The organism is Thalassospira xiamenensis M-5 = DSM 17429, assembly GCF_000300235.2.
Lineage (GTDB): Bacteria > Pseudomonadota > Alphaproteobacteria > Rhodospirillales > Thalassospiraceae > Thalassospira > Thalassospira xiamenensis.
Genome location: NZ_CP004388.1, coordinates 2,403,537 through 2,447,500 on the forward strand (window position 1 = coordinate 2,403,537; position 43,964 = coordinate 2,447,500).

Annotated in this window: 40 protein-coding genes and 2 rRNA genes (2 of these 42 cut by a window edge); 11 read left to right on the forward strand and 31 right to left on the reverse strand. The window is 55.8% G+C overall.

Annotated features, from left to right (window positions below; all coding sequences use genetic code 11):
* From TH3_RS11330 to TH3_RS11345, 4 genes are all read right to left on the reverse strand, one after another.
* Positions 1 to 353 carry the 5' portion of a hypothetical protein gene (locus TH3_RS11330; RefSeq protein ID WP_007089287.1) on the reverse strand. 118 nt of this gene lie to the left of the window's left edge, so only the first 353 of its 471 coding nucleotides appear in the window; it begins with the start codon at positions 351 to 353; the stop codon falls past the left edge of the window.
* A 123-nt stretch (positions 354 to 476) separates the two neighbouring features.
* On the reverse strand, positions 477 to 1,484 hold the full coding sequence (locus TH3_RS11335; RefSeq protein WP_139328137.1) for a hypothetical protein: 1,008 nt from the start codon (positions 1,482 to 1,484) through the stop codon (positions 477 to 479).
* 201 nt (positions 1,485 to 1,685) lie between these two features.
* The gene (locus TH3_RS11340) at positions 1,686 to 3,500 is read right to left on the reverse strand and encodes an alpha-amylase family glycosyl hydrolase (RefSeq protein WP_007089285.1); all 1,815 of its coding nucleotides are present in this window, start codon (positions 3,498 to 3,500) and stop codon (positions 1,686 to 1,688) included.
* Between the two features lie 237 nt (positions 3,501 to 3,737).
* The gene (locus tag TH3_RS11345; protein WP_007089284.1) at positions 3,738 to 4,367 is read right to left on the reverse strand and encodes a hypothetical protein; all 630 of its coding nucleotides are present in this window, start codon (positions 4,365 to 4,367) and stop codon (positions 3,738 to 3,740) included.
* Between the two features lie 116 nt (positions 4,368 to 4,483).
* Between TH3_RS11345 and TH3_RS11350 the strand changes: the two genes are divergently transcribed.
* Complete coding sequence (locus tag TH3_RS11350; RefSeq protein WP_007089283.1) at positions 4,484 to 5,380, forward strand: LysR family transcriptional regulator; 897 nt, start codon at positions 4,484 to 4,486, stop codon at positions 5,378 to 5,380.
* Between the two features lie 786 nt (positions 5,381 to 6,166).
* Here the strand turns inward: TH3_RS11350 and TH3_RS11360 are convergent.
* Both TH3_RS11360 and TH3_RS11365 read right to left on the reverse strand, forming a co-directional pair.
* Entirely contained in the window at positions 6,167 to 6,565 is a 399-nt protein-coding gene (locus TH3_RS11360; protein WP_040060879.1) for a cupin domain-containing protein, read from the reverse strand.
* Positions 6,566 to 6,712: 147 nt separating this feature from the next.
* Positions 6,713 to 8,428: a thiamine pyrophosphate-requiring protein gene (locus tag TH3_RS11365; protein WP_007089280.1), complete on the reverse strand. Its 1,716-nt coding sequence runs from the start codon at positions 8,426 to 8,428 to the stop codon at positions 6,713 to 6,715.
* A gap of 139 nt (positions 8,429 to 8,567) precedes the next feature.
* On the opposite strand from TH3_RS11365, the gene TH3_RS11370 reads away from it, so the two are divergent.
* Together TH3_RS11370 and TH3_RS11375 are read left to right on the forward strand one after the other, a co-directional pair.
* Positions 8,568 to 9,329, forward strand: coding sequence for an IclR family transcriptional regulator (locus tag TH3_RS11370; protein ID WP_007089279.1), 762 nt, complete (start codon positions 8,568 to 8,570; stop codon positions 9,327 to 9,329).
* A gap of 89 nt (positions 9,330 to 9,418) precedes the next feature.
* The gene (locus TH3_RS11375) at positions 9,419 to 10,051 is read left to right on the forward strand and encodes a LysE family translocator (RefSeq protein WP_007089278.1); all 633 of its coding nucleotides are present in this window, start codon (positions 9,419 to 9,421) and stop codon (positions 10,049 to 10,051) included.
* 25 nt (positions 10,052 to 10,076) lie between these two features.
* Here the strand turns inward: TH3_RS11375 and TH3_RS11380 are convergent, their stop codons facing one another.
* Positions 10,077 to 10,589 (reverse strand): GNAT family N-acetyltransferase, encoded by a 513-nt coding sequence (locus TH3_RS11380; protein WP_338057468.1) that lies wholly within the window; start codon positions 10,587 to 10,589, stop codon positions 10,077 to 10,079.
* A 92-nt stretch (positions 10,590 to 10,681) separates the two neighbouring features.
* Here TH3_RS11380 and TH3_RS11385 point away from each other — a divergent pair, with 92 nt between their 5' ends.
* On the forward strand, positions 10,682 to 11,254 hold the full coding sequence (locus TH3_RS11385) for a helix-turn-helix domain-containing protein (protein ID WP_007089276.1): 573 nt from the start codon (positions 10,682 to 10,684) through the stop codon (positions 11,252 to 11,254).
* Positions 11,255 to 11,273: 19 nt separating this feature from the next.
* Here the strand turns inward: TH3_RS11385 and TH3_RS11390 are convergent, their stop codons facing one another.
* Positions 11,274 to 12,215 (reverse strand): AraC family transcriptional regulator, encoded by a 942-nt coding sequence (locus tag TH3_RS11390; RefSeq protein WP_007089275.1) that lies wholly within the window; start codon positions 12,213 to 12,215, stop codon positions 11,274 to 11,276.
* 124 nt (positions 12,216 to 12,339) lie between these two features.
* On the opposite strand from TH3_RS11390, the gene TH3_RS11395 reads away from it, so the two are divergent.
* Positions 12,340 to 13,548 carry an MFS transporter gene (locus TH3_RS11395; RefSeq protein ID WP_007089274.1) on the forward strand — a complete coding sequence of 403 codons (1,209 nt, stop codon included), beginning with the start codon at positions 12,340 to 12,342 and terminating at the stop codon, positions 13,546 to 13,548.
* Between the two features lie 86 nt (positions 13,549 to 13,634).
* On the opposite strand, the gene TH3_RS11400 is transcribed toward TH3_RS11395, so the two are convergent.
* The 8 genes from TH3_RS11400 to TH3_RS11440 all read right to left on the reverse strand — a co-directional run bounded on the left by TH3_RS11400 (position 13,635) and on the right by TH3_RS11440 (position 21,293).
* Positions 13,635 to 14,570: a pirin family protein gene (locus TH3_RS11400; RefSeq protein ID WP_007089273.1), complete on the reverse strand. Its 936-nt coding sequence runs from the start codon at positions 14,568 to 14,570 to the stop codon at positions 13,635 to 13,637.
* A gap of 365 nt (positions 14,571 to 14,935) precedes the next feature.
* A complete protein-coding gene (locus TH3_RS11405) occupies positions 14,936 to 15,304 on the reverse strand; it encodes a type II toxin-antitoxin system PemK/MazF family toxin (RefSeq protein ID WP_007089272.1) in 369 nt (122 codons plus the stop codon).
* Complete coding sequence (locus TH3_RS11410; RefSeq protein WP_007089271.1) at positions 15,304 to 15,564, reverse strand: AbrB/MazE/SpoVT family DNA-binding domain-containing protein; 261 nt, start codon at positions 15,562 to 15,564, stop codon at positions 15,304 to 15,306. Before TH3_RS11410 ends, TH3_RS11405 begins: the two co-directional genes overlap by 1 nt.
* Positions 15,565 to 15,812: 248 nt before the next feature.
* Positions 15,813 to 17,537: an RNase H family protein gene (locus tag TH3_RS11415; RefSeq protein ID WP_052268367.1), complete on the reverse strand. Its 1,725-nt coding sequence runs from the start codon at positions 17,535 to 17,537 to the stop codon at positions 15,813 to 15,815.
* Between the two features lie 306 nt (positions 17,538 to 17,843).
* Complete coding sequence (locus TH3_RS11420; RefSeq protein WP_040059868.1) at positions 17,844 to 18,137, reverse strand: hypothetical protein; 294 nt, start codon at positions 18,135 to 18,137, stop codon at positions 17,844 to 17,846.
* Positions 18,138 to 18,568: 431 nt separating this feature from the next.
* Complete coding sequence (locus tag TH3_RS11430; RefSeq protein WP_007092510.1) at positions 18,569 to 19,162, reverse strand: hypothetical protein; 594 nt, start codon at positions 19,160 to 19,162, stop codon at positions 18,569 to 18,571.
* Positions 19,163 to 19,463: 301 nt separating this feature from the next.
* Positions 19,464 to 20,453, reverse strand: a complete 990-nt coding sequence (araD1, locus tag TH3_RS11435) for an AraD1 family protein (protein ID WP_007092509.1) — start codon at positions 20,451 to 20,453, stop codon at positions 19,464 to 19,466.
* 66 nt (positions 20,454 to 20,519) lie between these two features.
* The gene (locus TH3_RS11440; RefSeq protein WP_007092508.1) at positions 20,520 to 21,293 is read right to left on the reverse strand and encodes an SDR family NAD(P)-dependent oxidoreductase; all 774 of its coding nucleotides are present in this window, start codon (positions 21,291 to 21,293) and stop codon (positions 20,520 to 20,522) included.
* Positions 21,294 to 21,920: 627 nt separating this feature from the next.
* Here TH3_RS11440 and TH3_RS11445 point away from each other — a divergent pair.
* Complete coding sequence (locus TH3_RS11445) at positions 21,921 to 22,670, forward strand: FadR/GntR family transcriptional regulator (RefSeq protein ID WP_007092507.1); 750 nt, start codon at positions 21,921 to 21,923, stop codon at positions 22,668 to 22,670.
* A 137-nt stretch (positions 22,671 to 22,807) separates the two neighbouring features.
* On the opposite strand, the gene TH3_RS11450 is transcribed toward TH3_RS11445, so the two are convergent.
* The 5 genes from TH3_RS11450 to TH3_RS11470 form a co-directional block, all read right to left on the reverse strand.
* Positions 22,808 to 23,077 (reverse strand): hypothetical protein, encoded by a 270-nt coding sequence (locus TH3_RS11450; RefSeq protein ID WP_007092506.1) that lies wholly within the window; start codon positions 23,075 to 23,077, stop codon positions 22,808 to 22,810.
* A 40-nt stretch (positions 23,078 to 23,117) separates the two neighbouring features.
* The gene (gene yjfF, locus TH3_RS11455) at positions 23,118 to 24,095 is read right to left on the reverse strand and encodes a galactofuranose ABC transporter, permease protein YjfF (protein WP_007092505.1); all 978 of its coding nucleotides are present in this window, start codon (positions 24,093 to 24,095) and stop codon (positions 23,118 to 23,120) included.
* Positions 24,085 to 25,113, reverse strand: coding sequence for an ABC transporter permease (locus TH3_RS11460; RefSeq protein ID WP_052268416.1), 1,029 nt, complete (start codon positions 25,111 to 25,113; stop codon positions 24,085 to 24,087). The genes yjfF and TH3_RS11460 overlap by 11 nt, the downstream gene beginning before the upstream one ends.
* A gap of 41 nt (positions 25,114 to 25,154) precedes the next feature.
* Complete coding sequence (locus TH3_RS11465; RefSeq protein WP_007092503.1) at positions 25,155 to 26,660, reverse strand: sugar ABC transporter ATP-binding protein; 1,506 nt, start codon at positions 26,658 to 26,660, stop codon at positions 25,155 to 25,157.
* Positions 26,661 to 26,798: 138 nt separating this feature from the next.
* Positions 26,799 to 27,749, reverse strand: coding sequence for an ABC transporter substrate-binding protein (locus TH3_RS11470; protein ID WP_007092502.1), 951 nt, complete (start codon positions 27,747 to 27,749; stop codon positions 26,799 to 26,801).
* Positions 27,750 to 27,912: 163 nt separating this feature from the next.
* Here TH3_RS11470 and TH3_RS11475 point away from each other — a divergent pair, with 163 nt between their 5' ends.
* Both TH3_RS11475 and TH3_RS11480 read left to right on the forward strand, forming a co-directional pair.
* Positions 27,913 to 28,947 carry an aldose epimerase family protein gene (locus TH3_RS11475; protein ID WP_007092501.1) on the forward strand — a complete coding sequence of 345 codons (1,035 nt, stop codon included), beginning with the start codon at positions 27,913 to 27,915 and terminating at the stop codon, positions 28,945 to 28,947.
* A gap of 79 nt (positions 28,948 to 29,026) precedes the next feature.
* The gene (locus tag TH3_RS11480; protein ID WP_040059871.1) at positions 29,027 to 30,394 is read left to right on the forward strand and encodes an IS1182 family transposase; all 1,368 of its coding nucleotides are present in this window, start codon (positions 29,027 to 29,029) and stop codon (positions 30,392 to 30,394) included.
* Positions 30,395 to 30,529: 135 nt separating this feature from the next.
* Here TH3_RS11480 and TH3_RS11485 read toward each other — a convergent pair whose 3' ends face one another.
* The 4 genes from TH3_RS11485 to TH3_RS11500 all read right to left on the reverse strand — a co-directional run bounded on the left by TH3_RS11485 (position 30,530) and on the right by TH3_RS11500 (position 35,330).
* Positions 30,530 to 32,113 carry a gamma-glutamyltransferase family protein gene (locus tag TH3_RS11485; RefSeq protein ID WP_007092473.1) on the reverse strand — a complete coding sequence of 528 codons (1,584 nt, stop codon included), beginning with the start codon at positions 32,111 to 32,113 and terminating at the stop codon, positions 30,530 to 30,532.
* A gap of 144 nt (positions 32,114 to 32,257) precedes the next feature.
* Positions 32,258 to 33,583, reverse strand: a complete 1,326-nt coding sequence (locus tag TH3_RS11490; protein WP_007092472.1) for a TRAP transporter large permease — start codon at positions 33,581 to 33,583, stop codon at positions 32,258 to 32,260.
* A gap of 6 nt (positions 33,584 to 33,589) precedes the next feature.
* Complete coding sequence (locus TH3_RS11495) at positions 33,590 to 34,198, reverse strand: TRAP transporter small permease subunit (RefSeq protein ID WP_007092471.1); 609 nt, start codon at positions 34,196 to 34,198, stop codon at positions 33,590 to 33,592.
* Position 34,199: 1 nt separating this feature from the next.
* A complete protein-coding gene (locus TH3_RS11500) occupies positions 34,200 to 35,330 on the reverse strand; it encodes a TRAP transporter substrate-binding protein (protein WP_007092470.1) in 1,131 nt (376 codons plus the stop codon).
* Positions 35,331 to 35,697: 367 nt separating this feature from the next.
* Between TH3_RS11500 and TH3_RS11505 the strand changes: the two genes are divergently transcribed.
* Positions 35,698 to 36,414: a GntR family transcriptional regulator gene (locus TH3_RS11505; RefSeq protein WP_007092469.1), complete on the forward strand. Its 717-nt coding sequence runs from the start codon at positions 35,698 to 35,700 to the stop codon at positions 36,412 to 36,414.
* Positions 36,415 to 36,420: 6 nt separating this feature from the next.
* Here TH3_RS11505 and TH3_RS11510 read toward each other — a convergent pair whose 3' ends face one another.
* The 4 genes from TH3_RS11510 to TH3_RS11525 are packed head-to-tail and all read right to left on the reverse strand — an operon-like array spanning position 36,421 to position 38,953.
* Complete coding sequence (locus TH3_RS11510; protein WP_007092468.1) at positions 36,421 to 36,969, reverse strand: DoxX family protein; 549 nt, start codon at positions 36,967 to 36,969, stop codon at positions 36,421 to 36,423.
* A 1-nt stretch (position 36,970) separates the two neighbouring features.
* Positions 36,971 to 37,723, reverse strand: a complete 753-nt coding sequence (locus TH3_RS11515) for an HvfC/BufC N-terminal domain-containing protein (protein ID WP_007092467.1) — start codon at positions 37,721 to 37,723, stop codon at positions 36,971 to 36,973.
* On the reverse strand, positions 37,720 to 38,595 hold the full coding sequence (gene bufB, locus TH3_RS11520; RefSeq protein WP_040060899.1) for an MNIO family bufferin maturase: 876 nt from the start codon (positions 38,593 to 38,595) through the stop codon (positions 37,720 to 37,722). Before bufB ends, TH3_RS11515 begins: the two co-directional genes overlap by 4 nt.
* 58 nt (positions 38,596 to 38,653) lie before the next feature.
* Complete coding sequence (locus TH3_RS11525) at positions 38,654 to 38,953, reverse strand: BufA1 family periplasmic bufferin-type metallophore (RefSeq protein ID WP_007092465.1); 300 nt, start codon at positions 38,951 to 38,953, stop codon at positions 38,654 to 38,656.
* 635 nt (positions 38,954 to 39,588) lie between these two features.
* Here TH3_RS11525 and TH3_RS11530 point away from each other — a divergent pair.
* Together TH3_RS11530 and TH3_RS22405 are read left to right on the forward strand one after the other, a co-directional pair.
* Positions 39,589 to 41,241, forward strand: a complete 1,653-nt coding sequence (locus TH3_RS11530; RefSeq protein WP_007092464.1) for a GMC family oxidoreductase — start codon at positions 39,589 to 39,591, stop codon at positions 41,239 to 41,241.
* 261 nt (positions 41,242 to 41,502) lie between these two features.
* Positions 41,503 to 42,600, forward strand: a complete 1,098-nt coding sequence (locus TH3_RS22405) for a helix-turn-helix domain-containing protein (protein WP_139328336.1) — start codon at positions 41,503 to 41,505, stop codon at positions 42,598 to 42,600.
* Between the two features lie 107 nt (positions 42,601 to 42,707).
* Here TH3_RS22405 and rrf read toward each other — a convergent pair.
* Positions 42,708 to 42,822: ribosomal RNA gene (gene rrf / locus TH3_RS11540) — 5S ribosomal RNA — on the reverse strand.
* 113 nt (positions 42,823 to 42,935) lie between these two features.
* Positions 42,936 to 43,964 (reverse strand): 23S ribosomal RNA (locus TH3_RS11545); it runs 1,721 nt beyond the window's last position.

Genomic DNA, 43,964 nt, shown 5'->3' on the forward strand with positions numbered 1-43,964 from the left:
CCGATCATGTGGATTTGCGCCTGCCCGGTTTTGATCACTTCGCACAATGTACGATAAACCGTTGTTCCGAAATCCAGATCGATCTGGCGCGGGGTTGATCCCTGATAATTCTCGCCACTGGCCGCGATCATGTTCGGCGCATCGCGGCGAATGACGAAATCGTTGCGATCGGGCTGATATTCGTAAATGCCGATATCATCGCGCCACGGGGCCAGCATGTCGGAACCCAGATCACGCCGGTCGGGAATATCCCCGTCTCGACAGGCATCCTGCCAAAGCGCAAGCAACCGGGAAACCTGCCCGTCCACATCGTCCGGCAGGTCATCCAGCCGAATTTCCTGCGCATAGGCCATCGCGCAACAAGCTCCCCGACACGTCCATTCTATCGATATCGATCATAGGAACGCATCACGCCGCAATGCAAGGCGCAAACATCAGTTTTTTCTGATTTTAAATATTGCAGCAGATGAAATCGGTCAGATACCCTGCGGAAGAGGCGGCCGCAATGCACTTGGAATCCGGCTAAAAGCGTCCCGCTGCATAAAGAACATCCCGTTAATCGTCTGATCAGTGCGCACGCGTGTCAAATTCAAAAACACAACCTCGTCACTGGCACGATACCCGTATCGCATGATGCCGTCATCGACACCTTCCTCGCCCAACAGCTCGACCCCGATACGGGCAAAAATATCCTTAACCGGCTTGGGTTTGCCGACCTCCCAAATCCCGCAGGATTCTCCATCGGGCGCCATCATCGCCATGCTCATCGTACCGTCAGGCGACCGCAACAGCGGAAACATCTCAATTTTGTCACCAAACATCCAAAGGCGCTTATCCGTATACGACTTGCCCGCAGCACCGGTAAATTCACCAAGGGCGCTGCGCATAGCAACCCTGTCACCCATATTCGGCGCACAGATATCCTGCAAGATGGTCAAGGCAACCTCCCCACCTGCAATCTCTGGCCGATGGGCATTTTCAGTCATCTTTTTCGCACCTTCAACAAAGCTGCGCTCCGCCTCATAGGCTTCTTCGGTCATGAACAGGATAATGTCGACCTTGCCCACCCCGGCAACTCTGGTAGCCATTTTCTTGACCGGATGGGCGGCTGTTTCCCGATAGCCATATCGCATTTCATCGATATCGCTGCCGACCAGCGCAAAATCCTTATCCTCGATCACAAGGCCCAGTTGTTCGGTGAAATAATCGGGCATGCCAATCCCGGCGGCTGCGGCAACACTGCATGCGCGCCCTTCACTGTTGGAAATCGCACCGATATGGCGCCCCTTGTAAATGATGCGATAAACGCGGGTCTTTACCGTTTCATTGCCAAGCTGTTCTTCTTCGATAATCGGCAGTTCTTCCGCCATAGGCAGCGCAAGTCTGTCGATGGCTTCCGCATCGCCCAGATTGGCAATGCATATGTCGCGCGCAACCTGCAACAATTTGGCGCGCTCCGGCCCGTATTCGGAGGCTCGGCTCACCTCATAGGGTTGCGTCGTCTGGCATCCAACAAGGGAAAGAAGCGCAAACACTGTTGCCACAAAAGCTATTCTGTTTTTGATCATGTCCACGCTGATCCCCGTTGATGTCACCCAAAGACAGATTGGCGCAACAATTACCGGTTGTCCAACCTTCATCGTAACGTGACAACGCCAAGAACCTCCCCCGCATCAAACCCGGCATCAAACCGGCATCGCATCGCGATAACGTTGCAACAACCGGCTATCAATGCGATTGCGCCCGTCGATATTTGAAATCCACACGATCTGATAGGGGGCAAGCGCAAGAATGCCGTTGAAATCCTCGATCACCTGCTGGGACAGCAGGTCGGTCCACCCCTCGGTCATGATCAGGTTGATCTTTGAAAGATCAAGGTCCTGCACCTGATCGGTCAGGTTGAAAACACAGAAAATGCTTTGATCGTTCAGATGGCTTTGCCGCCACACGCCCAGCAATTCCGATCCAAGGTTCAGGGTATATTGCGTCGCATTGGGATGAAATGCCGGCTGCCCCATGCGGATCGACATCAATGCGCGCAACTGATCGAACGCCCGCTTGGCAATGCCTTCTTCCGATAACCGTTCCTCGGCCTCTTCAAGCTGCCAGATTTTGCGGTTAAGCCTGCGCGGAATGCCGGTTTCCTCATATCCCGTCTGATCATTTTCGGTGGCAAAGATCGTCTGCACGTAAATCGCCGGAACGCCCTCAAGCGACATGGCAATCGCCTGGCTCATCACAAACCGTTCAAGGCCAAAGGTACGATCCCCGCCAAAACTCTCCGCCAGCATGCTAAACAGCGTGACATTAAGTTCATAGGCCTTCTGCCCGCCGCCCTTAAGCGACCGGTAACTGACCTGCCCGCCCATCTTGCGCGCATGGTCGGTCATCACCTCGATCTCCGCATCCGGGATCAGGTTTTCGGCCGGGCGCAATCCAATACCATCATGGCTGGCGGTAAAATTGAAAAAAGTGCAACCCGCCGGTGCTGGCGGCATCGACATGATGCATTTGCGGATATAATCACTCCGCCCCGATAACAGCGCATGAATGATCACCGGCGGCAGGCTGAAATTATAAATCAGATGCGCCTCGTCCTGATTGCCGAAATAGGACAGGTTTTCAAGCAGCGGCAGATTGGTTTCGGTAATGAACAGCACATCGGGATGTACCGCCGTGGTCGCCAGTCGCAGCGCCTTGATGATCTTGTGCGTCTGATCCAGATTGATCGAACTGGTCCCGGCCACCTTCCAGATAAAGCCGATGGCATCCAGCCGCACGACCCGGACGCCATGTTTAAGATATTCCAGAACGATCTTCAGGATTTCAAAAAACACATCCGGGTTGCCGTAATCCAGATCAACCTGATCATAACTGAACGTGCACCAGACATGCTTTTCACCATCCGATGTCGTGACTTGGCTTAGCAACGGATGACTGCGCGGGCGCACTACATCGGAAAGATCATCGTCGGGGCTGGCGGTCTTGATGTAATCGACACCGGGCTTGTCGCCTGCAAGGAACTGCTGAAACCACACATGGGACGCCGAAATATGGTTCGCCACCAGATCGGCCATCACGGTCGCATCCTTGGATAATGCCTTCACGTCATCCCAGGTGCCAAGTTCCGGGCGTAAACTACTGAAATCGCTGACCGAAAAACCATCATCAGACGTAAAGGGGTGAAACGGCAGGATATGTATCCCGGTCAGCCAGTCCTTAAGCCACGTGCGATAAAAATCGCCAAGACTTTGCAAACCATGATGCCCGTCGCGCGAAATACTGTCGCCATAGGTGATCAGAAACGCATCACGCTGATCCCATTTGCGAAGATATTCCTCGCACGGCTCCGCCCCATCGCCCTCAAGCGGCAATCCCAGCACTTCAAACACCCGGCGCACCAGATCGGCGTGATCATGTTCCGGATACACATCCGCAAGCAGATTGCGCATTGCACTTGCGAACGCAATACGCCCCGAGGTTCCGATAACGCGGTCCATGCTGGCTCCTTTGGGCAGGCAAATCAGGAATTCACCTTAATCAAATAATGATTTTGCCTATGATGCAAGCAACGATTTCAAAGTGCTAACAAAGCAGGCAGCCGAACCTTTCAAAAGCTGTTCCCGGCCCAAAGACAATCAATCACGCAACAAAAAACCTACCCGGCACATGGCCGGGTAGTGATTGAAATCTGAAAATCCGCATCCGGCAGAAGGCATCCCGGGTTCTGTTCATGACTACTCGGCAACCGCCCCTGCAACAAAGCCGGCAGACGGCACAACCGATGACCGACGTTCAAGCTGACGCCGCAACACCGGCCTTACGAACAAAATCGCAACGAACAGCCCTGCCGACAGACTGATGCCATAAAACAGCATGAAATGCTGATATCCCAGCCACGGCGCAACCACGCGTGCGGCCCCGAACGCAGATGCACAAAACCACGACACGGAACTTACCGCGCCAAGGATCGTGCATATCAAAAGCCGGACCGATGACGCTTTTTCCTGTTTATCGGCAAATACCGGAAAAGCATAAAGGTGAAGGAAAATGCCATTGATCGTCAGGATAGTGACGACCGTAACCTTGGCAAATACCTTGCCGTTTGCGGCAATGGCAGCAATATCAAACCCGATACCAAGCCCGATCAATGCCACCCCGGACACCCAAAGCACCCCCAACAGCAAAGCCGTGTAAACGGCATCCCTGCCTAGGTCATACCTGCCTTCCTGATACTGACCACGCAGCATCGCAATGTCTGCCCGCGCCACCAGAACAAACGCAAATGCGAACGCAAACAGGTGCATCATCAAAACCGACTGCCGGATCAACGGCACTAAAAACTCATGGGGATCAACGCCCAGCACGATCTTACACTCCTTGTGCCCCTCCCCTATTTCGCTCCTGCACAAAATTTACGAGTGTCAGACCATAAAAAAAATTCTATATTTATGATTATCTCATTCAAAAAAGTTGAAGCTTTATGTCTGGCATCACCCTTGATCAATTGCGGGTCTTCGTCACCATTGCCGACCTCGGAAGCTTTGCCGCCACCGCGCGGCATCTGAACCGGACACAATCGTCGGTCACCTACACGATCCAGAAACTCGAAGAACAGACCAATCTGGAACTGTTTGACCGGACGGCCTATCGCCCGACCCTGACCAAGGCGGCACATTCCCTGCTGCCCCATGCACGCAAGGTCATGGCGGATATTTCCAGCTACCGCCAACACGCCAAAGGCATCGCTGACGGGCTCGAAGCTTCGATCACGATTACAATCAGCCAGTTTGCATCAAACGCCCCGCTGATGGATGTCCTTGCGGTTCTCGCCCGGAAATTCCCGACAGTCCGCGTAAGCCTGTCGACGGTTACGATCCAGACAACCGAAGTCCTTGATAGCGGCGCGTCCGATCTTGCGATTTTGCCGGAATTCATTCCTTTTGGTTCCGACTATGCCCGGGCTGCCTGCGGGCAGGTCAGAATGTGCGCCGTGGCACGACCGGACCATCCGCTCGCCTGGTTTCCGGGAAAAATCCATATCGATGCGATGCACGCCCACACCCAGATCATCACATCGGCGCGCGATGCCCCGACCCTGCAACGCAATCACGCCGTTCAGGCCCTGAATTACTGGAAGGTCAATGACCTTGAAACCAAACTTGCCATGATATTGCGGGGGATTGGCTGGGGCGGCATGCCCGAACATATGGTCGCCGATCATATCAGCAACGGAACCCTCGCCCTGCTCGATCCCGAAAGCTGGGATGGACTAAATCACATGCCGGTCCTCGATATTGTCGTCGCTCACCGTCAGGACAAGCCGCTTGGCCCGGTTGGGCAGTGGATTTTTGACCAGCTAAAAGATGCATCCCGGTAATCGAACCCGCCATGCTATGCACAAAAGACACCGGAAAGGTACAATGATCTATCTTGCTCTTCCCCAACCTAACACTCGTGCAAATCGGGTTCGCTTCTCGAAACCAAATAACAACCTCAAGATTAGCGGGCGCCAGAACAGCAAAGGATAGGAAAACCCAAACCCGATAAAATATGCAATGAGAGGCAACCACCAATCATGCCCTTTTTCGATCACAGCTTCCCTTAGCAGAAGAGCAAACAATCCAAAGAAATGCCCTGCAACCATAAAGCACGTCGGACACGACCTTTTTCGAACCTGCGATCCTTTGAAAACGATAGCCGGGCGGATCAACGTAGCGTTAATTGTTCTTGATCGAAAAGGTGTCGCTATGGTGATAAAAAAACCCACCACTGCAATGATGACCTGATCAACCACCGAGGTTGCGTAGAGATCATTATAAATAAGAAACCCGGAAACAATCGACCATAGGAGACAACCATACACTAAAGCCCTGAGAGGCTTGGCTTTAACCATCTCGACATAACGTCTCAGAAATCCGTATCGCACTGGGCTTTAATTCCCCGAAACATACCCAAACCCCAGCCACAATCATAACGCGAAAACCCGACGGAAAAATAAAAAACGGGCCAATATCTCCAGTACAAGTTTCAAAAGTTCACCACCTCGAACATTTGTGAGGCGCAATCACTACCTTTACCTGCCTACAGGAGTGAAATCGCTGCCCGGTTATTCCTTCACCAGAAAGAACCAAGCAAGCTACTTTCTTTCCCATAAAATCAAAATTCAGTCGGATGCATCTTCGGGCTTATAGATCACGTTTTCCGCGCCCTCGGCACCCATAAAGACGACAACGACACGCGCGGGAATATCGCCATCATTGATCCCCTCATGCCAGTAATCCATCGCCTCAAGCACCCCTTCCCCGGCCCGATAGGTGGTTTTTCCCGCATCGCCGTAATCGACCGTAATCTGCCCTTCAAGGATATATCCATAGGTCGGCACGCCATGCTTGTGCCAGCCGGTTTTCTGCCCCGGCGCCATCGTCGCCAGCACCGATCTGATCCTGGCCTTGCCCTTGGGATAGCTCACCTGCTCGCCGACAAAATTCACACCGCTATCAAGCAGCTTCACCCCGTCATGAACATCCTTGGCGGGCACGCTTTTCTCCGGATGTTTTTCCATCAGATTTTCCATGTTCTGCGAACGCTCCCGCGTCGATTGATTTCCGTAATCGGTAAATCATAGGCCGATGATGCGCCTAAATCATAAAAAACCGGGCATCATCACCACGACACCCGGTTTTCATCAACGGTTCAGTATCGCCACCCTTTACGGCGCAATCGTCACCTCAACCAGCGCATGGGTGCGGTTGGTATCAATATGCGCAATCGCACGGCGCAGGATTTCCGGCAAATCGGCCGCCCGTTCGGCCTTCGCCGTCCATGCCCGGCTGGCTTCCGCAACCTTGGTGAAATCGGGGCTCGGTTTAAGCCCGGTCAGGGGCATCTGGTTGGTTTTCGCCGCATAGCCGTCGGGATACATCCCGGTCACCGACTGGCGCACCGCCCCCCATTCATTGTTGTTCAGAACAAGGATCAGGATCGGAAGCTCCAGCGCCTCTGCGATCTGATGGCAGGCCGTCGGATTGGCAAACATGTATGATCCGTCGCCCATGGTCGCGATCACAAGCTTGTCCTTATCGGCCAACTGATAGCCCATCGATGCCGGGAAGGACCAGCCAAGCCCGCCGGAATGCGGCTCCTGATACCAGCTGCTGTGCTCCAAAAGCGACAGCGGCTCCAGCGGGCAGCCAAGCTCCGAAAACACCGTCGCCGACCGCCCGACAATCGCCTCCGACAGGCACCGCGAAACAAACGCCTTGCTCATCGGATCAACCGATCCGGCATCGGCCGCCGCAAGTGCCTTTTTGCGCGTGGCGGCATTGATCGCCGCAACATTTTCACGCCGGTCGGCACAGGTTTCGCGATGATCACCATGATGGCGATCCAGCGCATCGGCCAGCGCCATGATCACATCGCCGGTTTCCCCGGTCAGCGATAGGTCGGCGGCAAAATTGCGCCCCGGAAAACGTGAATAAAGCGGGTTCTGCCCGATCTGGATTACCTTGCAATCGGGGCGGAGCGTATGAATATCGGGCGACCACGGGGCAAGGCAATCAATCACCAGAACCGCATCGGCGTCTTTGAGCCACGGCGCCGGGTCCATCCCCGCCATCATCGGATGATCGGTGCCAAGGGCAAGCTGGATCGCCCAATATTGCACCACCGGAATGCCCCACTGATCCACCAGTGACGACAGGCGATCAAAGGCTTGCGCCGTGCCGGTCCCGCGCTGCGCGATGATCACCGGGTTTTTGGCATTGGCAAGGATGCGCGCCGCATCCTCAAGGGTTTCGCTTGGCGGCATCACCCGGACCGGCTGCATGCGAAGCGGCGCGTCAATCGCATCCCCCGGACAGGGTTCGCACAAAACCTCGCGCGGCAGGGAAACATAAACCGGCCCCTTGGGAACCGAGGACGCAATTGCATAGGCCCGGTCAACAACGTCGGGCACCTGCTCGGGGAATTTAAGCTCGTATTCCCATTTCGATGCCTCGCGCACCATCGCCGCCTGATCGCGCATTTCCTGGCCCCAGCCAATCGGCACGGTCCGCGCGCCAAGCCGCCCCTGTTCCATCACCGGCGTTCTGCCCGACATCAGGATCACCGGCACATGCTCCGTCGCGGCATTGATCGCGCCAATCGCGCAATTGGCCAGCCCGACATTGGTGTGCGCCATCACCGCCTGGGTTTTACCAGTCGCAAGGTAATAGCCATGCGCCATGCCCATCGCGGCATTTTCGTGCGGCATGACAAGCGCATTGGGAAGCTCGATATCCTTGGCATTGGCTTCGGCCAGCCCTTCGATGATCGGCGGAAAATCCGTGCCGGAATTGGCAAAGATATAATCCACCCCGATCGCTTTCATCCGCGCCAGAACGGCCCCGCCCGCGGTCAGCGTGATACCCGCCTTGTCTTTTTTCATTTGACGTTCCTGCCATATTTCTATATTTGAAATTTGATTTATAATATAGTTTATTATCGAAATCGGGCATGCGTCAAGGCACCGCGACGCAAAATCATGCACGCGCAACATATGCCTCCCGGGGCAAAGGATACGGATCATGACAAGCCAGCTAAACGGATCGGTGCTCAAGGCCTTTCGCATCCTCGAACTCTTTGCCGAGGGACGGTCTGAACTGACCGCAAGCGACACCGCAACCGCCCTTGGCATCAACATGATCACCGCCCACCGGTTCCTGCATACGCTGGAACAGGCCGGGGCGCTTCGCATGGTCGCGCGCGGGGTCTTCCGGCTGGGCTATGTCTTTGCCGATCTGGGGGATCGTGTGCTGCGCGACGGCAGCCTGCCCAACCTGATCCAGCCGGTGCTGGACGATCTGGCGCGCCGCGTGGGGGAGGCCTGCATGGCCACCGAATTTGATCGCGACATGGCGGTCTGCATCGCCAAGGCCTTGCCGGATCGGTCGCTTTATGTCGATATCCGCATCGGATCGCGCCTTGATGCCTTTTGCACGGCGCATGGCAAATTGTGGCTGGCTTTCATGAGCCCGGATGAGCAGGACCGCTATTTCGATAGCATCCGCCTGACCGGCATGACCGAACGTACCATCACCGATCTGGCCGCCCTTAAATCGGAGCTTCACACCATCCGCGAACAGGGCTTTTCAATGAATAACGGCGAACGCGAAAGCGACATTTACGCCGTCGCCGTCCCGATCCTGACCCAGCATGGCCGCATGGTTTCGGCCATTTCGGTCTTTGGCGCCTCCCCGACCCTGATCGAACAGAAACGCGATCACATTCTGACGGCCCTGCGCGACGCCGCCCAAAACGCCACCCGCGCCCTTTACGGGCATTTCTAGAGCACGTCGCGTCACAATCGTTCAAGACGACACCCGGCAAACCATGCGACATTTCCGGCAATGGCCCCCAAACCGGAAAGGTGCGCACCATGATGATTGAAAATCTGCTGCTGCTTTGGCTTGCCGCCCTGCCGCTGATGGGAAGCCCCGGCCCCGCGACCATAAGCCTGGCCGCAAGTGGTTCGGCCTTTGGCATTCGGCCAAGCCTTGGCTATCTCGGCGGGATCATCACCGGCACGATTGCGGTTTTGCTGCTGGTCGCCACCGGTATTGCCACCGCCCTTCTCGCCCATCCAATTGCCGGTCAGGTCCTGACGGCGATTGCCGCGCTTTATATCCTTTATCTGGCATGGAAAATCGCCACCGCCCCGATCAGGCCCGCCCACGCAACAGCCAGCAAATCGCCCCAAACCACTCCTGAAGCCAAGGCCCCCGATTTCCGCGGCGGCGTGATGCTGGCAATCGCCAACCCCAAGGCCTTCGCCGCCATCGGCGCGGTCTATGCTGCACACGCCATCACGCCACATTCCCTATGGCTGGATAACGCCCTTAAAATCGCGGCTCTGGCGCTGGTGATCGTGCTGGTCAATAGTCTGTGGCTGGTTTTCGGGGCGGGCTTTGCGCGCCTGCTATCCGATCCGCGTTTCGGGCGGCTGATCAATATCCTGTTTGCCGCCCTGCTGATCGCATCCCTCGCCATGGCCCTGCTGTCGTTATCCTGACGGCAACAGGAATCTTCTGCGTCATTTACGCGCGGGCATCCGGCTCGTTTAAAAAAAGCTGCATCGTCACAAGATCAAGCCACCGGTCAAACTTGCGCGCAACCTGCTTGGCGCGGCCGACCTCGACAAAACCAAACCGCTCATGAAATCGAATGGAATTGACGTTTTCCGCATCAATGCCGCCAATCATCACATGCATACCGGCCTCTTTGGCCATCGGGATCAGCGCCGTCAACAGCGCCCTGCCCATTCCCGTGCCACGATGATCGACATGCACATGCACGGAATGCTCGACCGTAAAGCGATATCCCCAGCGCGCCCGCCACGGGCCATAGGACGCAAAGCCCAGAACCTTGCCATCGTCCTCCGCGACAAGCACCGGAAAGCCCTGCTGATTGCGTCCCTCAAACCATTCGCGCCGCTCCTCAAGGGTGGATGGCACATCGTCATAAATCGCCGTACTATCGCGAAGAACCTGATTATAAATTTCAAGAATTTCCGGAAGGTCCCGTTCCGTCGCACCGCGCACAAGCATCATCGTCTCCGTTTTTTCATACCGATAATCTCTTGCCGACGATAATCCATTATAGTAGACAGTCAATATCAATTTTACGGAAAATAAACATCACTATGATCATTATAGAAGACGAAACCACTGCCACCCTTGCTGCCCGGCTTAAGCGCGAACGCGAAATCCGCGGCTGGTCCCTGGGTCAATTCGCAGATAAATCCGGCGTCTCCAAGGCCATGATCAGCAAGATCGAACGCGGCGAAGCCAGCCCTACGGCAACGGTTCTCGGGCGGCTTTCCGGGGCCCTGTCGCTTACGGTTTCGGCATTGCTCTCGTCGGCAAGCCCCGTCCATCATGGTGTACGGAAACACGCAAAGCAGCCATTATGGTCGGATCCCGAAACCGGCTATAACCGCCGTCAGGTGCTATCGGGGCAGAAAATCCCGCTCGAACTTGTCGAAGTCACCCTGCCACCCGGCAAACAGGTCACCATGCCCGCCTCCGCATACAGCTTCATTCAGCAGGCGATCTGGGTGCTTGAGGGAACATTGCTGTTTCACGAAGGCGACAGGGTGCATCACCTCGACACGGGCGATAGCCTTGAACTCGGCCCGCCGCAAGATTGCATATTTGAAAATAAAAGCCCCGAAAACTGCCGCTATCTGGTCGCCGTCGTGCGCAACTCGTACTGACAATAAACCGCGCGGCTAGCTATGCCGCCCGCATGGTGCCCGGCGATTTGCCCGTCGTGCGTTTGAACGCGCGGCTGAATGCCGCCTGAGAGCCATAGCCCAGCCGCTCCGCCACCACATCAATCGCCATGCGATCACGCGTGATCCACTGGCTGGCAAGCCGCATGCGAAGTTCGGTGACATAGCGAAGCGGTGTCACCCCGGTGACCTCAAGGAACCGTTCGGCAAAGACCGACCGTGAACTGCCCATTTCCGATGCCATCGCCTCGACGGTCCAGTTGCGGCCCGGATCGCGATGGATGGCGGCAATCACGCGGCCCATGCGCGGGTCACGCAATGCCTCGACCCAACCGGCCGCATCACCACATCCGCATTCGACCCAATCACGCACGATCGATGCCGATACCACATCGGCAAGCCGCGTCAGGATCCCGGCAAAACCGGCGCGCTCGGTCGAAACTTCGCGCGCCATGGCTTCCAGCACCGGCAAAAGTTCGGGGTTTCGATCAATAAGGGTTCCGACCTGCATCACCTCGGGCATCATGCTGACCAGCGGATGCATCCCGCCAAGGTCAAATTCCATGCAGCCACTGAAAATAAGCGTATCGGTGCTGCGGCACTGCTCCGCCTTGCAGGCATGAATATCATCCACCCGGCGGCAGATCGTCGTGACACTGTAATCGGTCACATCAAGGCACGGGATGGACGGATCAGACAGCAGCGCATGAATGCCCCCGCGCGGCAAAAGCACCGCATCACCGGCCTCAAGCGTATGGACAACCCCGCTATCGGTGCGCAGGTAAACCCGCCCGCGCGCAATGAAATGAAACTGTGCCCGCGTCGGATCATCGCCAAATCGCACGCCAAAGGGCGGGGAAATCTGGATGCGGTTGTAATGCAACCCGTCAAGCCGCATGCCGAGCAAAAGCTCGCTGATCAGGTCACTGGAAAGCATCTGCATGTCATCAATTCCGGTATCTTTCGGACGATTGATCAATAATCAAGGAGAAACTGGCATAGCCCGTCCGGCGAGTCCACTCTATTCTGTTTGCAATGCACAAACACTCTATCCGAGAGGACATTCGATGACTGAGACAGTAAATAAGCCCACGGCTGCTGCTGCGCAAGGCGCGCCGGCCTGGTGGGCGGTTATTTCCATGACATTGGGGGTTTTCGGGCTGGTCACGGCCGAATTCCTGCCCGTAAGCCTGCTGACCCCGATGGCCGATGACCTGCAAATTACCGAAGGCCTGGCTGGTCAGGCGATGTCAACCACCGCCGTTCTGGCCCTGATCACAAGCCTGCTTACCGCGACCGTCACGCGCAGCATTGACCGCCGCTATGTCCTGCTGGGCTTTTCGATCCTTCTGACCATCTCCAACATCATGGTCGCCACCGCGCCCAGCTTTGCAGTGCTGCTGGCCGGTCGTGTTCTGCTGGGCATCGCGCTTGGCGGTTTCTGGACCATGTCGGCCGCGACCGTCATGCGCCTTGTCCCGGAAAAAAGCATTCCGCGCGCGCTGTCGATCCTGTTTAGCGGCGTCTCGGCTGCCACCATCTTTGCCGCCCCGCTCGGAAGCTATCTTGGCGATGTGATCGGCTGGCGCGATGTGTTCCTGCTGGCCTCCCTGCTCGGCGTGCTCGCCCTTGTCGTGCAGTTCCTGACGCTCCCGAAAATGCCGCCGCGGGGTCGTGCAACGCTGCGTACATTGGTCGAGGTCATCAATCGCCCGCGCATGAAATTCGGCCTGTTTTCACTGGTCCTGATCATTACCGGCCATTTCGCCCTGTTCACCTATGTCCGGCCGTTCCTTGAAAACATCACCGGCGTTGCGACGGCGGGCGTTTCGGGCATTCTGCTCGGCTTTGGTCTTGCCAATTTCATCGGCACCTATGTCGGCGGCGCGCTGGTTGCACGGTCGCTGCGCATGACGATTGCCCTGATGCCGATGATCATGGGCTTGGCCGGGATCGGCATGGTCTCCATTCAGGGCGCGATTGTCCCGACCACCGTGCTTGTCGCGATCTGGGGCATGGCCTTTGGCGGTGTGCCGGTCGCATGGTCGACCTGGATCACGCGCGCCGTCCCGGACGAAGCCGAAAGCGGCGGCGGCCTTCTGGTCGCAGGTTTCCAGCTTGCGATTGCGACGGGCTCTGGCGTTGGCGGCCTTCTGTTTGACGCCAGCGGCGCGCTTGGCGTCTTTACCATCGCCGGCATGTTGCTGGTGGGTGCCTCGATCATCGTGACACTGGGTCTGCGTACCGCGCCTGTTCCCGCAATCGAACAGGCATAAGCATCGCCCCACCCCCACTCTGATGCTTCATACACAGGCCCGGCACCCCGGCAGTTTCACCACTGCCGGGGTTTTCTTTATCCCGGCTATTCCGGCAGCGGAATATATTCATCCCGGTCATCAATCGGCAGGTCAAACCGCCCCTTGCCCCAGTTCCCCGCCCGCCAGTCGGCCTTGGCTTCCTCCAGCCGTTCTTTGGATGACGCCACGAAGTTCCACCAGATATAACGCGGGCCTGAAAATGTTGCCCCGCCAAGGATCATCAGCCGCGCGCCCTGCTCCCCGGCAATCACCGTAATCCTGTCACCGGGACGGAACACCATCATCTGCCCGGCCTCAAAATCCTGTCCCGCGACCGAGATCGAACCCTCGACGATGTAAATCCCGCGATCCTCGTGATCATCGGGCATCGGCAACATCCGCCCGGCATCCAGCTTCACATCGGCATAGAAGGTTTCGGAAAACATCGTCGCCGGGGCCACCTCGCCATAAGCATTGCCAAGGATCAGCCTTACTGAAACGCCGTCTTCCTCGATCACCGGCAATGTGCCCTTGCCGTGATGGGCGAATGTCGGGGCGATATCCTCCTGTGCTTCGGGCAGGGCCAGCCATGTCTGTATGCCAAACAGGCTGTTGGGGCCGCTTCGCGCCGTGGCGGATGTGCGTTCGGAATGTGAAACACCCCGCCCGGCCACCATCCAGTTAAGCTCCCCCGGCTTGATGATCTGATCGGCCCCCGTACTGTCGCGATGGTGGAAATCACCGCGAAACAGATAGGTCACCGTACCCAGCCCGATATGCGGATGCGGCCGGACGTCAACGCCCTGCCCGGTCAGGAATTCGGCCGGTCCCGCCTGATCAAAAAAGATGAACGGCCCGACCATCTGGCGCTTTGGCGCGGGCAAGGCACGCCGGACCTCAAACCCGCCCAGATCGCGGGACCGCGGAATGATCAGGGTCTCGATGGCGTCAATATCGACAATATCGGGGCAGCCGGGTTCAAGTGCGGGGTTCCAACTCATGGGCGTCATCCTTTTGCGGGTCTTTGGACGGGTATGGCGACTTTATCGGCCCTGCCGATGCGACGGCCCGATGGCGATGATGCAGACTGGCGCGCGCACGGCCATCCGGCTAGTCCCCCGAACCGCCACGCTGTGTCGCCAAAAGCGGAACACAGAACGGAGCCCAAAGCAAAACACAAGGCCGAACACACAGCTTGCACCCAACCGCCCCGCAAGTCACCCAGAACCGCCAAGCCATCCCGAGCCGAGCCGAGCCAAACCAAGCCACCCCACCCCGTCATTCCCGCGAAAGCGGGAATCCATCTCTCAAGGCACTCGGTCCAAAACGCGTCGCGCCAAAGCCCTGTCTGGCAATCCCGTTCAACTCACTCGATAAATTTTTCGATCACCGCATCGGCACCGATCAACGGGATGATGCGGATCAGCACCTGCTCCATCACCTCAGACTTCGCTTGCACGATGAATTTGGCCTTCCGGTCTTTCCATGACAGGGTCTGGATCAGGCTTGCCGCCACCACAGAAGGTTTATCGAGGTTATCAACCGGAACTTCCGTCACCGCCCCGCGAATGCTGGTGCTGATCGGGCAGCAGATCATCAGGCCGGTTTGCTGGTTATATTGCCGGGATGACAGCACCAAAGCCGGTCGGTATTTGCCGATTTCCTTGCCTTTGGTCGGCTCGAAATCCAGCCAGATGATGTCATTGCGCTCCGGCACATATCCCGCCGCCGCCATCACTCACCCATTTCAGATGCAGAAGGCAGCCCAAGCTCATCGGCATGCGCTCCATGCGCATCAAGCCCGACCAAAAGCTCCGCTTCCGAAAAAGGCAGATTGATTTTCCGCGCCGCTTTACTGGCCGCCTCAATCACGATTTTCCCACCCTTGACGTCAATGCTGACCGGACTGGCAACATCAAGTCGCGCCTGCGCGAGTATCTTGCTCGAAAGCCGCACAGCGGCACTGTTACCCCACCGCTTGATCTCACTTTGCATCACACTCTCCCGGATATTGCGTAGCTACATATGTAGCTACTGTAATTCCACACAACAAAAGTGTCAACACATGTATCTACCAACCACACCCAACACACAGACTCCAAAACCCCGTCATTCCCGCGAAAGCGGGAATCCATGCGTCAAAGCGTGCGATAGATGATAGGGAATGACATCCGATGACACGACAAAAAGGGGGATGTCCCCTTTTTTCTTATCGGCGACATTATCCGTGCCTTCAAACTTAACTAAGAGGTTTCGTCGGTTTTGCGTTGTCGCCGCGCAGCTAAATTTGCCAATTTATCAACGCGCTCATTCTGCGGGTCACCAGAATGACCCTTAACCCAAATTACTTTGATAGAGCGATCTGCGAGTGCTTTTTTATATTCGCCCCACATTTCTTGATTCTTCTTGATCGAACTCCCTTTCTCAATTGCGTCATACACATACTGGCTATCTGTCCTAATCTTGATAGAAGGAGTTGGCGGCGCTTGTCTCAAGGCTTCAATGACGGCTTGCAACTCCATTTGATTATTTGTGACATTCGACACACTCCCAGATTTTTCTTCACCTGTTTCGTGTATCAAAAATGCCCAACCACCAGAACCTCGATCCTTCCCAAGTCGCTGCCCTTGCGTAATGACAGAGCCATCTGTTGAGATGGTAATCGTCTTCGATGTTGTGACAAAACGTTTGCCTTTTTCGAGTATTATCGGGACATCATCAAAAGTCTTAGGCTGAATATCGCTTAACAAACAAATGCCGCCTGTACGTCGCCGAGTTTTCCAATCGGCTTGCTCCATTTTTCGAGCATACCACTTGCGGAAATTTGCAATACTCTCGTCGATTGCCTTATCAAGATCATTTAAAACGTATGGCGCATTCCCATAGGCGAATGCTTGCCCCCAGCCTTGGAGAACCAAATCAATCATCACGAGAGTCTGGGCATATCTTTGGTGTCTTTCAAAGCTATTACCTGCTTTTAAGACTGCAGAGATTGACTGTCTTCCTGCATTTAGGTGGCTATTAACAGTTTCCTTGATGCTTTTTCGGGCTGATGCCGATGGTTGGATTATTCCAGGCAAGATATGATAACCCAGAAAGACAAAACCATCTTCAACTTTACCTCTATCTGCCTTGTCACTTTTGGTGCTCTTGGAGAAGGGGTCATGGCAAGACATATCTAATGCGGCAAGAAACGCTTTCGCATCATGGAAGGCTCTTGTGACTTCGTGTTCTGATTTTGCTAAGAGTATGAAATCGTCAATAAATCGAATACATATCAAGCCACCTTTATTGAATTTATTATCAAAGTCATAAAGAAGAATGTTACCGAACAGCGGTGATAGCGGGGAGCCTTGCGCGACACCTTCATCATTTGTTGGGAAAATTGCGCGGTCTTCCCCCAAAGCTGCTTCATTTCCAAGAGTGACGGTTGTCGCCTCATTGAGAATTTCAATGAACCGCATATCGTCTAGATTACTCTCAATACGGTCGATCACGGCTTTACGGGGTACATGATCAAAGAAGCCAGATATATCCGAACGAATGAAATGATTGAAACCATTCTTAATTGCTTCATCAATCAGTTTCAGGCCATGCGGGACACTACGTTCGGGAACGCCGCCAACGCTCGTTGGCATTGTAATTACGTCTTTTATGAAAACTGATTTTTCTTGAAGTGTGTCCAACAAAGCGCGCTCAACGACGCGATTATGGACCGAAGCCATTACAATCCCGCGTTTACCTCCACTAACCTTCCGCTTCGCAACGCCCTTCTGCGGATCAAATTCAAATGTCCCTTTTCTTAGGCGCTCTTGAATTCGATGGATTTCACGACTTGCAGTGCGTTCGAATTGCTCAATGGCAACACGAGTTTCCTGTGCTTTCGATGTACGACCATTTGTGTGGATTTTACGCCACGCTCGATAAAGTGTTTCTCTCTTTGTCGCGTGCTCAAAAAGTCTACCCATTTAGCTTCTTTCTGGTGGACGATGTCGGTCATGCCTCGCCCTACCTCTGAAGTGCTGTGTTGCTCCACAGGACCATCTCCGGCAAGTATATACTCGCCATCGTCGGCACCCCGTAAACCAAACCTCGGCAATTCGCCGATGTCCGGCCCGCTGAATTTCAAAGGCACTGCGCGATAGTCTGCGGCGCTCTCCGGGTAAATCAGCGTGAGCGTCGCCCAAACCAGTAGGCTGGCGACCCATCGCCAACCACGAAAGTTGGCATGTTTTTGCTTGCGGCACGGTTCATAAAATCCTCCTTAGGGTAGGTTACCTTTTTCGGGCGGATTGCAAGATAAAACGTTGCGCCGCGTCCAGGCGAAGCCGAAAATAAAGTCTTATGACCACCCGACACTTAATTTCAAGCTTGAAACCAAGGGATATGGTCAAATCAGAGGCAAGGCTCACCTGTTGCTCCACAGGACCATCTCCGGCAAGTATATACTCGCCATCGTCGGCACCCCGTAAACCAAACCTCGGCAATTCGCCGATGTCCGGCCCGCTGAATTTCAAAGGCACTGCGCGATAGTCTGCGGCGCTCTCCGGGTAAATCAGCGTGAGCATTCGTAATATATACGTCAGACATCCAGCTCGCAACCATTTCTAGTAGGCCGAGAGCCTAGAAGGGACTATATTTAGCACAAAAGAGGACTGTCCCCTTTTTCCCTTTTATGGAAAGGTTTCAGTCTGGCAAAACTTTGAATGTCTCTATCAGGGAGCCGAAATATTTAATCGGTTCCCTGAATTCGGAATTTTCTCCCCTGCAAGCTACCAAGATCATCCTCAATGTGCCTAAGGGATGCTAAGAGCTCTGGATTTGATCCATCTTCTTCAAGCGCGAGGTGATGCTTTCGGATTGAAGAGAGGATTTCTTTCATTTGCTTACTACTGATTTCCGCAGAATTCATAAAATTTTTCCCTTATTTTGAACACCATTATAGCTAGGTAGTTTTATAAGTGGTATTCGACCGCATTACATTTTTCTTGATCGCTTCCTATGCGTTAGGAAGCCCCAACAAGTTGGTTCTATTAATGAACCAATTCCTGATATGCTCCTTGACCACCGCTTGATTTTTTTCATTATCGTCTTTGAGTAATTGGTCCAGGTTAGCGAGGCTAAGATTATCACTACTGTAAAGTGCCTTGTAGAAGCGGGCTACTCTATCAGTATGTTCACTAGGTTTTATTACGTAGTTTGGCGCATCGGGCTGTATTTTCACAAGTTTTCCTAAATCTAGAAACGCCAAGTAGAAAATGTGATGTGTTAAAGTGGGATCAAAATCTAGTTGTTTACCCCAATCTTTGTTTGCGTGTTTAAAAAAATTAAGAGCCAAATTCAATTTATTTGTAATTATCTTCCGGTCGGAACCAAGTGAGTGAGCAACATCGCGGAAAATTCCGTAAACTGAGGTGTCGGTGTGTTGTATGCTTAACTCCTTGAGAATTTCCGCAGCCGAACACGCTAATATATGCGCAGATATCGGGTCTCGGCTATGAATTCCACTGTTATCGTATGAGAGCATTTCACCAGCGCCATCAAGCGCATGCTGGCCAACGGCCGATTTGGTTATAATTAATGTCTCTGCCAATTTGGATACTCCCTCAACTCAAAAATGTTCTTAACGCATCAAGCGTATTAAAGCCCGCATAAGCAAAATAGGACGAAAAAGGGGACAGGCTTATTTTCTTCCGTTGAAATCTTGAGACCTTCAAAATCTACTTTAGAAAAACACGAATTACCACTCAAACCACAACCTAAAGTAAAAAAACAAAACCCCGGCCCAATAAACATGAGCCGGGGCACGAAGTGCTCTGGAGGGAGACGGGGCTTTTATCGTGGCCCCTTGGTAAAACCCTGATATCCCTTGGGCGTCAGACCGATCCGATCAATCAGATCGACCTGATCGTCACCTTGCGTTCCACCTGCGTTTTAAGCCGGTTGCGCAATGCGCGGCCAAACGGGGCGGCCTCGATCTCGAACTCGTCGCCATCCTGCGTTTTGATGCCATCGGCAAAGCTAAGCGTCGCCGTGCCAAAGAAATGCGCATGCACATCGCCCGGGCGGCAGAACAGATCATATTTGAAGTGATGATATTCAAGATTGGCGAGCGAGTGAGACATATTGTCCTCGCCACTCAGGAACGGTTTTTCCCAGATCACCTTGCCATCGCGATAAAGCCGCGACGTGCCTTCAACATGGCTTGGCAGATCGCCCAGAAGCAGTTCCGGCCCCATCGCACACGCACGCAGTTTCGAATGCGCCAGATAAAGGTAATTCTGGCGTTCCATCACATGGTCGGAAAACTCGTTGCCAATCGCAAAGCCGATGCGCACCGGATTGCCTTCGGGGTCAATCACGTAAATCGCGGCAATTTCGGGTTCCTCGCTGCCATCAAGGGCAAAGGACGGGCTCGGGATATCCGCCCCCGGATTGGCCACGACCGATCCATCACCCTTGTAAAACCATTCCGGCTGCACGCCCTGCGCGCCCGCCTTCGGCTTGCCGCCCTCGACCCCCATGCGAAACATCTTCATGGAATCCGTTTCATCCGCCGCCTTGTTATCGGCCTTGTGCATGTTGGCCCGTGCGGAAGCAGAGCCAAGGTGGGTCAACCCGGTTCCGGTGACAAGGAAATGCGCCGGATCGGCATGGGTGATCGGCGGCAACAGACGGCCGGATTTGGCGACCTCGTCATAATCAACGTTGGTGTCGCCCAGGCGAGCCTTTGCCGCCTCGATCATCGTGACCCCTTGCGAAATCGCGATGCTGGCAAGCTCCCGCGTGGAGGCAACCGCCTTAAGCGGGATCAGGGTTTTGGCATCCTCGACCACGGCCACATGCTGCGCGCCCGCGGTATCCTTGTATTGAACCAGTCTCATGAAATCTGTCCTGATAATGTCTCTGTTCGTAAAATCGGGGGTATTTTCCGGTCAATCAGACCGCGATCAGACCCAGCCGCCATCAACGATAAAGTTCTGTGCCGTGACCATGCGGCTTTCATCCGAGGTCAGGAAAAGCGCCATGCGCGCGATGTCGCTCGGCATCACTTTGTTCTTAAGGCACTGGCGTTCGTCAATCTCGCGCTCGGCGGCTTCATCGACCCAAAGGTCAAGCTGGCGCTGCGTCATGACCCAGCCGGGCACAAGCGTATTGACCCGGATGCCATCCTTGCCAAGGTCACGCGCCATGCCGCGTGTAAGCCCATGGGTTGCGGCCTTTGCCGTGGTATAGCCCGGCATGCCGCCCTGCCCCATCATCCAGCTCACCGACCCGAAATTGACAATCGCGCCACCCCCGGCCTTCTGCATCATCGGGGCGACCGCCTGAATGGCAAAGAAGGACGGGCGGATATTGATCGCCTGGCGTTCATCCCAATATTCCGGCGTCACGTCCTGCCATTTATGGCGGGTGTCATTGGCGGCATTATTAAGCAGTGCCGTGATCGGGCCGTTGGCCTTGGCAGCCGTTGCCACCGCATCCTGAAGCGCCCTGATATCGGTAATGTCGCATGTGATGAAAAGCGGCTTGTGCTTGGCGTCCTTGCCCAGCTTTTCAACAAGCGCGTGGCCGGCTTCCTCGGCAATGTCGACAAAGGCGACTTTCGCCCCCTGCTCGACAAAGGCGGTGACAAGCGCCTCGCCAATGCCCGTGGCACCGCCGGTAATGAAAACCGATTTATCGGCAAGGCTGGTATAGTTCGTTGGCATGCGATCGGACATGATCGTAGGCTCTCCCGTCATCTGGTCTTTGTGTGCCGATCCCCCTCCGGGTACCGGTCCGTCCGGCACGCCATGATCGAGGATCAGGGTTCAAACTGGCAGGATGCACCCGATAAGGGGTACGTAAGGGGCATCGCATCACATCACGTCAGGTGATCGGGTAAATGCAAAACATCTCGCCCGCCTGCCCGCAAATTTTGCGAAAATCCACCATCGCGCATCTTTCGGGCCGGATTATGATACCCGTTTACAATACCCGTTGCCGCACGATGGGGTGCTTCCTCCTGACAGTCTTGTTCTTTTATTCTTCATACAATAACATTAATTATCAGGATGTGGCTTGCTGTCAAGCCGCAAACCGGCAACATCCGGGTCCGGGACAATGCCAAACTCACTGCTTCTTATTTGGTGATAAGTGGTCTATAAAAATGACACCTCCGATAGGGTGCAATCACCCGCGGCGCAAAGCCACCGAAATAAATATATGCGTTGCAGCACAAGGCATTATCGGGCGCACGGAAGTTGCCCTTAAAATAAATTCATATTATATGAATAATGTCAGAGTGCGGTCACCGACCCAGCCACCGCTTTCCACAGATATCAAAAGACCGCACCGGAGGAATTTGAATGCCATCGTCCATGTCACGAACCTATGCCAAACGCAGCCTGCACAGCATCGTTGCCCATGATCTGGGATCACGGATCGTTTCGGGCAAACTGGCACCGGGCGATGTCCTCCCGACCGAGGCGGCCTTGAGTGAATCGCTTGATGTCTCGCGCACGGCCCTGCGCGAGGCGATCAAAATCCTCTCGGCCAAGGGGCTGATCGAAAGCCGTCCGAAAACCGGCACGCGCGTCAAACCGCGCACAAGCTGGAACCTGCTCGACCCCGATGTTCTGTCCTGGCATTTCCCCGATCCCGATCCGGCGTTTCTCTATGGCCTGTTTGAAACCCGCATGATTATCGAGCCCAACACCGCCGCCATGGCCGCCGAACGCGCGACCGAGGAACAACTCGCCACCATCGAGGCCGCCTATACCGGCATGGAAAATGCCGAACTCGGCACCGAGGCCGTCTATATCACCGACCTTGTTTTCCATCAGGCGATTTTGGATGCGTCGGGCAATGATTTCATGAAATCGTTCGGCATGCTGATTGAAACCGCGCTCATCGGCTCGTTCCGCCTGTCCTCGGGCGGGCCAAAGGCACATGTCAAATCCCTGCCCGACCATTTCGCGGTTTACCGCGCCATCGCGCACCGCGAACCCGGCGACGCCCGCGAAGCCATGCGCAACCTGCTCAGCCGCACCATGCTGCAACTCCGCCAGCAGCTCGGCATGAAAAGCGAACATGACTGGGACGTGATCGGGCTTTGATACTGCTTTGACCGGTCTGTGATATCGCTTTGGATATCGCTTTGACCCCGCCTTACGGACCCGTCGATGTCATCACACTCAAACAGCGGCAAAAGACAAAAACGGGGCTGTCATCAGGACGGCCCCGTTTGTATTCCTCATACAAATAAAAAGCTGGTTTTCGTCTCATGACGGCCAAAACCCGTATTCCTCACACAAATAAAAGCCGGTTTTTCGTCCCCGAAACGCATGGTCACGATCTTCGCCAACCCCGTCGCCGATCCATTATTCACCAAAAATGAAAAATCGGATCGATTATGAAAAATAACTTCATAAAAAGCTGGATCGCAAAGCCGCATTCCGACCGCGAAAATAGCCGCCGGAATGAACGGCCCGGAAAACACTTCGGGCCGGGGCAGCACCACCACCCCGGCCCGGATTCCCCCACCCGAAGAGGCTAAATTCGGCTCACCCCGCCCCGGCCCGCATCCCCGAAAATGACCGTGTAATCAGGCGTTGCAGCACGATAAAGCCAAACAGAAGCGCCCCGATCATGATCTTGGTCCACCAGCTGTTAAGCGACCCGTCAAACGCGATCAGGGTCTGGATCACCCCCATGATGATCCCGCCAAAGAACGTCCCGACCACAAAGCCCATGCCCCCGGTCAGAAGCGTCCCGCCAATCACCACCGCCGCAATCGCATCAAGCTCCACCCCGACCGCTGCCAACGGATAGGCCGACGCGGTATAAAACGCGAAAACAACACCGGCCAAGGCACTGAAAAAGCCCGACAAAGTGTAAACCCGGATGATCGTGCCCTGCACCGGAATGCCCAGTAATTCCGCCGACTGACGATCCCCGCCAATGGCATAGACATTGCGCCCGAACCGGGTGTAATGCGCAATAATCACCCCGGCAATCACCGTCATCAGCATCAGCAAAGCCGCCGCACTGATCCAGCCACGCCCCGGCAGCGGAATTTTAAATCCGCTGAAATCGGCGACAAACGGATGATCAATCGGCACGGAATCAAGGTTGATCAAAAAGCACATCCCGCGCAGGAAAAACATCCCCGCCAGGGTGATGATAAAGGGCTGGATATCGAACTTGGCGATAATCACCCCCATGAAGGCCCCGAAAAGCGTGCCAACCGCAATCGAAATCACCACCGCCACCAAGGGATGCATGCCAAACCCGGTCACCAGTTCGGCCATCAGGACGCCGACAAAGGCAATCATCGAGCCGACCGAAAGATCAATCCCGCCCGACAGGATGACGAATGTCATGCCGACCGCGGTAATGATCAGAAACGCATTATCGGTCAGAAGCGCACCCAGAACATAAGTATCTGAAAACGCCCGATGTTCGGCAATCCCGTAACCATAAAGCAGCGCCAGCACCGCCAGCGTGGCAAGCAACGGGTAATAACGTTCATTAATTTTCATCGGAATTCCCCCGCACCTTCCGGCTGCCGATCTTTTCCCACGCCTTGCCCGCCAGTTCGCGTGATTTTGGTGCCTGCACCAGCAGAACCACCATCACCACCGCCGCCTTGACGATCAGGGTATATTGCGACGGCAAACCCGAAAGCAAAATCCCCGTGGTCAGCGACTGAATGATCAGAACCCCGATCACCGTCATGCCGATAAAGAACCGCCCGCCCATCAGCGACGCACCGCCAATAACAACCGCCAGAATGGCATCCAGTTCAAGCCACAGCCCGGCATTGTTGGCATCCGCCCCGCGAATATCAGCCGCAATGATGATCCCGGCAAAGGCCGCACACAGCCCCGAAATCGCATAAGCCAGAAGCTTGATCCCGCGCGCATCAATACCCGCAAGCCGGCTGGCGCGTGCATTGCCGCCAACCGATTCAACAAACAGGCCAAGGGCGGTTTTGCGCATCACGCCGTAAAGCGCCCCGATTACCACCGCGGCAATAATCACCCGCCACGGAATACCCAGCAGATACCCGCTGCCGATACCCTCGAAAAACGCCCCGTGAAAGGTCACGATCTGGCCATCGGTGATCATCTGCGCGATGCCGCGCCCGGCCACCATCAGGATCAGGGTCGCGATGATCGGCTGGATATCAAGATAGGCCACCAGCATCCCGTTCCACAGCCCGCAAAGCACCCCGGCCCCAAGGGCTGCCAGGATGATGACCGCCGGATGCAGATCGGTATCACGGATCAGGACCGCCATGACGGCGGCTGAAATCGCAATCACCGAACCCACCGAAAGATCAATGCCCCGCGTGCCGATGACCACCGCCATGCCGACCGCCACAAGGGCGGTTGACGCGCCGCGATGCACCACATCAACAAGCGATCCGTAAAGATGCCCGTCAACAATGCGAATATCAAAAAAGTCCGGCGATATGATCCCGATACCCAGAATGATCAGCACAAGGGCCGCCACCGGGCCAAACCACTGCCGGCTCAGCAAAGAAGATGCAGACATGGTGCTGCTTTCCCGTAATTTCTTTTTGTCCTGCAAGCTGGTCATCGTGCAATCGCCTCGATGATCCTGTCCTGCGTGATTTCGGCACCCGTCAGTTCGGAAACCTTTTGGCGGTCGCGCATCACCGCCACCCGGTCGGCAAAGGCAACGATTTCCTCAAGCTCGCTTGACGCCACCAGCAAGGCCAGCCCCTCGTCACAAAGCTCCTTGATCAGCTTGATGATATCGGCATGCGCGCCCACATCAATGCCGCGTGTCGGCTCGTCAAGAATAAGGAAAATCGGCTTGGACACCAGCCACCGCGCCAGAATGACCTTCTGCTGATTGCCACCGCTCAGTTGCCCGACCGGCTTTTCGCTATCGGGTGTGGCAATCCCCAGCGCCCTGATCATCTCATCGGCGGTTTTCTGCTGCTCGGCGCGTGCAATCGGGCGCAGCCAGCCGCGCCGCCCCTGAAGCGCCAGCATGATGTTTTCGCGCACGCTAAGCTCGGCAACAATGCCATCCTGTTTGCGGTCCTCGGGGCAAAGCCCGAAACCCGACCGGATGGCATGGCGCGGGGAGCGCAGCATCACCGGCTCCCCGTCAAGGAACACAAGGCCGCTATCGGCCTTTTTCGCCCCGAAAATAAGCTCCGAAAGCTCCGTCCTGCCTGATCCCAGAAGCCCGGCAAGACCAACAATCTCGCCGCCTGAAAGGTCAAGCGTCACTGGCTCCAGCACGCGTTTCTTGCCCAGATTCTTGATCTGGATCTGGCGGCCCTTGCCGGTGAAATTGCTTTCATCCTGATGGCGATGCGAACTGACTTCTGCCAGTTCCCGGCCCAGCATATGATTGATCAGGTCAATCTGTGCCAGTTCTTTGGTCACAAACGTGCCGACAAGCCGCCCGTTGCGCAGGACCGTGATGCGGTCCGTAATCGCGTAAACCTGATCCAGGAAATGGGTGACGAACACAATGCCAAGCCCCTTGGCACGCAATTCGTTCATGATGCGAAACAGGGTGCGGATTTCCTCGGCATCAAGGCTTGCGGTTGGTTCGTCAAGGATCAGAACCCGCGCATCAAGTGCCACCGCACGCGCAATCGCAACCAATTGCTGGATCGCTACCGAATAGGACCCCAGCGGCCGGTTGACATCAATATCAAGCCCCAGCGTTTCAAGGGCTGCCTTGGCATCACTTTCGGTTTTCTTCCATGAAATAAACCCGAATTTCAATGTCTGGCGTTCCAGCATCAGGTTTTCGGCAACCGACAGCGTGGGAACCAGGTTCACTTCCTGATAAACCGTCGAAATGCCAAGCGCCTGCGCATCACCCGGATGATTTGGATGGATTTCCTGCCCGTCAAGCAGGACGGTTCCGGCATCGCGCGGATGAACCCCGGTAATCACCTTGATCAGCGTCGATTTCCCGGCACCGTTTTCACCCAGAAGCGCGTGAATTTCACCGGATCGCAAATCGAAATCGACATCCTGCAAGGCTTTGACGCCGGGAAAAAACTTTCCCGCCCCGCGTACTGACAGCACGGATTGCGTCTTCTCAGACATGGATAGCCCCTCTCCCTTTATGTTCGCTGGCCGGATGTGGCCGAACGCACCCTTGCCATCGGCAAGGATGCGCCCAGACATCACGCCAGTTGCGTCACCCCAACCGCACGGTAAGGCGCACGGTTGCGGATAACGGCCTTACTTGCTGCGCATTTTGTATTCTTCGGCAGCGGTATCAGGCAGATAAAGCGGACCATTGGCCTTGATCCATTTCGGTACTTCCTTGCCTTCTTTGGCAGCGGCAATCGCATCAAAGGAAGGTGCGCCAAGATGCGGGTTCAATTCGATGGTGGCGTTGGTATCGCCATCGGCCATCGCCTTGAAAATATCGGGAACCGCATCGATTGATACGATCAGGATATCTTCGGCCGGGTCAAGACCGGCTTCCTTGATCGCCTGCACCGCACCCAGCGCCATGTCATCATTGTGCGCATAAACCGCACAGATGTTCTTGCCGCCATCTTCGGCTTTCAGGAAGCTTTCCATGACTTCCTTGCCGCCCGAACGGGTGAAATCGCCCGACTGGGACCGGATGATATTGATCCCCGGGAAATTGCCGACAACGGACTCAAAACCTTCCTTGCGGTCATTGGCAGCCGACGAGCCAACCGTGCCCTGAAGCTCGACCACATCGCAGACACCATTGGTTTCCGCCGCCAGCCATGCGGCGGCAAGTGCGCCTTCCACCACGAAGTCGGATGCAACCTTGGTCAGATACAGGCTTTCATCGGCCGCAACGCGACGGTCGACCAGAACGACGGGAATACCGGCATCCTTCGCTTCCTGAAGCACCTGATCCCAGCCGGTTTCAACAACCGGTGCCAGCAGAATGCCATCAACGCCCTGGGCGATGAAGGAACGGACTGCCTTGATCTGGTTTTCCTGTTTCTGCTGCGCATCCGAGAATTTCAGATCAATGCCGCGCTTTTCCGCTTCGGCCTTGATCGATGCCGTCTCGGACGTGCGCCAGCCGCTTTCCGACCCGATCTGCGAGAAGCCGATCATCATTTCGGCCTGTGCCGCAAAGGACAGACCAAGTGCAACACCAAGGGCTGCCGTCGACACCGCAAGCTGCTTGAGACTTTTCATTATTTCCTCCCTAAAGGCTGTTTTATTGCTAAAAACCATATAGTAATACAATATGATTTGAAGGAACTCAACGGCCTAAATGCGCCTCCCCACTTTCGCGTATAAAGCGCGGTTGACAGCGGCCCAAAAACCCGCAAAGTCAAAATAAAACAGGGACTTCCAGATGAAACGAGGCGACATGTCCAAAAACCCGACCGCAATCCCGATGCATCCGGCCCCGGCCGGAACCCTGCAAATCAGGACCGCAAAAATGCGAATCCTGCTCTCCCCTTACGGGGCGCGCATCCGGGCGCTTTGGCTGAGAAATGACGACGGCACGGAAACCAATATCGCGATTGGCCTGCCCGATGATGATGCCTATGCGACGCATGACAGCTATATCGGTGCGGTGTGCGGGCGCTATGCCAACCGCATTGCCAATTCGGCCTATATCGCCCCGAATGGTGACCGGGTGACACTGGCCGCCAACGAAGGCCCGACGCACCTGCATGGTGGCGTTACCGGCTTTGACCGGCACGACTGGTCCGTCACGCAAAACACCGATCACGAAATCGCCTTTCACCTCGAAAGCCCGGATGGCGATCAAGGCTATCCGGGGAATTTCGCGGCGACCGCAACCTATTCGATTGTCGCTGAAAATCGCCTGCGCCTTGAAATCACGGCAACCTGCGATCAGACCTGCCCGGTCAACATGACCAGCCATGCCTATTGGAACCTGACGGGCCGATTTGATAAATGCGCGGCCCTGCATATCCTTGAAATCGATGCCGATGCCTATCTTCCGATTGACGAGCGCCTGATCCCTCTTCCCGGTCGCTGCGACCTTGCCGGAACCGGCTATGATTTCCGAAACCCCGCCGTGATCGCACAGAACCTCCTGAATGCCGATCAGGGCTTTGATCACAATTTCTGCCTCAATGGCACACGCGGCACCCTGCGCCCCATCGCCACCCTGTCCGATCCCGACAGCGGCCGGACGATGAGACTATTCTCAACCGAGGCCGGATTGCAATTCTACCTCTCCCAGCATTTCACCAATGCTATGAAAACGCCCGACGGCAAAAGCCTTCACAAATCCGGCGGCATCGCGCTTGAACCGCAAACCTTCCCCGACAGCCCCAACCGCCCGGACTTCCCGAGCCCGTGGCTCAATCCGGGCGAGACGTATAAGCATGTGATTGAGTGGGAGTTTTCCTGACAGCATAAGCCCCGCAATTGCGGGGTCAGACTGCTGACAAAGTCCTCGCCATTGGCGGGGATTTTTGATTCAATGGGGAATGCTTAAGAAACCCAGCCCACATCAAACCGAACTTGAGATGGTGACACTCGACAGTTTGGTCCCCAGCGATCATTTGCTTCGTAAGATCGATGCCGTGATCGATTTCAGTTTTATCCATGCGCGCGTGGCCGATTTGTACTGCGCGAACAATGGCCGTCCCGCCCTTGATCCGGTGATGATGTTTAAGGCGCTGTTCATTGGCTATCTGTTTGGCGTGCGCTCGGAGCGCCAGCTTGTGCGCGAGATTGAGGTCAATGTCGCCTATCGCTGGTTTTTGCAACTCAAGCTGACCGACAAGGTCTTTGATGCCTCGACCCTGTCGCAGAACCGGCGGCGTCGATATCATGATGCCAGTGTTGCGCAGGATATTTTTGACGAGATCGTCGAGCAGGCGATCAGGCACGGGCTGGTGGATGGTAAGGTTCTCTATACCGACAGCACGCATTTGAAGGCCGATGCCAACAAGAACAAATGGGACCGCGAAGTGGTTGCCAAATCGCGCGCGGCCTATTGGGATGATCTGGATCTGGCGATTGAGGAAGACCGGGCGGCTCATGCGAAAAAGCCGCTCAAAGCCAAGGAACGCCAGCCGGTTGAGAAAGAAACCAAGATCAGCCGAACCGATCCCGACAGCGGATATATGGTGCGCGACGGCAAGCCCAAGGGCTTTTTCTATCTCGATCACCGCACGGTCGATGGCAAGCTTGGGATCATTACCGACAGTTACGCCACCCCGGCCAATCTGCATGACAGCATTCCCTATCTCGACCGTCTTGACCGACAAAGGCAGCGTTTTGACCTTGATGTTATCGCCGTCGGACTGGATGCGGGCTATGCGACCGCCGCGATTGCCAAAGGCCTTGAAGATCGTGACATCCTTGGCGTGACGGGCTATCGCCGCCCGAACCTTCGGGAAGGCTACATCCCCAAACGCAAATACGTTTATGACCCTGAACGTGATGCTTATCGCTGCCCCGAAGGTCAGCTTCTGTCTTATGCGACAACCGACCGAAATGGATACCGCCATTATCACAGCGACCCGGAAAAATGCCGCACCTGTCCTGTGCTGGCTTCCTGTACCGCCAATGCCCACCACCGAAAAACTGTCACGCGCCATGTCTGGCAAGACGCCAGAGACCGGGCTGACGCCTATCGTCTGACAGAGTGGGGCAAGCGGGTTTACAAGCGCCGAAAAGAGACGGTCGAACGCTCTTTTGCAGATGCCAAACAGCTTCACGGTCATCGATATGCAAGGTTCCGGGGACTGATCAATGTCAAATGCCAATGTCTGCTGGCCGCCGCCGCCCAAAATATCAAGAAAATAGCCCTGGCTTTGGGCCCCAAGGGGCAAATCGCCGAGGGATAATCCCCTCGGCACACTCAAGCCGGCTTTCAAAAACCTCTAAAAGCAAAACCCCGCCAAAATATGACGGGGTTTGTCAGCGGTCTGAGCCCCGCAATTGCGGGGCCTTTTCGCCATTCAAACACCTGTACACCAAACTCAAAGCGCCGCAACCACCCCATCCGCCCGCGGATCGGTGGCCCCTTCCATCACGCCATTGGCGCGCAGCAAAATGCCGCCCGCATGGCCCATCATGTCTTCGAAATCACCGACAACCTCAACCGCATGACCGGCTTTTTCAAGCTGCGTGATCAGGGCCGGATCAAACCGGTTTTCGAGTTTAAGGGTCGTGGTTTCTGCACCCCATGTCCGGCCCAGCAGCCAGCGCGGTGCGGTGATGGCCGCCTGCAAATCCTGTCCGAACAGGACATTACGCGTAAACACCGCGGCTTGGGTTTGCGGCTGTCCCTCGCCCCCCATGGTGCCGTATGTAAGGACATCGCCATTTTTAAGCCGCGCCATCGCCGGGTTGAGTGTATGGAACGGCAACCGACCGGGGCCGAGCTGATTGGGACCGTCATGCAGTGTAAAGCTCGCCCCGCGGTTCTGCCACAGCACCCCGGTTTCGGGCACCACAACGCCCGATCCGAATTCCCAGAAAATGCTCTGGATATAACTGACGACCGTACCGTTTTTATCCGTCGCCCCCATCCAGATCGTATCGCCGGGCTTGGCGATATGCGGCCACGGCAGTGCGGTTTTCATATCGATCTTTGCCGCCTCGGCACCCAGCATCGCATCACTCAGAAGCGACATCGGATCAATATCCATCCGGCCCGGATCACCGATATGGGCATCACGTTTGATAAAGGCGCGCTTGGTCGCCTCGATCACGCCGTGGATATGATCAAATCCCTCGCCCGCTTTCACCCCCAGCCGGTCAAACAAGCCAAGGATCATCAGCGACGCGGCCCCTTGCGTTGGTGGCACCATATTGAAAACGGTTCCGCTTGATAGCTTCACCGAAAGCGGTGTGGTGGTTTTGGCGTGATAGGCTTCAAAATCAGGCAACCGAAGCGGACTTCCCACCGCCTCAAGCCCCTTGGCATTGGCGCGCGCGATATCGCCCCGGTAAAAATCATCAAGCCCGACACTGCCAAGCCGTTCCAACGTCGCGCCAAGGGCCGGCTGTTTCAACACATCGCCAATTTCGGGTACACCATTCGCGGCATAGGCTGCAACATAACCCGGCGCACCCAGAAGTTCCGGCAGTTTATCGCGCGTCAACTCATGCTGCGATTTCGTGATCGGCACCCCGGTGCGCGCATGATGCACCGCATCGGCCACAAGGCGTGCGATGGGCAATGTTCCGCCCAGTTTCCTTGCGATTTTCGCGGCCTCCATCCAGCCACCAATCGCCCCGCCCACGGTCAGTGCCGCCAGCGGCCCGCGCGCCGGGATTTTGTCATGGCCAAGGTCACGGTAAAATTCCGGGCTTGCCAAACCGGCCGCCCCGCCACATGCACGGATCGCCACCGGATCCTTGCCCGGTTCGGCAATCAGCCAGAACCCATCCCCGCCAATCGCATTCATATGCGGATAGACAACCGCAATGGTGGCGGCGGCCGCAATCATCGCCTCGACCGCGTTGCCACCGTCGCGAAGCACATCGCGCCCGGCCTGGGCGGCCAGATGATGCGGGGCGGTGACCATCCCGCCAAGGCTTGTTCTGGTTCTGAGCATTTCGGGGCCTCCTGATGGCGCAAAAACTTCGGCATGCCGCGTATCCGGCATGCCCTGTTATGATCTGAAATCTATCTTGAATTTCGGGGATGTATCAGGCGATTTTCACATCGTGGACAAATCGCCTGATATTTTGCGGGGTTGCTACCAGCCGATAAGATCGGGCAGCCAGCTTGTCAGTTCCGGGAAGATGAACAGCAGCACAAGGGCCAGTGCCTGAATACCGATAAACGGAATAACCCCGCGATAGATATCCATGGTCGACACCGATTTTGGCGCGACACCCTTAAGGAAGAACAGTGCCCAGCCAAAAGGCGGCGTCAGGAAGCTGGTCTGCAGGTTCATCGCCACAAGGATCGCAAGCCACGCCATGTCGATGCCGCTATTGATAAACACCGGTAAAAACATCGGTAGCGCGATATAGGAAATCTCGATCCATTCAAGGAAGAACCCAAGAACAAAGATCACCGCCATCATGAACAGAAGGTTGCCCATATCGCCACCGGGCACCCATTCAAACATGGCATGCACCAGTCCCTCGCCACCAAGCCCGCGGAAGGCAAGGCCAAAGGGCTGCGCGCAGATCAGGATGAAAAACACCATCGCACTGGTGATCAGGGTATCGCGCAACACATCGCGCATCACCCCGAAATCAAGCCGCCCGGTAAACAGGGCCAGAAGCAACGCGCCAAGCGCGCCCATTGATGCGGCCTCGGTCGGGGCGGCAATCCCGCCAACAATCGACCCCAGAACCGCAAAAACAAGCGCCAGCGGCGGTAGCACGACCTTGGCAATCTTGAGCATAAGATCGCGCGTGGCGAGCGCATCGCGTTCATCCTGCGGGATCGCGGGCACCATGTCGGGTTTGAAAATGCCGAGTATCACCAGATAAAGGGCGAGCATCCCGGCAAGGATCAGCCCCGGCACCATCGCGGCGGCAAACAGCGTCCCAACAGATTCACCAAGAATATCGGCAAGCAGGATCAGAACAAGGCTTGGCGGAATGATCTGCCCAAGCGTGCCCGATGCGCAAATCACACCGCACGCCACCCCCTTGTTATAACCGCGATTGATCAATGGCTGTAACGACAGCAACCCGACTGTCACGACCGTCGCCCCGACCACGCCCGAAGACGCCCCCATCAGAACCCCGACAATCACAATCGCAAGCCCCATGCCGCCACGAAGGCGGCCCATGGCATGGCCGATCACATCAATCAGTTCTTCGGCCAGTTTCGACTTTTCAAGCATCACCCCCATGAAGATGAAAAGCGGCAGGGCCAGAAGCGTATAGTTGGTCACAACCCCGTAAATGCGCGCGGGCAAAAGGTTAAAAAGCCCGGTGCCAAATCCCAGAATGCCAAAGGCAAAACCCGAAATCGCAAGCGATATCGCCACCGGCACCCCAAGAACAAGGAAGCCGAAAAAGCCGCCGACCATGCCAATGGCCAGCCATTCATTACCAGTCATGTTCGATTATTCCCCAGGCACTTCAGTGGCGGTTTTATGGGTGGCGTAACCGGCATCATCGGGCTCATCGGCGGCTTGCCCCGCCCCGGCCACCTGCCGGAAATTGATCAGGGCCTGCGCAATCGCCTGCACGAACAGCAACCCGAACCCGACCGGGATAAACGCCTTAAGCAGGAAACGATAAGGCAATCCCCCCGGATCGGGTGAACCTTCGCCCATCATGATCGACTGACTAACATAGGGAATGGCAAACCAGATGATCGCCGCACCAAGGATCACCATCAGCACCGCCGAAAACAGATCAATCATCGCGCGGGCCCGGTCGCTTAGCCGGTCATAAAGGAAATCGACCCGTACATGGCCGCCATGCCGCATGCCATATGCCATCCCCAGAAGGGCAATCGGTGATACCAGATGCCATTCAAGTTCCTGCATGGCGACACTGCCGGTATTGAACACATAGCGCAGCAAAACATTGCCGCCGACCACCAGAACAAGCGCAAGACCGCTTAACGCGGCCGCCCATCCGGCAAAATCAACGATATATCCCAACACACGGTCGGGAAATGGTTCGGGAAGCGGTTCTGACAACGGTTCTGTACGGGTCGAATTCATGTCAGCTCATCCCGTCTTTGGATGAAATGATGCCGTGATAGGGCTTTTCACTCACCGCGGCCCATTCACGGTGCGTATCGCGGAACGCCATAAACGCATCATGGACCTTTTTGGTCAGCGGGTCCTTGGCGGCTTCGGCTTCCAGCGTGTCGTTGGTGATGCCTTTAAGCTTGTTGACCACATCATCGGGAAGGGTTTGGGCAATGACGCCCTCGTTCTCGACCAGATCACGAAGGGCCGCGGCATTGTTGGCCTCGCACCAGGAATGACTGTCAAGATTGCATGCCTGGGCGGCGTTTTTGACAATCGCCTGAAGATCGGCCGGAAGGCTTTCCCATGCTTTCTGGTTGATCAGAAGCTCGGTCACGTTGGACGGTTCGTGCCAGCCGGTGGTGTAGTAATATTTCGCTGCCTTCTGAAGACCCAGACGACGGTCCTGATACGGGCCGACAAACTCGGCGGCATCAATCACGCCACGTTCAAGGGCCGGGAAAATCTCGCCGCCCGGAAGCAGCTTCACCTCAACCCCGATCTGCTGATAGACCTTGCCGGCAAGGCCCGGAATACGCATTTTCAGGCCATTGAAATCATCAAGGCTTTCAATCGGTTCGCGGAACCAGCCGGTCATCTGAACGCCGGTATTGCCCATCGGAAACGCAATCAGGCCATAGGGCTGATACAGCTCATGCCAAAGCTCAAGCCCGCCCGCATGATACAGCCACGCATTCATTCCCTGGAAATTCAAACCAAACGGAACGGTGGTGAAATACTGTGCGGCAAAAATCTTGCCCGCCCAGAAATAGGCATTGGCCGCATTCATCTCGACCGTACCGGCCTGAACGGCGTCAAAGCCTTCAAGGGCGGGGATCAGTTCACCAGCGGCAAAATGCTGAATGTTCAGACGCCCGTTTGACATTTCCGTCACACGTTTGCAGAAATCCTCCGGGCTGCCCGGGCCGGTCACGTAAAACGGCGAACCCGGACCATAGGCGTTGGTCATCTTCCAGTTAAAGCTCTCCTGGGCACGCGCGATATGCGGCGTCGCAAAAACAGCCGCCCCGGCCGCCGCCCCGACTACCGCCGTGCCGAGTGCCGATTTCGTCAGAAAGTCGCGTCTTTTAAGGTTGGTCATCGGTGTCTCCCTGATAGAGAAAGCGCAATACGCGGATAATATCATCGAACGGATCTTGGCCCGCATTATGTATACACCGTGCAACCGACGTGCCATCTGTTATATTTCAATAAGTTAACTTATTTCAGACCTCAACAGACTTTCTTTTGCTGTTTATTTTTTAATCATATTTAATTGCTGCACTACATATATGCATATTAATTAAACATATTGCAGGGTGACGCCGGGGACGGAATCCCGCACGCCACAGTTGCGCTTGGATTTTGCGGGAAATATCATGTATACATCGGATGTATAGGGTGCCAAAAAAGCACGAAAAGAGCACCGAGCATCAATCAACAACAAGATCAAAGGGTCGAAACGGCACATGATCCATCTGCAGCAGGCCCCGCAACCTTCACCCGAACCGGTCGGCATTGCGCAAAAACTCTGCCAGTCTCTCGAAGACGATATTGTCACCGGCGTGCTTGTTCCCGGTGCCCGGCTTGAAGAAACCCAGCTTGCAAAACGCTTTGGCGTGTCACGCACCCCGGTCCGCGAAGCCCTGCAATTGCTGACCGCGACCGAACTTGCCGAAAAAATCCCCAATCGCGGGGTTTATGTCTCACTGGCAACGCCGGAACGACTGACCGCGATGTTTGAAAGCATGGCCGAACTCGAAGCCACCTGCGGGCGGCTGGCTGCCAAACGCATGACAAGTGGTGAACGCCACGCGCTCGAAGAACTGCATCACGAACTGGCCCATGCCATGCGCGCGGGTGACAGCCCGGCTTATGAAAGCCAGAACCGTGAATTTCACAATGCGATCTATGCCGGAACCCATAATGACGTGCTGGTCGAAGTCACCCAAGCCGTGCGTCGGCGGGTCGCCCCCTTCCGCCGGGTACAATTCAACAGCCTGCCCCGCCTCGCCTCCTCGCACGAGGAACATCAGGGCATCGTCGATGCCATCCTGCGTGGCGATCACAAGGCCGCCGAAGAACTGCTTTACGCCCACATCATGTCAGTCCATGACGTCAGTCAGGAATATCTGGCAACGCTCCGCGCCGAAAGCGACCATCGCGCGCTTCTGATCGCCAAATAAAAAACCTCACCGGTCACGCATCCGCCGCGCCAGAACATGATCAAGCGACACAACGCCCGCCCCCTTGATCACCAGCATCAGCAACACAAAAACCCATAACATCCGCTGATCGATCAACTGATCGGGCTGCCCGTCAAAAAGCGCGCCCGCCGCCGCACCGTGAGCTGTGATATCCACCACGGTCTGCACCGCCACAAACCCGATCATGCCAAGCGCCCCCAAACGCGTAAACAGCCCCAACACGATCAGAACCGGCAAAACGAATTCCGCCAAAGTCCCGGCAATCACAATGATATGCCACGGGAAAAACGGAATGGCTGCCGTGGCATATAAATACTGATCGGCAATCGACGGCACGATCTGCGCAAACGCCCCGGCACTGGGGAAGCTATCCCCCGCCACCTTGGTCATTGCGCTACTGAAGTAATAAGGCAGCAAAATCGCGGCAAACCACAAACGTGCCGAAAGCCCGATGAACCAGCCATCGGTCCGCGCTTCAAGTGCACCAAACAGGCACCTATGCAGCCCGGTCATTCTTTTGATCGCTGTTTGCATTTTATGTCTCCCTCAAACCGGCAAACGCCCCGGCGGCAATCAGTTGGGCAAAGGTGGATGTCACATCAAATTGCGGATCGCGGGCGATTGCGGCAGCAAAGGCATCGGCAACCGGTGCCTGATCCAAAAGCCTTCCTGCAAAAATAGCCCCGGCATCGTCCAGCAGGATTTGCTGCACCGTCATGTCAGGCCGGGTGATCAGGATATTTTCCCCGCATTGCACAATTGGCCGCTTTTCCGACCCTTCCTGCTGGCATTGCCAGATCGCATGGATGGGAAAACCGGACCGCACAAGAAAGCAGGCCGAATGACGCACAAAGGCAACCGACGCCAGATCATTCACAATGCCTTGCAGCATTTCCGACGTGGTCACCGCATCATCGGCCGCATGCAGAGCTTCCAGCCTTGCGCGTTCCAGCCGTGCCATATCGGAAAGATACGGCACTGACGCCGCGGCATCGAAACCATCAATGAAATCGGCAAAACCGGCCCCATAAAGCGCAAGCGACCCGGGGCGTGCTTTCTCGCCCCGGAAAAACACCTGCGCCATCGCCCGAAAGAATTCCTCCCCCACCAGCTTCGCCACCACCGGATAAGCCGCGATTAACGCATCGCCAAGCCCGCGATGGACATTGTTGCGATAAATCGCAAACCGTCCCGCCATCGCGGGGTCAAGGCCCACAGGCCGCACCGACGGGTCGCCTGCCATCAACGCGCGGGAAAATTCCACCTGAAAAGCCTCAACGTCGCTCATGACACCACCCGCAAGGGGTCAGCCCCCGAAAACCGCGCAAGATGCCGGTCTGCAAGCGCCGCCTCGGCCCGAAGCGCCGCCCAGTCAGGCACATCATTATCCCATTCAATCAGGGTCGGTCGCGCGCCGATGCGCGTAATCAGCCGATCAAACAGCTCCCAGACCGGATCGGCTACCGGTCGGGAATGGGTATCAATCAAAACCTTCTCATCAGCATTGGCATCCACCTCATGCCCGGCCAGATGGATTTCCCCGATCAGATCACCGGGGATCGCATCGATATAATCCCCCGCGTCAATGTCCAGATTGCAGGCCGAAATGTAAATGTTGTTTACATCAATCAAAAGCCCGCAGCCCGAACGACGCGCGGCTTCGGTAATAAAGTCGATTTCCGGGATCGAATTTTGCGGCAATGCCAGATACGAGGTCGGATTTTCAATCAGGATTTTGCGCCCTGTTGCCGTCTGCACCTCGTCAATCGCCTCAACCAGTTGATTACGCGACTGTTGCGTCATTGGTGGCGGCAAAAGGTCGGCCATATAAAGCCCGCCATGGCTTGACCATGCAATATGTTCCGACAGCATGGCGGGCTCAAACCGGTCCACCAGACGCTTGAGATCGGCCAGATGATGGGGATCAAGCCTCTCCCCGCCGCCAAGTGACAGTCCAACCCCGTGCATCGATAATGGATAATCGGCGCGCAAGGCTTCGAGCACCGCCAGGCGCGGCCCACCGGCCACCATGTAATTTTCCGGATGGATTTCAAACCAGCCGACCTGCTTGGGCTGGCCGATCACGTCATCGGCGTGTTCGCCCTTGAAACCGACACCGGCCCGATTTGGCAATCTGCTGCTGTTTTGGCTGTTGATCATGGCAAGCCCCCCCCGAAAAAAGGATGCCGACCCGCATTGGCGGATCGGCATGATCACATCAGGACTTCGGCAGATCGCGGTCAAGCGCCTCAAGGCTACCCATAACCTCGCGCCCATCGGCGGTCGTAAAGCTCATATCCGCACATGTCCCGGCCGGGACCAGCTTCCAGGCATTGCCCTGATAATCAACTTTCGATGTCCCGGCACATGTGGTGCCCGGCCCGGCGGCACAGTCATTCTGCCCGGCAAGCGATACGCCAAAGCATTTCTCCTTGGCACCCTCTGCCTGCGCAGAATGAACAGAAGCAAGCGAAACAGCCGCCGTCAGCGCTGCGCCCAATACCAATGCATTTTTCATGATGTCATCCCTCTTGCGTGAAACCCGATCGCCGGTGTTGGCGATGTCTTTCTGGTAGCAGCCGGGCGGATCACCGTCATTGCAACTTCGGCACACGAAATATCAAGTCAGTGTGAGAGTTTCCCGGCATTTCATCACGGATGCGTGAAATCATCACCTCACGTGCGTCGAACAAACACCGGACTCGCACCGCAAAATCCCCGACGCGGATAAGCGGACTCCGATATCGGGAATCCGAAATCAGACCTCGTCAGCCGCCCCCAAAACCCGAAAACTCAATTTCATTTCCATCATTATTATCACTTTCAGGTGATCACCACTCTTCCTCCCCAGCCACAATTACTGGCAACAAAAACCTCACACGACCACCATGAACACGTCAAATGACGCCGGATCACATCCAAGAAATAATCTTTTTAAAACAATTAATTACTTCAAATTTTACGGTTTTCTTCCTCCTACCGGACGCCTGCATCAGATAGGACAAAAACCTCCCCCGCGCCACAGATCATCAAACACGGAATTTTAGTTCAAATTTGATAATTTTGATAAAATTGATAATTTATGTTGCCTCTTTTTACACAGCACCCTATGGAGATTCCTGTTTGCCATAACCCGGTGTCATAGAGGCTCACATGAACCAGATCAGCGAAGACATACAGATCCACACAGACGTGCTTAGAAACCAGAATGAACTGCGCAACAATCTGCGCTCGCATTACGACTTCATCGTCTGCGGCGCGGGATCAAGCGGCTGCGTCATTGCCGCACGGCTTGCCGAACGCGAAAACATCCGCGTCCTGCTGCTCGAAGCCGGTGGCGACGATACCGCCCCCTCCGTCATGGAACCTGCTCAATGGCCCGTAAACCTTGGCAGTGAACGTGACTGGAGCTTCATGGGGCAACCCGCCCCATCGCTCAACGGGCGCAGATTGCCGCTCAGCATGGGCAAGGGACTGGGCGGCGGATCAAGCATCAACGTGATGGTCTGGTCGCGCGGCCACAAAGAGGACTGGGACTATTTCGCCGCCAAATCCGGTGATCCGGAATGGGGCTATAAATCGGTTCTGGAATATTATCGCCGCATCGAAGACTGGCAGGGCACACCGGATCCGGCGCGCCGTGGCAAAGGCGGCCCGGCCTATGTCGCACAACCCTCTTCCCCGCAACCCATCGCACAGACCATGGTCGATGCCGCTGGTCTTTTGGGCATACCGGTATTCGATAGCCCGAACGGGCGGATGATGGAATGCACCGGCGGGGCGGCGATTGCCGATCTGCGTATCAAGGATGGCAAACGCCAGTCCGTTTTCAGGTCTTATACCTACAAGGCCATGCACCAGCCAAACCTGACGGTCCTGACCGGCGCGCTTGTTTCCAGTCTGATATTTGACGGCAACAAGGCCGTCGGTGTCGAGGTCATGCTCGACGGTAAAATCCGACAGTTCCGCGCCACCTGCGAAACGATCCTGTCTCTTGGTGCGGTCAACACCCCCAAAGTACTGATGCAATCGGGCATCGGTCCCGAGGACGAGCTGAACAGACATGGCATCAAGGTACGTCAACACCTGCCCGGCGTCGGTCAAAACCATCAGGATCACATCGCCTTTGGCTGTACATGGGAATATCGCAAGCCCGAGGACGTCGGCGGCGGCGGGTGCGAGGCAACCGTGTACTGGAAAAGCAACTCCCGCCTCCAACAGCCCGACATCCTTCAATGCCAGCTTGAATTCCCCGTTCCCTCACCTGCCGAAGCTGAATTGGAAACACCCGAACATGGCTGGACAATGTTTGCCGGACTGGCCCAACCCAAAAGCCGTGGACGGCTGCGCCTATCCGGTCCGACCATGTACGATAATATGCTTATCGAACCAAATGCGCTCAGCGCCCCCGAAGACGTGACAGCAGCCCTTGCCGCAGTCGAACTATGCCGCGAAATCGGCAACCATTCGGCATTCACCCCGCTGGTTCGCGGCGAAACCGCGCCACGATCGCGCAATCATGCTGGCCTTGTCGAATTTGTCCGCAACTCGGCCGTCACATACTGGCATCAATCCTGTACCGCAAAAATGGGCCTCGACAGAATGTCCGTGGTTGACGCCCGGCTCAGAGTCTATGGCATTGAAAATCTTCGCATCGCCGATGCCTCGATCATGCCGCGCATCACGACCGGCAACACGATGGCGCCCTGTGTTGTCATCGGCGAACGTGCTGCGGACATGATCCTTGCCGCGCACGATACGCAACTTGCCGCCGGAATAAAGCAACAGCGCCCTGATCCCTCATAGCCCCCCGCTGTTGCTTTTCGTGAGGCCGGAAAGGTTTTCTTTTCCGGCCTCACACCCTTCATGCTCTTTGATGATCCGCACTCGCGCCACCGGCACCGGTAAAGATCGCGCAGGCAGCAACCTTCGGCCATAAGGAAGCTTTCTCGCCAGAAGGGCGCAAAAGTAGTCCCGCGACGATCAAACCGCGCCGTCAAACTTTCCATTTCTTGCACTTTTTGCAAATTTTGCTATTTCATTGCTTATAAGAAATGGGTGATTGATGTGAAAGATATCCTGACGACAGCCAAGGCGGCGGAAATTCTGGGCGTATCCATACGCACCGCCCAGCTCTGGGTCGAAAGCGGCCAGCTCCCTTCATGGAAAACCCCCGGCGGGCATCGTCGCATACCGCGCCAGGCAGTCATGGATCTGGTGGAACACAACACGCCCGAACAATACCTGCCGCTAAGCGCCCGGGCCATCATCCTTGCGGGCGAAGGCCGGGCTCCCGACTGGCGCACACATGGCCTGAAGGGATCGGGTCTTTTACTGGACGTCACCGAAGACGCGCTGGAAGCCCGGAAATGGCTCTCCTTTACCTGCCCGATGCTTGTTCTGATTGAAAATGCCACGTCAGGTAACAACAGGAAACTGCTGGCCGAGCTGCAAGCTGATCAGCGCTTCCGGCAGACAATCATCATCTCATCGGTTGAAAACACGGAAAACACGGAAAACACGGAAGAAGCAGTCAATCCCATCGGCCATGACCGGCTGCAATTGCCCCTCTATCCCGATGTCGCGGCCACCAGTGCCGCAATCCTCAAACATCTGACTGCGTCAGCCAAAAAAAGAGCTGCCCCCACGGGCTATCCACTCCCCTGGAACGAGCGCGTCCGGCTCGAAGCCGTAAGACAGTCCGGCCTTGTCGGCTCCGGCCCGGAGGCAAGCTTTGACAACCTTGTCAATCTGGCCGCATTCGCCACCCGATCGCCAGTTGCCATGTTCACGCTGGTAACCCAGACGGAACAGTGGTTCAAATCCCGCACGGGTTTCGAAGGGGCCTCTACCCCGCGCGAATGGGCGTTTTGCAACAAAACCCTTTACGAGAACGACCTGACAGTTATCGAAGACCTGACGAAAGACCCTCATTTTTCGACCAATCCGGCCTTGTCCGAGCCCTTCGGATTTCGCTTTTATGCCGGGGCCCCCGTGCGCGACCCGCTCGGCTTTGCCCTTGGGTCGGTCTGCGTCATAGATAAAATTCCCAGATCATTGAGCCAGCCGGAACGCGATGCGCTCTCGACAACTGCCGATGCGGCATCAAACCTGATCCGGCTTCGCGCTCTTGAACGTGAAATCGAACGGCATCGGGAAATATAACCGCCTTTCGCGCAACCAGACCGGCATGAAACGACAAAACCCCTGACCAGTAAAGGTCAGGGGTTTATTCAATCGTTGAACAGGGAATATTGAGCTGTGTTTTGAAGGCCCGGCGGTGACCTACTCTCCCGTGCCTTAAGACAAAGTACCATCGGCGCAGGCAGGTTTCACTTCTGAGTTCGGGATGGGATCAGGTGGTTCCCGGCCGCTATGGCCACCGGGCCGTCGAAACACAGCGAAGAGATCGGAGATTTTGTGATGCGATATTGGTTGATTGCGTATTTGCGGGTTTTACCGCTGCGCAAGAAGTCAGAATGTTCAATTAGCAAGAGGGATCAATCAAGCCGATCGATCAATTAGTACTGGTTAGCTTCACGTGTTGCCACGCTTCCACACCCAGCCTATCAACCTGGTGGTCTTCCAGGGATCTGATAGGGATACCTAGTCTTGAAGGGGGCTTCCCGCTTAGATGCTTTCAGCGGTTATCCCTTCCGCACTTAGCTACCCGGCGATGCTCCTGGCGGAACAACCGGTACACCAGAGGTGCGTCCATCCCGGTCCTCTCGTACTAGGGACAGCTCTTCTCAAGTATCCTACGCCCACGGCAGATAGGGACCGAACTGTCTCACGACGTTCTAAACCCAGCTCACGTACCACTTTAATTGGCGAACAGCCAAACCCTTGGGACCTGCTCCAGCCCCAGGATGTGATGAGCCGACATCGAGGTGCCAAACACTCCCGTCGATGTGGACTCTTGGGGAGTATCAGCCTGTTATCCCCGGCGTACCTTTTATCCGTTGAGCGATGGCCCTTCCACGCGGGACCACCGGATCACTATGACCGACTTTCGTCTCTGCTCGACTTGTCAGTCTCGCAGTCAGGCAGGCTTTTGCCATTGCACTCTTAAGCTGATGTCCGACCAGCCTGAGCCTACCATCGCGCGCCTCCGTTACTCTTTGGGAGGCGACCGCCCCAGTCAAACTACCCGCCATGCAGGGTCCCGGATCCGGATAACGGACCTCGGTTAGATATCAGGAAGCAAAAGGGCGGTATCTCAAAGGTGGCTCCACCGAAGCTGGCGCTTCGGGTTCATAGCCTCCCGCCTATTCTGCACATTCACATCCTGATACCACTGCAAAGCTGTAGTAAAGGTGCACGGGGTCTTTCCGTCTGACCGCGGGTACTCCGCATCTTCACGGAGAATTCAATTTCGCTGAGTCGATGTTGGAGACAGTGGGGAAGTCGTTACGCCATTCGTGCAGGTCGGAACTTACCCGACAAGGAATTTCGCTACCTTAGGACCGTTATAGTTACGGCCGCCGTTTACCGGGGCTTCAATTCAATGCTTGCACATCTCCTCTTAA

What these genes read in the sequence shown, in the direction of transcription:
- TH3_RS11340 (WP_007089285.1), bottom strand. Translation starts at nt 3,500, where the DNA reads ATGGACCGCGTTATCGGAACCTCGGGGCGTATTGCGTTCGCAAGTGCA.
- TH3_RS11350 (WP_007089283.1), top strand. Translation starts at nt 4,484, where the DNA reads ATGTCTGGCATCACCCTTGATCAATTGCGGGTCTTCGTCACCATTGCC.
- TH3_RS11360 (WP_040060879.1), bottom strand. Translation starts at nt 6,565, where the DNA reads ATGGAAAAACATCCGGAGAAAAGCGTGCCCGCCAAGGATGTTCATGAC.
- TH3_RS11365 (WP_007089280.1), bottom strand. Translation starts at nt 8,428, where the DNA reads ATGAAAAAAGACAAGGCGGGTATCACGCTGACCGCGGGCGGGGCCGTT.
- TH3_RS11370 (WP_007089279.1), top strand. Translation starts at nt 8,568, where the DNA reads ATGACAAGCCAGCTAAACGGATCGGTGCTCAAGGCCTTTCGCATCCTC.
- TH3_RS11375 (WP_007089278.1), top strand. Translation starts at nt 9,419, where the DNA reads ATGATGATTGAAAATCTGCTGCTGCTTTGGCTTGCCGCCCTGCCGCTG.
- TH3_RS11380 (WP_338057468.1), bottom strand. Translation starts at nt 10,589, where the DNA reads ATGATGCTTGTGCGCGGTGCGACGGAACGGGACCTTCCGGAAATTCTT.
- TH3_RS11385 (WP_007089276.1), top strand. Translation starts at nt 10,682, where the DNA reads ATGATCATTATAGAAGACGAAACCACTGCCACCCTTGCTGCCCGGCTT.
- TH3_RS11390 (WP_007089275.1), bottom strand. Translation starts at nt 12,215, where the DNA reads ATGCAGATGCTTTCCAGTGACCTGATCAGCGAGCTTTTGCTCGGCATG.
- TH3_RS11395 (WP_007089274.1), top strand. Translation starts at nt 12,340, where the DNA reads ATGACTGAGACAGTAAATAAGCCCACGGCTGCTGCTGCGCAAGGCGCG.
- TH3_RS11400 (WP_007089273.1), bottom strand. Translation starts at nt 14,570, where the DNA reads ATGAGTTGGAACCCCGCACTTGAACCCGGCTGCCCCGATATTGTCGAT.
- TH3_RS11405 (WP_007089272.1), bottom strand. Translation starts at nt 15,304, where the DNA reads ATGGCGGCGGCGGGATATGTGCCGGAGCGCAATGACATCATCTGGCTG.
- TH3_RS11410 (WP_007089271.1), bottom strand. Translation starts at nt 15,564, where the DNA reads ATGCAAAGTGAGATCAAGCGGTGGGGTAACAGTGCCGCTGTGCGGCTT.
- TH3_RS11415 (WP_052268367.1), bottom strand. Translation starts at nt 17,537, where the DNA reads ATGGGTAGACTTTTTGAGCACGCGACAAAGAGAGAAACACTTTATCGA.
- TH3_RS11420 (WP_040059868.1), bottom strand. Translation starts at nt 18,137, where the DNA reads ATGCTCACGCTGATTTACCCGGAGAGCGCCGCAGACTATCGCGCAGTG.
- araD1 (WP_007092509.1), bottom strand. Translation starts at nt 20,453, where the DNA reads ATGAGACTGGTTCAATACAAGGATACCGCGGGCGCGCAGCATGTGGCC.
- TH3_RS11440 (WP_007092508.1), bottom strand. Translation starts at nt 21,293, where the DNA reads ATGTCCGATCGCATGCCAACGAACTATACCAGCCTTGCCGATAAATCG.
- TH3_RS11445 (WP_007092507.1), top strand. Translation starts at nt 21,921, where the DNA reads ATGCCATCGTCCATGTCACGAACCTATGCCAAACGCAGCCTGCACAGC.
- yjfF (WP_007092505.1), bottom strand. Translation starts at nt 24,095, where the DNA reads ATGAAAATTAATGAACGTTATTACCCGTTGCTTGCCACGCTGGCGGTG.
- TH3_RS11460 (WP_052268416.1), bottom strand. Translation starts at nt 25,113, where the DNA reads ATGTCTGCATCTTCTTTGCTGAGCCGGCAGTGGTTTGGCCCGGTGGCG.
- TH3_RS11465 (WP_007092503.1), bottom strand. Translation starts at nt 26,660, where the DNA reads ATGTCTGAGAAGACGCAATCCGTGCTGTCAGTACGCGGGGCGGGAAAG.
- TH3_RS11470 (WP_007092502.1), bottom strand. Translation starts at nt 27,749, where the DNA reads ATGAAAAGTCTCAAGCAGCTTGCGGTGTCGACGGCAGCCCTTGGTGTT.
- TH3_RS11475 (WP_007092501.1), top strand. Translation starts at nt 27,913, where the DNA reads ATGAAACGAGGCGACATGTCCAAAAACCCGACCGCAATCCCGATGCAT.
- TH3_RS11480 (WP_040059871.1), top strand. Translation starts at nt 29,027, where the DNA reads ATGCTTAAGAAACCCAGCCCACATCAAACCGAACTTGAGATGGTGACA.
- TH3_RS11485 (WP_007092473.1), bottom strand. Translation starts at nt 32,113, where the DNA reads ATGCTCAGAACCAGAACAAGCCTTGGCGGGATGGTCACCGCCCCGCAT.
- TH3_RS11490 (WP_007092472.1), bottom strand. Translation starts at nt 33,583, where the DNA reads ATGACTGGTAATGAATGGCTGGCCATTGGCATGGTCGGCGGCTTTTTC.
- TH3_RS11495 (WP_007092471.1), bottom strand. Translation starts at nt 34,198, where the DNA reads ATGAATTCGACCCGTACAGAACCGTTGTCAGAACCGCTTCCCGAACCA.
- TH3_RS11500 (WP_007092470.1), bottom strand. Translation starts at nt 35,330, where the DNA reads ATGACCAACCTTAAAAGACGCGACTTTCTGACGAAATCGGCACTCGGC.
- TH3_RS11505 (WP_007092469.1), top strand. Translation starts at nt 35,698, where the DNA reads ATGATCCATCTGCAGCAGGCCCCGCAACCTTCACCCGAACCGGTCGGC.
- TH3_RS11510 (WP_007092468.1), bottom strand. Translation starts at nt 36,969, where the DNA reads ATGCAAACAGCGATCAAAAGAATGACCGGGCTGCATAGGTGCCTGTTT.
- TH3_RS11515 (WP_007092467.1), bottom strand. Translation starts at nt 37,723, where the DNA reads ATGAGCGACGTTGAGGCTTTTCAGGTGGAATTTTCCCGCGCGTTGATG.
- bufB (WP_040060899.1), bottom strand. Translation starts at nt 38,595, where the DNA reads ATGATCAACAGCCAAAACAGCAGCAGATTGCCAAATCGGGCCGGTGTC.
- TH3_RS11525 (WP_007092465.1), bottom strand. Translation starts at nt 38,953, where the DNA reads ATGAAAAATGCATTGGTATTGGGCGCAGCGCTGACGGCGGCTGTTTCG.
- TH3_RS11530 (WP_007092464.1), top strand. Translation starts at nt 39,589, where the DNA reads ATGAACCAGATCAGCGAAGACATACAGATCCACACAGACGTGCTTAGA.